56 protein-coding genes and 1 tRNA gene (2 of these 57 only partly in view) are annotated in these 55,721 nt (G+C 63.0%); 29 read left to right on the top strand and 28 right to left on the bottom strand.

The window, feature by feature from the left end:
* Both AC0NID_RS06090 and AC0NID_RS06095 read left to right on the top strand, forming a co-directional pair.
* On the top strand, window positions 1–109 hold the final stretch of the coding sequence (locus AC0NID_RS06090; RefSeq protein ID WP_473451826.1) for a polyhydroxyalkanoate depolymerase. 1,169 nt of this gene lie to the left of the window's left edge; the window shows 109 of its 1,278 coding nt (coding positions 1,170–1,278); the start codon falls outside the window, past its left edge; its stop codon occupies window positions 107–109.
* Between the two features lie 169 nt (window positions 110–278).
* On the top strand, window positions 279–896 hold the full coding sequence (locus tag AC0NID_RS06095; protein WP_473451828.1) for a transglutaminase-like cysteine peptidase: 618 nt from the start codon (window positions 279–281) through the stop codon (window positions 894–896).
* 3 nt (window positions 897–899) lie between these two features.
* Here the strand turns inward: AC0NID_RS06095 and AC0NID_RS06100 are convergent, their stop codons facing one another.
* Genes AC0NID_RS06100 through AC0NID_RS06115 form a run of 4 tightly spaced genes read right to left on the bottom strand, consistent with a single transcriptional unit; the run spans window position 900 to window position 3,688 of the window.
* Entirely contained in the window at window positions 900–1,268 is a 369-nt protein-coding gene (locus tag AC0NID_RS06100) for a helix-turn-helix domain-containing protein (RefSeq protein ID WP_473451830.1), read from the bottom strand.
* A gap of 40 nt (window positions 1,269–1,308) precedes the next feature.
* A complete protein-coding gene (locus tag AC0NID_RS06105; protein WP_473451832.1) occupies window positions 1,309–1,842 on the bottom strand; it encodes a Smr/MutS family protein in 534 nt (177 codons plus the stop codon).
* A complete protein-coding gene (gene mltA, locus AC0NID_RS06110; RefSeq protein ID WP_473451834.1) occupies window positions 1,839–2,960 on the bottom strand; it encodes a murein transglycosylase A in 1,122 nt (373 codons plus the stop codon). Before mltA ends, AC0NID_RS06105 begins: the two co-directional genes overlap by 4 nt.
* A 23-nt stretch (window positions 2,961–2,983) precedes the next feature.
* Window positions 2,984–3,688, bottom strand: a complete 705-nt coding sequence (locus tag AC0NID_RS06115; RefSeq protein WP_473451836.1) for a Tim44/TimA family putative adaptor protein — start codon at window positions 3,686–3,688, stop codon at window positions 2,984–2,986.
* Window positions 3,689–3,887: 199 nt separating this feature from the next.
* Between AC0NID_RS06115 and AC0NID_RS06120 the strand changes: the two genes are divergently transcribed.
* Window positions 3,888–4,388: an FxsA family protein gene (locus tag AC0NID_RS06120; RefSeq protein ID WP_473452633.1), complete on the top strand. Its 501-nt coding sequence runs from the start codon at window positions 3,888–3,890 to the stop codon at window positions 4,386–4,388.
* Window positions 4,389–4,509: 121 nt separating this feature from the next.
* Window positions 4,510–5,016 (top strand): protein-export chaperone SecB, encoded by a 507-nt coding sequence (secB, locus tag AC0NID_RS06125; RefSeq protein ID WP_473451837.1) that lies wholly within the window; start codon window positions 4,510–4,512, stop codon window positions 5,014–5,016.
* 96 nt (window positions 5,017–5,112) lie between these two features.
* Here secB and dnaQ read toward each other — a convergent pair whose 3' ends face one another.
* From dnaQ to AC0NID_RS06150, 5 genes are all read right to left on the bottom strand, one after another.
* Window positions 5,113–5,835 carry a DNA polymerase III subunit epsilon gene (gene dnaQ, locus AC0NID_RS06130; protein WP_473451839.1) on the bottom strand — a complete coding sequence of 241 codons (723 nt, stop codon included), beginning with the start codon at window positions 5,833–5,835 and terminating at the stop codon, window positions 5,113–5,115.
* Between the two features lie 85 nt (window positions 5,836–5,920).
* Entirely contained in the window at window positions 5,921–6,523 is a 603-nt protein-coding gene (gene coaE / locus AC0NID_RS06135; protein WP_473451841.1) for a dephospho-CoA kinase, read from the bottom strand.
* Window positions 6,524–6,527: 4 nt separating this feature from the next.
* Window positions 6,528–7,382 carry a shikimate dehydrogenase gene (locus AC0NID_RS06140; RefSeq protein ID WP_473451843.1) on the bottom strand — a complete coding sequence of 285 codons (855 nt, stop codon included), beginning with the start codon at window positions 7,380–7,382 and terminating at the stop codon, window positions 6,528–6,530.
* Window positions 7,375–7,974, bottom strand: coding sequence for a Maf-like protein (locus AC0NID_RS06145; RefSeq protein WP_473451845.1), 600 nt, complete (start codon window positions 7,972–7,974; stop codon window positions 7,375–7,377). The genes AC0NID_RS06140 and AC0NID_RS06145 overlap by 8 nt, the downstream gene beginning before the upstream one ends.
* A 174-nt stretch (window positions 7,975–8,148) precedes the next feature.
* Complete coding sequence (locus tag AC0NID_RS06150) at window positions 8,149–8,970, bottom strand: pyruvate, water dikinase regulatory protein (RefSeq protein WP_473451847.1); 822 nt, start codon at window positions 8,968–8,970, stop codon at window positions 8,149–8,151.
* A 522-nt stretch (window positions 8,971–9,492) separates the two neighbouring features.
* On the opposite strand from AC0NID_RS06150, the gene hemE reads away from it, so the two are divergent.
* The 3 genes from hemE (at window position 9,493) to rho (ending at window position 12,489) form a co-directional block, all read left to right on the top strand.
* Entirely contained in the window at window positions 9,493–10,521 is a 1,029-nt protein-coding gene (gene hemE / locus AC0NID_RS06155; protein WP_473451849.1) for a uroporphyrinogen decarboxylase, read from the top strand.
* Window positions 10,518–11,054, top strand: coding sequence for a protoporphyrinogen oxidase HemJ (hemJ, locus tag AC0NID_RS06160; protein ID WP_473451851.1), 537 nt, complete (start codon window positions 10,518–10,520; stop codon window positions 11,052–11,054). Before hemE ends, hemJ begins: the two co-directional genes overlap by 4 nt.
* A gap of 169 nt (window positions 11,055–11,223) precedes the next feature.
* Window positions 11,224–12,489, top strand: a complete 1,266-nt coding sequence (gene rho, locus AC0NID_RS06165) for a transcription termination factor Rho (RefSeq protein WP_292166614.1) — start codon at window positions 11,224–11,226, stop codon at window positions 12,487–12,489.
* Window positions 12,490–12,676: 187 nt separating this feature from the next.
* On the opposite strand, the gene AC0NID_RS06170 is transcribed toward rho, so the two are convergent.
* Complete coding sequence (locus tag AC0NID_RS06170) at window positions 12,677–14,695, bottom strand: thioredoxin domain-containing protein (RefSeq protein ID WP_473451853.1); 2,019 nt, start codon at window positions 14,693–14,695, stop codon at window positions 12,677–12,679.
* Between the two features lie 63 nt (window positions 14,696–14,758).
* Between AC0NID_RS06170 and mnmE the strand changes: the two genes are divergently transcribed.
* The 5 genes from mnmE to AC0NID_RS06195 all read left to right on the top strand — a co-directional run bounded on the left by mnmE (window position 14,759) and on the right by AC0NID_RS06195 (window position 20,627).
* Window positions 14,759–16,093 (top strand): tRNA uridine-5-carboxymethylaminomethyl(34) synthesis GTPase MnmE, encoded by a 1,335-nt coding sequence (mnmE, locus tag AC0NID_RS06175; RefSeq protein ID WP_473451855.1) that lies wholly within the window; start codon window positions 14,759–14,761, stop codon window positions 16,091–16,093.
* A 211-nt stretch (window positions 16,094–16,304) separates the two neighbouring features.
* A complete protein-coding gene (mnmG, locus tag AC0NID_RS06180) occupies window positions 16,305–18,179 on the top strand; it encodes a tRNA uridine-5-carboxymethylaminomethyl(34) synthesis enzyme MnmG (protein WP_473451856.1) in 1,875 nt (624 codons plus the stop codon).
* Complete coding sequence (rsmG, locus tag AC0NID_RS06185; RefSeq protein ID WP_473451858.1) at window positions 18,176–18,808, top strand: 16S rRNA (guanine(527)-N(7))-methyltransferase RsmG; 633 nt, start codon at window positions 18,176–18,178, stop codon at window positions 18,806–18,808. Before mnmG ends, rsmG begins: the two co-directional genes overlap by 4 nt.
* A 42-nt stretch (window positions 18,809–18,850) precedes the next feature.
* On the top strand, window positions 18,851–19,651 hold the full coding sequence (locus tag AC0NID_RS06190; protein WP_473451860.1) for a ParA family protein: 801 nt from the start codon (window positions 18,851–18,853) through the stop codon (window positions 19,649–19,651).
* Between the two features lie 91 nt (window positions 19,652–19,742).
* On the top strand, window positions 19,743–20,627 hold the full coding sequence (locus AC0NID_RS06195; protein WP_473451861.1) for a ParB/RepB/Spo0J family partition protein: 885 nt from the start codon (window positions 19,743–19,745) through the stop codon (window positions 20,625–20,627).
* Between the two features lie 282 nt (window positions 20,628–20,909).
* Here AC0NID_RS06195 and holA read toward each other — a convergent pair whose 3' ends face one another.
* On the bottom strand, window positions 20,910–21,956 hold the full coding sequence (gene holA, locus AC0NID_RS06200) for a DNA polymerase III subunit delta (RefSeq protein ID WP_473451863.1): 1,047 nt from the start codon (window positions 21,954–21,956) through the stop codon (window positions 20,910–20,912).
* A gap of 310 nt (window positions 21,957–22,266) precedes the next feature.
* On the opposite strand from holA, the gene AC0NID_RS06205 reads away from it, so the two are divergent.
* The 4 genes from AC0NID_RS06205 (at window position 22,267) to lpdA (ending at window position 27,753) form a co-directional block, all read left to right on the top strand.
* Window positions 22,267–23,499 (top strand): thiamine pyrophosphate-dependent enzyme, encoded by a 1,233-nt coding sequence (locus AC0NID_RS06205; RefSeq protein WP_473451864.1) that lies wholly within the window; start codon window positions 22,267–22,269, stop codon window positions 23,497–23,499.
* Window positions 23,500–23,501: 2 nt separating this feature from the next.
* Window positions 23,502–24,515 carry an alpha-ketoacid dehydrogenase subunit beta gene (locus tag AC0NID_RS06210; protein ID WP_473451866.1) on the top strand — a complete coding sequence of 338 codons (1,014 nt, stop codon included), beginning with the start codon at window positions 23,502–23,504 and terminating at the stop codon, window positions 24,513–24,515.
* 3 nt (window positions 24,516–24,518) lie between these two features.
* A complete protein-coding gene (locus AC0NID_RS06215) occupies window positions 24,519–25,892 on the top strand; it encodes a dihydrolipoamide acetyltransferase family protein (RefSeq protein ID WP_473451868.1) in 1,374 nt (457 codons plus the stop codon).
* Window positions 25,893–26,355: 463 nt separating this feature from the next.
* Window positions 26,356–27,753 carry a dihydrolipoyl dehydrogenase gene (lpdA, locus tag AC0NID_RS06220; protein WP_473451870.1) on the top strand — a complete coding sequence of 466 codons (1,398 nt, stop codon included), beginning with the start codon at window positions 26,356–26,358 and terminating at the stop codon, window positions 27,751–27,753.
* A gap of 203 nt (window positions 27,754–27,956) precedes the next feature.
* On the opposite strand, the gene AC0NID_RS06225 is transcribed toward lpdA, so the two are convergent.
* On the bottom strand, window positions 27,957–29,060 hold the full coding sequence (locus AC0NID_RS06225; RefSeq protein ID WP_473451872.1) for a saccharopine dehydrogenase family protein: 1,104 nt from the start codon (window positions 29,058–29,060) through the stop codon (window positions 27,957–27,959).
* Between the two features lie 125 nt (window positions 29,061–29,185).
* On the opposite strand from AC0NID_RS06225, the gene AC0NID_RS06230 reads away from it, so the two are divergent.
* Window positions 29,186–29,614 (top strand): Lrp/AsnC family transcriptional regulator, encoded by a 429-nt coding sequence (locus AC0NID_RS06230; protein ID WP_473452635.1) that lies wholly within the window; start codon window positions 29,186–29,188, stop codon window positions 29,612–29,614.
* A gap of 9 nt (window positions 29,615–29,623) precedes the next feature.
* Here the strand turns inward: AC0NID_RS06230 and AC0NID_RS06235 are convergent, their stop codons facing one another.
* Together AC0NID_RS06235 and AC0NID_RS06240 are read right to left on the bottom strand one after the other, a co-directional pair.
* On the bottom strand, window positions 29,624–30,109 hold the full coding sequence (locus tag AC0NID_RS06235) for a hypothetical protein (protein ID WP_473451874.1): 486 nt from the start codon (window positions 30,107–30,109) through the stop codon (window positions 29,624–29,626).
* A 57-nt stretch (window positions 30,110–30,166) separates the two neighbouring features.
* Window positions 30,167–30,925, bottom strand: coding sequence for an SDR family oxidoreductase (locus tag AC0NID_RS06240; RefSeq protein ID WP_473451876.1), 759 nt, complete (start codon window positions 30,923–30,925; stop codon window positions 30,167–30,169).
* 340 nt (window positions 30,926–31,265) lie between these two features.
* Here AC0NID_RS06240 and AC0NID_RS06245 point away from each other — a divergent pair, with 340 nt between their 5' ends.
* Together AC0NID_RS06245 and AC0NID_RS06250 are read left to right on the top strand one after the other, a co-directional pair.
* A complete protein-coding gene (locus tag AC0NID_RS06245; RefSeq protein ID WP_474033467.1) occupies window positions 31,266–31,568 on the top strand; it encodes a RidA family protein in 303 nt (100 codons plus the stop codon).
* Between the two features lie 23 nt (window positions 31,569–31,591).
* Window positions 31,592–32,827, top strand: coding sequence for an amidohydrolase/deacetylase family metallohydrolase (locus tag AC0NID_RS06250; RefSeq protein WP_473451880.1), 1,236 nt, complete (start codon window positions 31,592–31,594; stop codon window positions 32,825–32,827).
* Here the strand turns inward: AC0NID_RS06250 and AC0NID_RS06255 are convergent.
* The 7 genes from AC0NID_RS06255 to AC0NID_RS06285 form a co-directional block, all read right to left on the bottom strand.
* Window positions 32,824–33,060 (bottom strand): hypothetical protein, encoded by a 237-nt coding sequence (locus AC0NID_RS06255; protein WP_473451882.1) that lies wholly within the window; start codon window positions 33,058–33,060, stop codon window positions 32,824–32,826. The two genes, AC0NID_RS06250 and AC0NID_RS06255, sit on opposite strands and share 4 nt — an antisense overlap.
* Window positions 33,061–33,087: 27 nt before the next feature.
* Window positions 33,088–33,480: a VOC family protein gene (locus tag AC0NID_RS06260; protein WP_473451884.1), complete on the bottom strand. Its 393-nt coding sequence runs from the start codon at window positions 33,478–33,480 to the stop codon at window positions 33,088–33,090.
* 76 nt (window positions 33,481–33,556) lie between these two features.
* Complete coding sequence (locus AC0NID_RS06265) at window positions 33,557–33,967, bottom strand: SRPBCC family protein (protein WP_473451885.1); 411 nt, start codon at window positions 33,965–33,967, stop codon at window positions 33,557–33,559.
* Window positions 33,964–34,287, bottom strand: a complete 324-nt coding sequence (locus AC0NID_RS06270; RefSeq protein WP_473451887.1) for an ArsR/SmtB family transcription factor — start codon at window positions 34,285–34,287, stop codon at window positions 33,964–33,966. Before AC0NID_RS06270 ends, AC0NID_RS06265 begins: the two co-directional genes overlap by 4 nt.
* A gap of 188 nt (window positions 34,288–34,475) precedes the next feature.
* A complete protein-coding gene (locus AC0NID_RS06275) occupies window positions 34,476–34,862 on the bottom strand; it encodes an ester cyclase (protein ID WP_473451889.1) in 387 nt (128 codons plus the stop codon).
* 32 nt (window positions 34,863–34,894) lie between these two features.
* A complete protein-coding gene (locus AC0NID_RS06280) occupies window positions 34,895–36,673 on the bottom strand; it encodes an NAD(P)-binding domain-containing protein (protein WP_473451890.1) in 1,779 nt (592 codons plus the stop codon).
* 161 nt (window positions 36,674–36,834) lie between these two features.
* Complete coding sequence (locus tag AC0NID_RS06285) at window positions 36,835–37,794, bottom strand: MurR/RpiR family transcriptional regulator (protein ID WP_473451892.1); 960 nt, start codon at window positions 37,792–37,794, stop codon at window positions 36,835–36,837.
* 271 nt (window positions 37,795–38,065) lie between these two features.
* Here AC0NID_RS06285 and AC0NID_RS06290 point away from each other — a divergent pair, with 271 nt between their 5' ends.
* The 5 genes from AC0NID_RS06290 to AC0NID_RS06310 all read left to right on the top strand — a co-directional run bounded on the left by AC0NID_RS06290 (window position 38,066) and on the right by AC0NID_RS06310 (window position 43,789).
* On the top strand, window positions 38,066–38,893 hold the full coding sequence (locus AC0NID_RS06290) for an ABC transporter ATP-binding protein (RefSeq protein WP_473451894.1): 828 nt from the start codon (window positions 38,066–38,068) through the stop codon (window positions 38,891–38,893).
* Window positions 38,890–39,750: an ABC transporter permease gene (locus AC0NID_RS06295; RefSeq protein WP_473451896.1), complete on the top strand. Its 861-nt coding sequence runs from the start codon at window positions 38,890–38,892 to the stop codon at window positions 39,748–39,750. The genes AC0NID_RS06290 and AC0NID_RS06295 overlap by 4 nt, the downstream gene beginning before the upstream one ends.
* Window positions 39,751–39,821: 71 nt before the next feature.
* A complete protein-coding gene (locus tag AC0NID_RS06300; RefSeq protein WP_473451898.1) occupies window positions 39,822–40,994 on the top strand; it encodes an ABC transporter substrate-binding protein in 1,173 nt (390 codons plus the stop codon).
* A gap of 69 nt (window positions 40,995–41,063) precedes the next feature.
* A complete protein-coding gene (locus tag AC0NID_RS06305; protein ID WP_473451900.1) occupies window positions 41,064–42,155 on the top strand; it encodes a Gfo/Idh/MocA family protein in 1,092 nt (363 codons plus the stop codon).
* 191 nt (window positions 42,156–42,346) lie between these two features.
* Window positions 42,347–43,789 carry an amidase gene (locus AC0NID_RS06310; protein WP_473451902.1) on the top strand — a complete coding sequence of 481 codons (1,443 nt, stop codon included), beginning with the start codon at window positions 42,347–42,349 and terminating at the stop codon, window positions 43,787–43,789.
* 164 nt (window positions 43,790–43,953) lie between these two features.
* On the opposite strand, the gene AC0NID_RS06315 is transcribed toward AC0NID_RS06310, so the two are convergent.
* From AC0NID_RS06315 to AC0NID_RS06335, 5 genes are all read right to left on the bottom strand, one after another.
* Window positions 43,954–45,990, bottom strand: coding sequence for an aldo/keto reductase (locus tag AC0NID_RS06315; protein WP_473451904.1), 2,037 nt, complete (start codon window positions 45,988–45,990; stop codon window positions 43,954–43,956).
* A gap of 34 nt (window positions 45,991–46,024) precedes the next feature.
* Complete coding sequence (locus tag AC0NID_RS06320) at window positions 46,025–47,098, bottom strand: ABC transporter ATP-binding protein (protein ID WP_473451906.1); 1,074 nt, start codon at window positions 47,096–47,098, stop codon at window positions 46,025–46,027.
* Between the two features lie 14 nt (window positions 47,099–47,112).
* The gene (locus tag AC0NID_RS06325; RefSeq protein WP_473451908.1) at window positions 47,113–47,964 is read right to left on the bottom strand and encodes a carbohydrate ABC transporter permease; all 852 of its coding nucleotides are present in this window, start codon (window positions 47,962–47,964) and stop codon (window positions 47,113–47,115) included.
* Complete coding sequence (locus AC0NID_RS06330; RefSeq protein WP_473451910.1) at window positions 47,961–48,821, bottom strand: carbohydrate ABC transporter permease; 861 nt, start codon at window positions 48,819–48,821, stop codon at window positions 47,961–47,963. The genes AC0NID_RS06325 and AC0NID_RS06330 overlap by 4 nt, the downstream gene beginning before the upstream one ends.
* 214 nt (window positions 48,822–49,035) lie before the next feature.
* A complete protein-coding gene (locus AC0NID_RS06335; protein WP_473451912.1) occupies window positions 49,036–50,307 on the bottom strand; it encodes an ABC transporter substrate-binding protein in 1,272 nt (423 codons plus the stop codon).
* A gap of 106 nt (window positions 50,308–50,413) precedes the next feature.
* On the opposite strand from AC0NID_RS06335, the gene AC0NID_RS06340 reads away from it, so the two are divergent.
* Window positions 50,414–51,283, top strand: coding sequence for a helix-turn-helix domain-containing protein (locus tag AC0NID_RS06340; RefSeq protein WP_473451914.1), 870 nt, complete (start codon window positions 50,414–50,416; stop codon window positions 51,281–51,283).
* 410 nt (window positions 51,284–51,693) lie between these two features.
* Window positions 51,694–52,185 (top strand): class I SAM-dependent methyltransferase, encoded by a 492-nt coding sequence (locus tag AC0NID_RS06345; protein WP_473451916.1) that lies wholly within the window; start codon window positions 51,694–51,696, stop codon window positions 52,183–52,185.
* Between the two features lie 274 nt (window positions 52,186–52,459).
* Here AC0NID_RS06345 and AC0NID_RS06350 read toward each other — a convergent pair whose 3' ends face one another.
* Window positions 52,460–52,822, bottom strand: a complete 363-nt coding sequence (locus AC0NID_RS06350) for a hypothetical protein (RefSeq protein ID WP_473451917.1) — start codon at window positions 52,820–52,822, stop codon at window positions 52,460–52,462.
* Between the two features lie 313 nt (window positions 52,823–53,135).
* Window positions 53,136–53,210 (bottom strand) — tRNA-Gly (locus tag AC0NID_RS06355).
* 230 nt (window positions 53,211–53,440) lie between these two features.
* On the opposite strand from AC0NID_RS06355, the gene AC0NID_RS06360 reads away from it, so the two are divergent.
* The 3 genes from AC0NID_RS06360 to AC0NID_RS06370 all read left to right on the top strand — a co-directional run.
* The gene (locus AC0NID_RS06360) at window positions 53,441–53,938 is read left to right on the top strand and encodes a prolyl-tRNA synthetase associated domain-containing protein (protein ID WP_473451919.1); all 498 of its coding nucleotides are present in this window, start codon (window positions 53,441–53,443) and stop codon (window positions 53,936–53,938) included.
* Window positions 53,939–54,031: 93 nt separating this feature from the next.
* Entirely contained in the window at window positions 54,032–55,030 is a 999-nt protein-coding gene (gene trxA / locus AC0NID_RS06365) for a thioredoxin (RefSeq protein ID WP_473451920.1), read from the top strand.
* Between the two features lie 158 nt (window positions 55,031–55,188).
* Window positions 55,189–55,721, top strand: partial view of an LON peptidase substrate-binding domain-containing protein gene (locus AC0NID_RS06370; RefSeq protein WP_473451922.1) — the 5' portion only. The gene runs 139 nt beyond the window's last position; only the first 533 of its 672 coding nucleotides appear in the window; its start codon is at window positions 55,189–55,191; its stop codon lies beyond the right edge, outside the window.

Here is a 55,721-nt window from a genome sequence, read left to right on the forward strand (position 1 = left end):
ACGCTTTCGCTCCGAAATCGTGCCGCGCATCGTCGACTTCATCACCAGCTATGGCCGCCGGACCCGCGTTGCGGTGAAGCCGAAGCTGGTCCGCATCGCCAAGAAGTAGGGGGCCAAAAAGTAGGTGGCTTGTGCCCGCCCAGTCGATCTGTTGCACAATAGCCGCTTTCCCGGCCGACCGGGTAACCATGTCGCAAATCTGGCCCTTTGCATAATTGACACGGGCTGTAGATCGCCCTTAACCTTTCGTTAATAAAAAACAAGGGTGAGCGGGGACAATGATTTCCTCAATTTTGGCGCGAAAGCTGCGCGTGTGCGGGGTCGCCGGGCTCGTGATTTCGGGAGGCTGGGCCACGTCGGCCTCGGCGGCCGGGCCAATGGCAACCGGCGGCCCGACATCGCAGCCGATCGGCCATTACGATTTTTGCAAGGCCAACACGGCCGAATGCTCGATCCGCCCGGGCAATCTCGCTCCCGCCACCATGACCGGTGCGCTGTGGCGCAAGTTGCTCAGTGTCAACGCCAAGGTCAACGCCACGGTCAAGGCGATGAGCGACTACGACATTTACGGCAGGGACGAGGTCTGGGCCTATCCCGTCAAGGACATTGGCGACTGTGAGGACTATGTCCTGGAAAAGCGCCGCGAATTAAACCGCATGGGCGTGTCCTACGCCAACCTTCTGATGACCGTCGTGCGCAAGCCCGATGGCGAGGGCCATGCAGTGCTGACGGTGCGCACAAGCAAGGGCGACTACATTCTCGACAATCTGAACGAAAAGGTCCGCCTATGGGACCGGACCGGATACCGCTTCCTCAAGCGGCAGGCGATCGACAATACCGGCCGCTGGGTCTCGATCCGTGACGGCCAGCAGGTTCTGGTCGGCGCGGTGCAGTAACCGTTATTTTGGCCGTTTCAGCGCGGCGCGGATCGATGCGGTGATGCGGCGAAGCTCCGTTTCGTCGAGTTTTTCGATGTTTTCGGCCAGAAGATTGGCAAGCTCGGTGGCGGCCGGGCTAAGGCCCGACGTGTCGAGCTTTACCCGTGGGTGCGAGGCCTCGGCCAGTAGAGCGAGCTCTTCCGCATCGTCCCATATGACGTTGAAATAGCCGATGATCTTCTGGATCAGCGTCCAGGTCGGCGCGCCACGGCGGCCATGCTCCAGCGCCGACAGGTAGGCGGCGCTGACCCCAATCGCCTCGGCCATGGCTTTCTGACTGACGCCGCGTTCGCTTCGCAGCGCGCGAAGTTTTTCACCGAACGGGGTCACAAGCGCATACTCATGGGGCGCATCCTCGTGGTGCGTGTCCTCATGGGCGCGCCCGGCGCAGACGGACGTAGAGCGCGCCCGAGCCGCCGTGATTGCGCGCGGCATGGTCGTGGCTGGAGACGAGTGGCCTGAATGCGGGTGTCGACAGCCAGGCCGGCACGGCGCGCCGCAAGACGCCGTCGCCGCCCGACGAGGACCCTTTGCCGGTGATGACCAGCACGTAACGGATGCCGCCGGCATGCGCCCGGTGCAGGAAGGAAAACAGCAGCGAATAGGCTTCGTCCTGGGTCAGGCCATGCAGATCGACACGGCCTTCTATCGGCAGCCGGCCCTTCGACAGCTTTTCCAGGGTTGGTTCGTCAAGCGCATGCGAAACATGCTGCGCCTTTGCCTTTGCCGCCGCAGCAGGAGCCACGGCCTGAACACGCGGCGGTGGTTCGGTCTCGTCACCGACATCCGGCCCGATGTCAGGACTGTCGACGGCTGTCTTGCCCTTCAGCGGCTTGGCCGTGCGCGCCACAAGGTTCCAGAGGACCCGATCGTCCTCGCTCAGCCTGTCGATGCGCCGGCTCATCGCCGCGCTCCCGAAACAAGCGGACGCGGTTTCAGCGCATAGAAATCAGCGCGGTTGCGGACAACACCGGCGATCTCGCCGGCTGCATCGCCCGTTCCGGCGAACAGGTCGCCGCGGGCCGGCCCGGTGATGGCCGAGCCGGTGTCCTGCGCGATCATCAGCCGCCGGAAAGGTTTGTTGTCGAAAGCGGTCAGCGACGGCCCATCAATGTAGATCGGCGTCCCGAACGTATGGAGCAGACGGTCGACAGCGACGGAGCGGCCCGGCGTCAGCGGCACCTTGGCGGCGGCGATCGGGCCAAGTTCCGGGTCATCGACTCCCACCTCACGGAAGAAAATATACGAGCGGTTGCGCCACAGGATCTCATCGATGCGATCCGGATGCGCCTTGAACCAGGCGCGGATCGACTGCATGGTCACCTTTTCCAGTGGGATCTCGCCTAGCTCGCTCAGGATCTGGCCCGGCCCGGTGAAACGCTGGCCTGATTTGGCGGCGTAGGTGACGCGGCAAAGCCGGCCATCGGTCATGATGAGCCTGGCTGCACCCTGGACGTGGATGAAGAAAGCGTCGACCTTGTCGGCGAGCCAGGCGATTTCCCGACCCTTGCCGGCCACACCTTTGCCGGCGAGCGCCCCGCGCTCGATCTCGCCGCGGTCGAAATATTCGACCGGTCCGCCTGACGTATCCCGGCCAAAGGCGAGATAGGGATCCAGGCCGGGCGGCCGATTGGCGTCGTCGATGTCGACGAGATCGGCCGGGCGCGACAGCAGCGGCACCGTAAATCTTCCGGTTCGCATCGGTGAAGCGTCGACCACGGGTTCATAGAAGCCGGTGACGAGGCCGGCGCCGCCGCTTTCCGTCCTTACGTATGCCGGGATGAAATGGCGCTCAAAGAAGGCGCGGGCTTGCGCTCGGTCCGTTGGCGAAACGGTGCGGGCTGCAGCGTAAGCCTCGGTAAAGGCGTTGAAGTCGACACCGAGCCCGCCGGAACGATAGGGCTTGGTCCGGACGTGAAGGGCCGAGCGGCGAAAGGCGGCGAAGGCAGGGAGATGATCATCCTCACCCCAACCGGGTAGATCGCCAAAGGACTTTTCACTGAACGCCTGAGAAAGCGACACGACAGGCCTCGCTGCCGTCCAGTTCAGTCTTCTTCTTCGGTGGCGACGAGCTTCCAGTTCGGGTCGCGCGAGCGCGTATCGCGGGCGAAGGTCCAGACATCTTTGACCTCGGCGACGGTTTCAGGATCGCCGTCGATGACGGCGCCGGCCTTGTCGCGCGTCGCTGAAATCAGTTCGCTGACGATGCGCAGCGTGATATGCGCCTCGCCGCCCTTCATCTCGGCGGAAACGATGTCGGCCTTGTCGATGCCGACGAAGGAGGACTGGATCTTTTCCGATTTCGCCTCGCGGTCGCCAATGGCCGCGACAAAACCGTCATAGACCTCGCGCGACAACAGGTTCTTCAGCGTCTTTCGGTCGCCATCGGCATAGGCCATGACGATCATCTCGTAGGCCATCTTGGCGCCATCGATGAAGGTCTTCGGGTCGAATGAGGGATCATTGTCCTTGATCGTCCGCAGGCCCTTGTTGAGATCGGTGTCAGGCTTGGCGAAGGCGTCGATCGCCGCATAGGCATCGACTGCCGGCTCTCCCGGCGCTCGCTTGCGCGGCAGCGAGACCACGTTCTCGGATTTCTGGGCGGCGTCCTCGCGCGTCCGGCCCGCCGTATAGGGATCAAAGGGCGGACGTTCGCTGCCGGTGCGGCGGCCGAGCACATTGCGCAGCTGGAAAAAGATCACAACCGCCGCAACCAGAAAGAAAATCGTGCCGAAGTCGAAGAATCCCATATCTTCCGCCAATCAATCCCTACTCCGGCCGAACCGCCCGGCTGCCAAATAGCCGCGGTCGCATCGCGTTCAACATTCAAAGCATATAGAACGCAAGCTGCAATCATTCAAATCAAAGGCAGGCATACCTATCTAAAAGGTCCAGTGCCAGCGGCGATTGCTCGCCGACCGGCAAAACATGGAAACGATCGGTCAAGATTTGCGTATTTCGCTGCTTCCCCTGTTCATCATCGCGCTTCCGCTTCTGGAGATCGCCGGTTTCGTCATTGTCGGTCGCCAGGTCGGCGCACTGGCGACGGTCGGCCTGGTGCTGGCTTCGAGCATAGCCGGTGCGCTATTGTTGCGACACCAGGGTTTCGGCGTCATGACCCGGGTGCGTGCGGAAATGGACGCCGGTCACGATCCAAGCCGCCAGCTTGCGCATGGCGCCATGATCGTGCTGGCAGCGATCCTGCTCGTCATTCCCGGCTTCATATCAGATATTTTCGGCATTCTGCTGTTCCTGCCGCCGGTCCGCGACCTTGCCTGGCGCCTGTTGAAAGGCCGCATCGTGCTGGCCACCGATCTCAGCACTGGCGGGTTCCGGGCGAGGCCGCGCGACAAGGTCATCGATCTCGACGACGGCGACTATTCGCGCGACGACGATTATCGGCGCGGACCGGATCACAATTCTCCCTGGCGCCGCCTCAAGGACGAGTAGGTCGGCAACCGCCTCAGGGACGAGTAGGTCGGCAAACCTTGTCTTGTCATGCCGACCATGGTAGCGAACGCCCGATTTCAATTCGGTCAGCGACGCTGCCCAGGCAAAAGGACAACGGCTTATGGCCAGCAAAGACGACGCGCCGACCGGCGCAGCCAGCGGCAACGGCAACGGCAACGCGGCGCAGCCTTCGCTCAACGTGCTTGCCCAATATGTGAAGGATCTTTCCTTCGAAAGCCCCGGCGCGCCGAACTCGCTACGAGGCCGCGACAAGGCCCCTGGCATCGCCATCAACGTCAATGTCAACGCCAACCCGCTTTCGGACAAGCAGTTCGACGTCAATCTGACGCTGAACGCCAAAGCATCCTTCGATCAGGAAGTGCTGTTCAACGTCGAGCTGGTCTATGGCGGGGTATTCGCCATCACCGGCTTCCCGCAGGAGCACATGCTGCCGCTCCTGTTCATCGAATGCCCGCGGCTGCTGTTCCCGTTCGCCAGGCAGATCATCGCTGAGGCGACGCGCAACGGCGGCTTCCCGCCCCTGATGCTCGACCCGATCGATTTCGCGCAGATGTTCCAGCAGAAGCTGGCCGAGGACCAGGCCGCCGGCAAGGTCAAGGCGAGCTGAGGCGATCGTTGTCAGGCCTTTGAAAAACCCGGCCGCGCGCCGGGTTTTTTGTTTGCGATGTCGGCAGGGGCGCGCGAAGGATCGCTCCGGTCAAAATCACTGTGTCGCGGAACTTGCTTCCGGGGCGACGCGCAGCCAGAGCGCCTTTTCGCCGAGCGTGCCGACCATGCTCGCGTGCGCGATACGATCTGCATCGGTCAGACGAGACGGCAGCGCTATCGGCCGGACGTCGATGCTGATGTCGATGTCGGCGACATTTCTCCTTCCGGCCGCCGGCGCCGTGGCGCTGTCGAGGACAAGCGCCGCCTGTTTGCCGCCGATAAGCTCGATATAGACTTCGGCCAGCAATTCCGAATCGAGCAGCGCGCCGTGTTTGGTGCGTCGAGCATTGTCGATACCGTAGCGCCGGCATAGCGCATCCAACGAGTTGGGGCCCATGGGGTGCTTGCGGCGCGCCAGCGCCAGCGTGTCGACGACACGCCCGGGGTCGACGACAGGATGTCCAAGCCGGCCGAACTCGACATTGAGGAAGCCGACATCGAAAGTGGCATTATGGGCGACCAGCTTCGCGCCGTCGATGAAGGCGAGAAACTCCTCGGCGATGTCCCGGAAGGTCGGCTTGCCCATGAGATCCGCGGCGCTGATGCCATGAACCGCCTGCGCCTCAGCATGAATCGGCCGCCCTTGCGGATTAATGTAGTGGTGAAAGGTGCGGCCGGTCGGGAAACGATTGACCAGCTCGATGCAGCCAAGCTCGATAACCCGGTCCTCGCGGGAATCAAGACCGGTGGTTTCCGTATCGAAGATGATCTCGCGCATCAAATCAGTCCGTTTGGTTTGGCGTCATCCTAGCCGAATCACGCTGGGAACAAAATGGCAACAACCAACGTTGGCCGCAAGCCTCTTAACCGGGCCTGCCTACCTTATCCCCGACCAGTTCGGTGACGATTGCATGGACCACCCTGCGCGCCGCATCAAAGCCTTGTCCGGTATCGATAACGAAATCGGCGGCCTCGCGTTTTTCGGCGTCGGGAACCTGCCTGGCCAGGATCGACGCCAGCTTTTCTTCCGTCATGCCCGGCCGCGCCAGCACGCGGGCGCGCTGGATTTCGGCCGAGGCGGTGACGACCACGACCTTGTCAACGCGGCCGCGGCCGCCGGTTTCGAACAACAGCGGGACGTCAAGAACGACAAGCGGTGCGCCGGCGGCACGGTTCCTCGCCAGGAAGGCATCGGCGTCGGCGCGGACGAGCGGGTGGATGATGGCTTCCAGCCGTTTCAGCGCGGCGGCATCGCCGAGCACCCGCTCGGCCAACTTTGTGCGGTCGACCGACCCGGGCTGTGTGGTTCCGGGAAAAGCCGCTTCCACCAACGGAGCCGCCTTGCCGGCGTAGAGGCGGTGCACCGTCTCGTCCGAATCGTGGACGGGCACTCCGGCCTCGGCAAACATCTTTGCCGTGGTCGACTTGCCCATGCCGATCGATCCGGTGAGGCCGAGCACGATCATGTTTTCATTCCTTGGTCATTCCTTCGGCACCGAGATCGGCGACGATCGTCCGCCGCAATTCGGCGGTGACCTGCGGCCTGATGCCGAACCAGCGCTCGAAGCCGGGCACCGCCTGGTGCAGCAGCATGCCGAGCCCGTCGACGGTCTTCAGGCCCCGCGCTTTGGCTGCGGCCAGCAACGGCGTTTCCAGCGGCACATAGACAATATCGGTGACGATGGCATGGTCCGGCAGCCTGGCCGGATCGGCGGACAGGCCCTCATTGCCATGCATGCCGAGCGCCGTGGTGTTGACCAGCAGGCCGGCATCGGCAAGCAGTTCGCCGGTCGCGGCCGTGCCGTGGGCCGAGACCCGCGCGCCGAAGCAGCGGCGCAGCTCCTCTGCTCGGGCGAGCGTCCGGTTGACGATGCGGATGTCGGCAATTCCACGCTCAATCAGCGCATGGATGACCGCGCGGGAGGCGCCGCCGGCGCCGAGCACCACAGCCGGGCCGTTTGCGGCCCAGCCCGGCGCATGCTCGTCGAGATTGGCGGCAAAGCCATGGGCGTCGGTGTTGCCGCCCCACAAATCGCCGGCCTCGAACCACAGCGTGTTGACCGCGCCGATTTGCTCGGCCGCATCGTCACGGCGCCCCGCCAACGCGAAGGCGGCCTCCTTGTGTGGGATGGTGACGTTGCCGCCACGGTAGCCGTTCGCCTCGAGCGTCCTGACGAATTCGGCAAAATCGTCCGGCGCGACGTCGATAGCCCGGTAGCTGCCGTCGATGCCGTACGTCGCCAGCCAGTAGCCATGGATCTTCGGCGACCGCGAATGCGCGACCGGATGGCCGGCGACGAAGGCCTTTTTCGCGGTCTCAGCCATCGATGGCTCCGAGGTCGCGCAGTTTGGCCAGGACTAGCAGAAGCGGCAGTCCGACGATGGTGAAATAGTCGCCCTCGATCTTTTCGAACAGCTGGATGCCCTCGCCCTCGATCTGATAGGCTCCGACGCTGGACAGCGCCTTGGCACCGACGCGCGCCAGATGGCGACCGATGAAGGCCGGATCCAAATTTCGCATGGTCAGGCTGGCGACGCTGACATGCCGCCACAGAACAGCGCCGTCGCGTGCGAGCACCACGGCACTGTTGAGCTGATGGGTCTTGCCAGACAGCGCCAGCAGATGGCGGCGCGCGCCTTCCATGTCGGCCGGTTTGTGAAACACTTCGTCGCCGAGCGACAGCGTCTGGTCGCAGCCGAGCACCAGGGCGCCGGGCTTTCGCTCGCTGACCTCGGTGGCTTTGGCCTCGGCAAGCACCAGGGCGACATCCTCCGGCGACACACCGCTGTCTTTTAGTGGCGCCTCAAGCGCGCGCTCATCGACTTCCGCCCGGACCGCCTCGATGGCGACGCCAGCATTGACGAGCATCGCCTTGCGGAACCGACTTCCCGAAGCAAGGATGATTTTTTCGGTCATAATTTTTCGCGCCCGATTTTGGCACGCGCCCAGGGTGTGTTGATATTCCGGTCAGGCCGCGCCGTGAATGATGGGTTCCGAGAACCGGGGCGGAGCGTACTTTTGGGTACGTGAGCACCGGAAGCGCAGGAAACCGCCGTTCGCAGGCCGGCATCACCTGAATATCGACATGCCCTAGCGTGTCTTTCCGCGCAGGGCAACGATCGCCGCCGCCGTCTCTTCGATCGAGCGGCGGCTGACGTCGATCATCGGCCAGCCATGCCGGGTGCAGATCTGGCGTGCATAGGCGAGTTCTTCGGTGATGGCGGCGCGGTCGACATAGTCGGTGGGCTCGTAGGCGCTGGTGTTGCCGAGGATGCGGTTCTGGCGGACCTGCGAGATGCGCTCGGCGGTGGCGATAAGCCCGACGATCAGCGGCGTCTTGGCATTGACCAGGCTTTCCGGCACCGGCACGCCGAGCACGATCGGAATGTTGGCGGTCTTGATGCCGCGGTTGGCGAGATAGATGCTGGTCGGCGTTTTCGAGGTGCGCGAGATGCCGATGAGCACGATGTCGGCGTCGTCCATATTGGCCGGCAGCTGGCCGTCATCATGGTCCATGGTGAAGTTGAGCGCGTCGATACGACGAAAATATTCGGCATCGAGGACATGCTGGGCGCCGACGCGGCGTCCAGCCGGCGTGCCGAGATAGGACTGGAACACGGCCAACACCGGTTCCAGCACGGAGACGCAAGGCAGGCCCATGGCCGCGCAGCGCTCGTCGATACCGCGGGCAAGGTTCTGATCGACGACCGTGTAGAGGATAATGCCCGGCTCCTCCTCGATGTCCTCGAACACTTTCGTTACCTGCTTTTCGGTGCGGATGAGCGGATAGATATGCTCGATGGCGCGCGCATCCTTATATTGCGCGGAAGCCGCTCGGCCGGCTGCCAGCAACGTTTCACCGGTGGCATCGGAAATCAGGTGAAGGTGAAAGAAGCTCTGGGGTTTGTTCACAGGGTTCGTTCCAAGCTGTGGGCCGATGTGGATAAGGTCGGCCGGAAAGATCGGCTGGTTGGAACGACTGTATCAGATGGCGGCTTGTCCACAATTCGGTGCGCTGTCGGCTTCTTCGGGCGACTGGGGACAAGTCCGGGGACAGGCTGTTTGACTCAGCCTCATCCACAGCGCCGATCATGCACCTGGAAAGCCAAACCACTGACTCGACGGTGAAATTTCCGATTGTCCCCAAAGCCCTCCTATCAAGAAAAAGAAGCACGCGACAATATGCTGGCTGGTCTTTTCCGGGGCAAAGCGGGACAGGTGACAACCACCACAACCAACAGACTCTTAGAATCAGAAGATTCCTAGAAATAGAATATTTAATTATAGGGAAGCCTGGAGAGGCAGAGGATTGGGCCCTTTGACCTAGCCTAGAAAGAGATGATGAACGATCGCTGCGGGCCGGCCTTCAACTGCCGATCTCTGAGGTTGGCGATTGGCTCCCGAAGGTCACTACACTGGAGAGGCGAGCGCTTAATGCCTGAAAACCGCATTATGCTGGACGTGTTGAAGGGGGAAACTGTGTTTCCGCCGCCGCTTTGGATGATGCGGCAAGCCGGCCGTTATTTGCCGGAATATAGGGAGACGCGCAGGCGGGCCGGATCGTTCCTCGATCTTTGCTACGATCCCGATCTTGCCGTGGAAGTGACGCTTCAGCCGATCGAACGCTTCGGCTTCGATGCATCGATCCTGTTTTCCGATATCCTCGTCGTGCCGCATGCGCTGGGCCGCGACGTACGTTTCGAGGAAGGCCGCGGGCCGCTGCTGACGCCGATCTCGGCCGCCGAGATTTCGGCTCTGAGCGGCGAAACGTTTCACGTGAATCTCGATCCGGTCTACGAGACGGTCAGGCGATTGCGAGCGAAACTACCTGATGAAACGACGCTGATCGGCTTCTGCGGCGCGCCTTGGACGGTAGCGACCTATATGATTGCCGGCCACGGCACGCCAGACCAGGCGCCGGCGCGGCTGTTTGCCTATCGCGAGCCGGCGGCGTTTTTACAGCTGCTGCAGGTGCTGGCCGATCAATCGGCCGCCTATCTCATCCGCCAGATCGAAGCCGGCGCCGATGTGGTGCAGATATTTGATTCCTGGTCCGGCGTGCTCGATGAAGTTTCCTTCGAGGCCTTTTGCGTCAGGCCGGTGGCGGAGATCGTCAGGCAGGTTCGGGCCGTCCATCCCGATGTTCCGATCATTGGCTTTCCCAAGGGCGCTGGCGATCACTACCGGAGCTATCGCCAGAAGACCGGTGTGACCGGGTTGGGGCTCGACTGGACCGTGCCGCTGACGACGGCGCGGGAACTGCAGCGCGACGGCGCCGTGCAGGGCAATCTCGACCCGGTGCGGCTGGTGGCCGGCGGCAAGGCGCTTGCCGCCGGCGTCGAGGCGATCCTCGGGGCGTTAGGCGATGGGCCGCTAATCTTCAATCTTGGCCACGGCATCACGCCGGAGACGCCAATCTCGCATGTCGAGGCGATGGTGAAAATGGTGCGGAGCGCGTCATGACGATGATGGGCGGTAGCAATAGCGGCGGGGCGGCGATGCGCCGCGCGGCAATCGCGATTGCCGTCTTCCTTGTTTTGGCCGGGGTTTTGTTTCTCTTAGGGCCGGATGATTTCTATCCCTGGGCAAAGGCGATCCATGTCATCGCCGTCATCTCTTGGATGGCGGGCATGCTCTATCTGCCGCGGCTGCTGGTCTATCATGCCGACGCGGAGAAGGGCTCCGTGCAATCGGAAACCTTCAAGGTGATGGAGCGCCGCCTGCTGCGCGGCATCATCAATCCGGCCATGACCGTCACTTGGGTGTTCGGCCTTTGGCTTGCCTGGAAGGGCTTTGGGTTTCAGGGCGGATGGCTGCATGCCAAGATCGCCGCGGTACTTGGGCTTTCCGCCGTTCACGGCTACCTGGCAGGTGCGGTGCGCAAATTCGCCGGGGACCGCAATGGAAAAGCGGCGAGGCACTGGCGGATGGTCAATGAAATCCCCACATTGCTGATGATCGTCATCGTCGTGCTGGTCATCGTGAAGCCGTTTTGACGCTTCGATGATCGGCAAAAGGCGGCTTGCTCTTTCAGTCTACCGACGATAAAAGACGGGTCTTCCTTCCCGTCATGCGCCGCCCCATTCATCGCTTCGGCCGCGCCCGGCATTTGTCGCATCCCGCCGATATTTTCCCAATGCTTACTCACTCAGAGTCCGTCTAATGATGCAAGAAATGAAACTCGCAGAGTTCAAGAACAAGAAACCGCCAGAGCTGATCGCCTATGCCGAATCGCTTGAGGTCGAGAACGCCAGTGTCATGCGCAAGCAGGAGCTGATGTTCGCTATCTTGAAGAGGCTGGCGACCCAGGATATCGAGATTATCGGTGACGGTGTGGTCGAGGTGCTGCAGGACGGTTTCGGCTTCCTGCGCTCGGCCAATGCCAATTACCTGCCGGGTCCGGACGATATTTATATTTCGCCGTCTCAGATCCGCCGGTTCTCGCTGAAGACCGGCGATACCGTCGAAGGCCCGATCCGCAGCCCGAAAGAGGGCGAGCGCTATTTCGCGCTGCTCAAGGTCAACACGATCAATTTCGACGACCCAGAAAAGATCCGCCATAAGATCCATTTCGACAATCTGACGCCGCTTTACCCGACCTCGCGGCTGAAGATGGAGATGGACGTTCCGACCTCGAAGGACATTTCGGCGCGTGTCATCGACCTGGTGGCGCCGCTCGGCAAAGGTCAGCGCGCCCTGATCGTGGCGCAGCCTCGCACCGGCAAGACGGTGCTCTTACAGAACATCGCCCATTCGATCACCACCAATCATCCCGAGTGCTACCTGATCGTGCTGCTGATCGACGAGCGGCCGGAGGAAGTCACCGACATGCAGCGTTCGGTGAAGGGCGAGGTCGTCTCCTCGACCTTCGACGAGCCGGCGGTGCGCCACGTCCAAGTAGCCGAAATGGTGATCGAGAAGGCCAAGCGCCTGGTCGAGCACGGACGCGACGTCGTCATCCTGCTGGATTCGATCACCCGTCTGGGCCGCGCCTACAACACCGTGGTGCCGTCATCCGGCAAGGTTCTGACGGGCGGTGTCGACGCCAATGCGCTGCAGCGGCCGAAGCGCTTCTTCGGTGCCGCCCGCAACATCGAGGAAGGCGGCTCGCTGACCATCATCGCAACCGCGCTGATCGATACCGGCAGCCGCATGGACGAAGTCATCTTCGAAGAGTTCAAGGGAACAGGCAATTCGGAAATCGTGCTCGACCGCAAGGTGGCGGACAAGCGCATCTATCCGGCCATGGACATTCTCAAGTCCGGCACCCGCAAGGAAGACCTCCTGGTACCCCGCCAGGACCTGCAGAAGATCTTCGTGCTGCGCCGCATCTTGGCGCCGATGGGAACGACCGACGCCATCGAGTTCCTGATCGACAAGCTCAAGCAGACCAAGACGAATGCGGATTTCTTCGATTCGATGAATACGTAGGTTCTTGGCGAGGAGTACGCTCGTCTTCGTAATCTTCGGGCTTGCCCGAGGATCCATGCCGGGACACCCGCCGGCGGACGCGACGAAGCAGAACTTGGATCGTTGTGACGCTCGGAAGGAGCGGGCATGGTCTTCGCCGCGTCGCTTCGCTCATTGCTTCGCCCTGGGATGACAAATTCGAAGTTAGCTACCGCCGGTGCAAGAGACGCTCCAGATCCTCGGGATTAGTGATGACCGGCAGGCAGACCTGCCCGGTGCAGAGCCAGGCACCCGGCTTGTCGGTTGGCGGCAGGATACCGCCAGGTAGCGTCGGTCGATTCGCTTCTGACCCGAGCGGCACGACGATGTCGACTCGGCGCGGGTCCGGATTTCGATTCGCGACCGGAACGAGCTGTGGATTCTCCGAACTGTCCACGATGACCAGTTTCAACGGCTCGATCGCGAGGGCACAGGCGTTGACGATGCCCGCCTGGCCGTAGGCCTGATGCGCCGCACGGCCGGCCGCATGTTCAGCGGCCCTCCAGGCCTTTTCCTGCAGATCGAGATCGCCGGTAAGGTAAGACAGCCGGATCAGAGCCTCGAGGATCTGGCCGGTGGCTGACGGGATGGCCTCGTCGACATCGCCCCTGATGCGGATCGGCACATCCGTGCTGTCGGACGCGGTCAGATAGTAACCCGTGTTGTCATCGTCGCGATGCCACTGGTCGAGTTGCGCGATGAATTGGCCGGCCAGATCGGCGTAGTTCGATGTGCCGGTCGCTTCGAACAACGAGATCGCAGCGTTGGTCATGGCGGCGTAGTCGCTGGACAGCGCGGGAAACAGTTTTTTGACGCCGAGCATCGAATGCGGCAAGCGATTGTCGCGACCAGCATCGGCAATGGCGGCAAAGGCCTCTTCCGACGCCTCGATCCAGTCGGTCCGGCCGAGCGCACGCCCCGCCTCGGCAAGAGCCGCGATCATCAGACCGTTCCAGTCGGTCAGGGCTTTGCCGTCACGCCCAGGCCTGATGCGCTGCTCTCTGGCTGCCAGCAGTTTTTCTTTCATCGGGATGAGCCGCTCATGATCGACCACGCATTGCGTTTGCTGGGCTTCGGTCTGATGAACGAGTGGCTTGCCTTCCCAGCCATGCGGTTTGGAAAGCGTGAAGTACTTGAAAAACAAAGCTGATTCGTCGTCAAGAACGGTCTCGATCTCATGTCTGTTCCAGGAGTAGAACAACCCCTCCTCGCCCTCGCTGTCGGCGTCGAGGCTGGCGGCGAACGTACCGCCATCGACGCGCATCTCGCGCAGAAGCCAACGAACAGTCTCTTCGATTCGTACCCGGAACAATTCGTTGCCGGTCGCCGCATAGGCCCAGTTGCACAGCCGGATGAGCTGAGCGTTGTCGTAGAGCATTTTTTCGAAGTGCGGCACCAGCCACTCGGCATCGGTCGAATAGCGGCTAAGCCCGCCGCCGATATGGTCGTAGATCCCACCCGCCAGCATTTTTTCGAGGCTGAGCAGGACGGCATCGCGATGGGCTGTGGCTCTGTCGCGCAGCCCGGACAGCCAGAGCGTGTGCATGAATGGCGCGTTGGGGAATTTGGGCGCGCCGCGCAGCCCCCCCAGATCCCTGTCGATCATCCCGTCGATGCCGTTGGCGAGCGTGGCCAACGTATCACGGTCGAGCACCGCCTTGGGATGAGCGCTCGCCAGCCGCGCCTCGATATGGGTGGTCAAGCCGTCAGCGCTTTGGTTAACGCTTTCTTTCTTGTCCCGCCACGCCTTGTCGACCGCCTCGAGCACCTGGACGAAGCCTGGGCGGCCGTAACGGGCCTCGCGCGGAAAATAGGTGCCGCCCCAGAAGGGCTTGCCGTCTGGCGTCAGGAACATGGTCAGCGGCCATCCGCCCTGCTCGCCCATTGAGGACAGTGCCGCCATATAGATCTGGTCGATGTCCGGTCGCTCTTCGCGATCGACCTTGATATTGACGAAGAGACGGTTCATGACGGCGGCGACGTCGTCGTTCTCGAAGCTCTCATGCGCCATGACGTGGCACCAGTGGCAGGCGGCGTAGCCGACCGAGAGCAGGATTGGCCGCTCCAGCGTCTTTGCCTCGGCGAGCGACGCTGGTGACCACGCCCGCCAATGCACAGGATTGCCGCTATGCTGCTGCAGATAAGGGCTGGCCTCTTCGGCAAGTAGGTTCTGCGCGGGCAACGTCACGGTCGGGCACTCGGCAATTGTCGGTGAATAAGCGAAGCTAGGGCGGTTGTGCTGGGTCGGCAAATGATTTCAGGTGATTCCATCGTTGCCTTGTCGAGCGGTCGCCTGCCCGCCGGCGTTGCCGTGATCCGCATTTCCGGTTCCAAAAGTCGATTCGTGATCGAAACGATTACCGGCTCGACGGCCAGGAACCGGGTTGCGGCCTATCGCAAATTCAGGGCGCCCGACGGTTCGGTGCTCGACAGCGGCCTGGTCGTTTTCTTTGCCGGGCCTAGCAGCTTTACCGGAGAGGATATCGCCGAATTCCATGTCCATGGCGGACGCGCCGTCGTGGCGAGGATGCTGGAGACGATTGCCGGATTCGACGGCGTCAGGCATGCAGAGCCGGGGGAGTTCACGCGCCGCGCCTTTCTCAATGGCAAGGTCGATCTGGTCGAGACAGAGGCGCTGGCCGATCTCATCAATGCCGAGACCGAGGCGCAGCGGCGCTTTGCCGTGCAGAATGCCGAAGGTGTTCAGAGCGAGCTCTACCTGGGCTGGCGCCGTCGGCTCATCCATGCGCGGGCGATGATCGAGGCCGATATCGATTTTGCCGACGAAGACGACGTACCCGGTTCCGTTGCGGCGACTGTCTGGGCGGACGTCCGGGCGATGATCGATGAGATAGAACGTCATGTCGATGGCTTCCGGGCCGCCGAAATCATCCGTGACGGGTTCGAGGTCGTCATCCTAGGCGCGCCGAATGCCGGCAAATCAAGCCTGTTCAACGCACTGGCCCGGCGCGACGCGGCGATCGTCACCGAAGAGCCCGGCACGACCCGCGATCTCCTGGAAGTGGTGCTGGATCTGGAGGGGATGCGGGTAAGGGTGACGGATACGGCCGGCCTGCGCGAGGCTCCAGGTAGGATCGAAGCCATCGGCATCGAAAAGGCAAGGAGTAAGGCTGGGACTGCCGATTTGTTGCTTGTACTGGAGGATATGGTGGACCCGACCGCAGCGGGTGCATTGCCGACCGCCGTCCCGGCATTGAGAGTCGGGACAAAAGTCGATCTGCTGAAGGATCGTTCGCTTGCATCAGGGGCTTTGGCGCATTATGAGGCGGTTATCTCCACCAGGGACGGGACCGGGCTGGCGGAGTTGCTGGCCGAGATCGGCCGACATGCCGCAGCCCAGATCGGCCGAGCCGGCGAGATCCTACCTTCGCGTCTGCGGCATGTCGAACTTCTCGGCGAGACGAAACGGTTCCTGTGCGCGGCGATCATGGAGGATGAGCGGGGTCAGGAATTGCGGGCCGAGGAATTGCGCCTGGCGGCGGACCGACTTGGCCGGATTGTCGGCGCCGTCGATGTCGAGGACATGCTGGACGTCATCTTTGCGCAGTTCTGCATCGGCAAATGACTCACGTGAAACACTGGGGACGAGTCGGAAGTGATTCACGTGAAACACAGGGACGGGAGGGCGGCGGTGTTGTTTCACGTGAAACGCTTCGCCGGGAACGGAAGGTTGATCGCCTCCGCAATGGTTGGCATGCGTATGAAGCGAGCCCTGTGTTCTTGACACCACGTTCTGACGGGGACATGTGTCGGCGACTTGAATTCGGGATTCTGAAATGACCGATCACTTTGATGTGGTTGTGGTGGGCGGCGGCCATGCTGGTTGCGAGGCGGCAAGCGCTGCCGCGCGCGCCGGCGCGAAGACGGCTTTGGTGACGCTGCGCTTCGATACGATCGGCGTCATGTCCTGCAATCCAGCGATAGGCGGCCTCGGCAAGGGGCACCTGGTGCGCGAGATCGATGCGATGGACGGGCTGATGGGGCGCGTCGCCGATGCGGCCGGCATCCAGTTCCGCCTGCTCAACCGCCGCAAGGGACCCGCAGTCCGCGGGCCGCGCACGCAGGCGGATCGCAAGCTGTATCGCCTTGCCATGCAAGCAGCGATTCGGGAGCAGAACGATCTCGACGTGGTCGAGGGCGAGGTTCTGGATTTCGAAATCGACAACGGGCGTATGGCGGCGGTTCTGCTGGCCGGAGGCCGCCGGCTTGCCTGCGGCGCCGTGGTGCTGACCACCGGCACCTTCCTGCGCGGGCTGATCCACATCGGTGAGAAGAAGATCGTTGCCGGCCGCATGAACGAGCAGGCCAGTCTTGGCCTGTCGGCGACAATGAGCCGCGCTGGCTTCAAGCTGGGACGGCTCAAGACCGGCACGCCGCCGCGGCTGGACGGAGGGACGATCGCCTGGGCATCGCTGGAGAGCCAGGCGGCGGATGACGATCCGGTGCCGTTCTCGCTGATGACCGACCGCATTGACAACCAGCAGATCCATTGCGGCATCACGCGCACGACGGCGGCGACGCACGAGCTGATACGCGCTAACCTCAGCCGTTCCGCCATGTATTCCGGCTCGATCGAGGGGGTGGGTCCGCGCTACTGTCCGTCCATCGAAGACAAGATCGTCAAGTTCGGCGACCGCGAAGGCCACCAGATCTTTCTCGAGCCGGAAGGACTGGACGACGATACCGTCTACCCCAACGGCATATCGACCTCGCTGCCCGAGGACGTGCAGCTTGAGATTCTGAAGACCATTCCGGGATTGGAGCATGCTGTCATGCTGCAGCCCGGCTATGCCATCGAATATGACCATGTCGATCCGCGCGAGCTCAAGCCCACGCTGGAAACCAAACGGCTCGGCGGTCTGTTCCTTGCCGGGCAGATCAATGGCACCACCGGCTACGAGGAGGCCGGGGCGCAGGGACTGCTCGCCGGCCTCAACGCCGCGCGGCAGGCATCGGCAAGCGATCAGATCGTGCTCAGCCGCACCGAAGCCTATATCGGGGTGATGGTCGACGACCTGACCAGCCGCGGCATCGCCGAACCCTACCGTATGTTCACTTCGCGGGCCGAGTTCCGGCTGTCGCTGCGGGCCGACAACGCCGATGAGCGACTGACGCCGCTGGCGATGAAGCTCGGCGTCGCTTCGCCAGAGCGAATGCAGCGCTTCAACGATGTCGCGCAAGACCTTGAGAATGCCCGGAAGCTTGCGCTCGGTTTTGCCATGACCCCCAACGAAGCCGCGCGCCATGGGCTCGAGATCAATAGAGACGGTGTGCGCCGCTCGGCCTATGAGTTGCTGGCCTATCCGGGTGTCGATGTTGCCTGGTTGGCACAAATCGCCCCCGAGTTTGGTTCCATCGGCACCAAAACGGCCGAACGCCTCGAAACGGAGGCGAAATATTCAGTTTATCTCGACCGCCAGCAGACCGACGTCACGCAGATCAGGCATGAGGAGAGCCGGCTGATTCCGGATTCGCTCGATTTTGCGTCGGTTCCGGGTCTGTCCAACGAGCTGAAGCAGAAGATGCTGGCGCGCCAACCGCGGTCCATCGCCGATGCTCAGCGTATGGAGGGTATGACGCCGGCGGCTCTGGCGATCATTGTCGCCCACGTCCGCAATGTCGAGGCTGCTGCGCGAAAGGATGTGGCGTGAACGCTGCCTCATGGGCCAGCCTGCAAGAGGTGGCCGGTCCGGTTTCACGTGAAACATTCGATCGCCTTGTCGAGTTCGAGACACTCTTCCAGAAATGGAATCGCCGGATAAACCTGGCCGCGCAATCGACGCAGGACGATGTCTGGCGCCGCCACATCCTTGACAGTGTGCAGCTGGCGCGAATCAAACCGGACGCGAAGCGCTGGGTCGATCTCGGCTCGGGTGGTGGTTTTCCCGGCCTTGTCCTTGCGTTCCTGCTTGCCGAGCGAGACGGCGCCAGCATCGATCTGATTGAAAGCAATCGGAAAAAAGCATCGTTCCTGCAAGCGATCGTTGGCCAGTTCAACCTGCCAGCCCGGGTCATCGCGCGGCGCATCGGCGATGCCTATCCACTTGTTTCGACGCCTCAAATCGTCACCGCCAGGGCGGTGGCGTCGCTGTCGACCCTGCTCGACCTGTCGGCGCCGTGGCTGACAACGGGCGCTCGCGGCCTGTTCCACAAAGGCCGGGATTACCGCGCCGAAGTGGCAGAAAGCACTCAACGATGGTCGTTCGATCTGGTAGAACATGCCAGCATGACCGACGCTCAGGGCGTCATCCTCGAACTGTCTGATCTGCGACTTGTGTGATCTGCTTATGGCGACCTCGGAATGAATTTCTGGCATAGACCCATGATGAAGACTGGCCCCCGAATCATCACCGTAGCCAACCAGAAGGGCGGTGTCGGCAAGACGACGACGGCCATAAATCTGGCCACGGCGCTGGCGGCGATCGGCGAACAGGTGCTGATCGTCGATCTCGACCCGCAAGGCAATGCCAGCACTGGCCTCGGGATCGACCGGCGCGACCGCACCGTTTCGTCCTACGACGTGCTGACCGGCGAACTGGATCTGGAGGCGGCGGCGATCCCGACGGCGGTGCCGGGTCTCTCAATCGTGCCGTCGACGCTCGACCTGCTCGGAATCGAAATGGAGATCGCGTCGGCACCGGACCGGGTGCTGCGGCTGCGCAATGCCTTGCGCGCCTCGGCCGAGCGCTCGGCGAACTTCGGCTATGTGCTCATCGATTGTCCGCCGTCGCTCAATCTTCTGACGCTGAACTCGATGGCCGCAGCCGATTCGGTGCTGGTGCCGCTGCAGTGCGAGTTCTTTGCGCTTGAAGGCTTGAGCCAGCTGCTGGAGACGGTTGAGCAAGTCCGCCGCTCAATCAATCCCGATCTGACGATCCAGGGCATCGTGCTGACCATGTTCGATGGGCGCAACAACCTCGCCAACCAGGTGGTGCAGGACGTGCGGGCGCATATGGGCGACAAGGTCTATGAAACTGTCATCCCGCGCAATGTGCGTGTCTCGGAGGCGCCGTCCTATGGCAAGCCGGCGATCCTCTACGACCTCAAATGCTCCGGCAGCCAGGCCTATCTGCAGCTTGCCTCGGAGGTGATCCGCCGTGAGCGCAAATTGCGCGCCGCCTGATGCATTTCGTCCGACAGTAGGAACCGGTTTTGGACAACGACATGGACGAAAACAAGAAGCCAATTCGACTCCGAAACGATCTGGACAGACAATGAGTGAAGACCTTTCAAGAAAAAGATTGGGGCGGGGACTGGCGGCGCTGATCGGTGAAATCGATCGCCCGACCGCGCCGGAAAAACAGAACATGGCGGCGGATGGCAAGGTGCCGATCGAGTTCCTGAGCCCGAACCCGAAAAACCCGCGCCGGCATTTTGGCGACGCCGATCTTACCGATCTTGCCCAGTCGATCCGCGAGCACGGCGTGGTGCAGCCGGTGGTGGCGCGGCCGTCGCCGACACAGCCGGGCCGCTACGAGATCATCGCCGGGGAACGGCGCTGGCGGGCGGCGCAGCGCGCCGGGCTGAGCGAGATTCCGGTCATCGTGCGCGATGTCAACGATCGCACCGCCCTTGAACTGGCGATCATCGAAAACGTCCAGCGTACCGACCTCAATCCGGTCGAGGAGGCGCTCGGGTACCAGCAGCTCATTGACGACCACGGCTATACCCAGGCCGATCTCGGCCAGGTGATCGGCAAGAGCCGCAGCCATGTCGCTAACACGCTGCGGCTGCTGAAGCTGCCCGGCGTGATTCGCGACATGCTGGTCGACGGCGCCTTGTCGGCGGGTCACGCCCGCACATTGGTGACGGCTGAGGATCCTGCGGGCCTGGCCAAACGGATCGTCGAGGAAGGGCTCTCGGTGCGTCAGGCCGAAGCGCTGGCGCAGATGCCCGCCGGCGCTCCAGCCGTAAAGCGGCAGGCCGCAGCACCGGCAGAGAAAGACGCGGACACGCTGGCCCTGGAAAAGCTGATGACCGACACGATCGGCATGGTTGTCACGATCGAGCACAAGGAGCGTGGCGGCGCGCTGCGCGTCGCATATCGGACACTGGACCAGCTCGACGAATTATGCAGACGGCTGAAGCAAGAGCGGTAGGTGCCTGAGGCGTTTATATTTTTAGCCGGCAAATAACCTTGTGGTTTAGGATTAAGCACGGCCTAGGCGGCATCTTCGTCCTTGGTAACACAACCTTCCTTTTTTCAGCGCTGGTGATCGGCGAATCGTCGAGGCTGCTGAACTCCCCCCTCGAGGGGAAACAGCCTGCAGGCCAGAGGGGCGTCTCACATCAAGCGCCGGCACCTTGCAGGAAGTTGGCGTTCCACGCGCTGCGACCACCCTCTGTCGCCTTCGGCGACATCTTCCCCCGCAAGTGGGAGATCAGTTGCGCTGCGCCAGCCTTGCGCTCTCCACAGCAATGCCGAGCAGCGCCTGCCGGGCGAGCGCGACCGTCAGATCCGGCCGTCGCCGGGTTTGCAGCACGGCGGTCTGCAAGCGGTTGAGAGCGCGGCCGAGCGCCTCGCTGGTCCAGCGCTCGAGCGCCTTCTCTACCAGCTTTCGCCGCGAGAAAAATACCGGCGGGCGCGCCGCGGCAACGACCGCTGCGGCGTTGCGGCCGCCCGCGTCCATCAGGCCGAGCATCGCCTGGATCGCCTGCAGCTGCCGCATCGCCGACGAAAGCACCAGGAAAGCTTGGCCGCCGGACTGGCAGTGGCGGGTGAAGGCCATGTCGAAATCGCCGATCTTGCCTTCGAGCAAGGCATCGACGGCATCGTCGAAGGAGAGGCCGGAAACGTCGCCCGATGTCGCCTTGACGTCGTCGAGACCGATTTCGGTCTGGCCATGGGCGTATAGCACCAGTTTTTCGATTTCGCCGCGCGAGGCCAGCCGGTCACCACCGAGGTTCCGGCGCAGCGCCTGGCGCGCCTCCAGCGTCATCGACATGCCGGCCTTACGCAATTCATCATCGATGACTGTGTCTATGTCGCGGGCTTCGTCGGCATAACACGGCAGGGCCATCGCGTTGTCGGCTGTCTCGACAATGGCGCGCAGGCCGACGTTCTTCTTCAGGTCACCGGCCTCGATCAGGATGATGGCGTCACGCGGCGGCTCCGCGGTCAGCGCCTTGATGTCGTCGGCAAGCGCCTTCTGGCCGGAGGCATTGCGCACCCAGAGCAGGCGCCGGTCCGAAAACATCGGCACCGTGCGCGCCTCGTCGAGCAGGCGGCCCTCGTCGCGGTCCACTTCCGAACCGTCCAGCCTGACCACCGAGAACGGATCGTCTAACGGCAGGCCGGTTTTGCCGGCAAAGGCTTTAGCCCGCTCGGCGACGAGCCCCCGATCGGGACCATAGAGCAGAACGATCGAGATGCGCGGATCGGGCCGCGCCAACCACGAATCGACCTCATAACCTTTCTTCTGTGCCATGGGTTCTGGTTAGCATGATGCGGGCGCGGGGTGAACGGCGCCGCTCCTCCTTCCTTCTCCCGCAAGGGAAGAAGGAAGGGGGCGCCGCGCGAGGCCTCAATCCGACGCGTTGTCTTATCTGGCGAGAAACCCGGCGCAATCAAGCGCCAAATTGCGCGTGGCGGCGGAAGATCGACAAGAAATTTCGCCGACATATCTGCATCTTGACGAGTGCTGGCTGCGGTTGTTGGCCCGAAGCCTTGCCCGACGAATTGGCACTGGTCTGGCGGTGTGCAAATATCGGGCCGGGCAACATTGGAGGACGAAGGTCATGGCCGATGCTGGAATGTTGCGCTTCCATGTGCCGGAACCGGAGGTGCGGCCGGGCGGTACGCCGGATTTTTCCAACGTGACCATCCCCAAGGCCGGCTCGGTGCCGCGCCCCGAGATAGATGTCGATCCGCGTACCATCCGCGACATGGCTTTCTCGATCATCCGCGTGCTGAACCGCGCCGGCGAGGCCGTCGGACCCTGGGCCGGCCTGCTTTCCGACGACGAATTGCTGGAAGGCCTGCGCCACATGATGACGCTGCGCAGCTTCGACGCGCGCATGCAGATGGCGCAGCGCCAGGGCAAGACCTCCTTCTACATGCAGCATCTGGGCGAAGAGGCGGTGAGCTGCGCCTTCCGCAAGGCGCTGGCGCCGGGCGACATGAACTTTCCGACCTACCGGCAAGCAGGGCTGCTCATCGCCGACGGCTATCCGATGGTCACAATGATGAACCAGATCTATTCGAACGAAGCCGATCCGCTGAAGGGCAGGCAGCTGCCGATCATGTATTCGTCGAAGGAGCACGGTTTCTTCTCGATCTCCGGCAATCTGGCGACGCAGTACATCCAGGCGGTCGGCTGGGCGATGGCTTCGGCGATCAGCAATGATTCGAAGATCGCCGCCGCCTGGATCGGCGACGGCTCGACCGCCGAGTCCGACTTTCATTCGGCGTTGGTCTTCGCCTCGACCTACAAGGCGCCGGTCGTGCTCAACGTTGTCAATAACCAGTGGGCGATCTCGACCTTCCAGGGCATCGCCCGCGGCGGCTCCGGCACTTTCGCCGCGCGCGGCCTCGGCTTCGGCATTCCGTCGCTGCGGGTCGACGGCAATGACTATCTCGCCGTCCATGCGGTGGCCAAATGGGCGGCGGAGCGGGCGCGCAGCAATCTCGGGCCGACACTGGTCGAATATGTCACCTACCGCGTCGGCGCGCATTCGAGCTCCGACGATCCGTCGGCCTACCGGCCTAAGGCCGAGTCCGACGCGTGGCCGCTTGGCGACCCGATCGTCAGGCTGAAGAACCACCTCATCCAGCGCGGCGTCTGGTCGGACGAGCGCCACACCCAGGCCGAGGCGCAGATACTCGAAACAGTGATCGCAGCGCAAAGGGAGGCCGAGCGCAACGGCACGCTGCATGCCGGCGGCAAGCCGTCGACGCGCGACATGTTCGAAGGCGTCTATGCCGAGATGCCGCCGCATCTCAGGCGCCAGCGCCAGCAGGCAGGGGTCTGACCATGCCAAGACGGACCATGATCGAGGCAATCCGCGACGCCATGGACGTGTCGATGGCGCGCGACGAGCGTGTCATCGTCTATGGCGAGGATGTCGGTTTCTTCGGCGGTGTCTTCCGCTGTACGCAAGGGCTGCAGGCCAAATACGGCAAAAGCCGCTGCTTCGATGCGCCGATCAGTGAATCCGGCATTGTCGGCTCGGCAATCGGCATGGCCGCCTACGGGCTGAAGCCTTGTGTCGAGGTGCAGTTTGCCGACTACGTTTACCCGGCTTACGACCAGATCGTCTCGGAAGCGGCGCGGTTGCGTTACCGGTCGAACGGCGATTTCACCTGCCCGATCGTGGTCAGGATGCCGACCGGCGGCGGCATCTTCGGCGGCCAGACCCACAGCCAGAGCCCGGAGGCGCTGTTCACCCACGTCTCCGGCCTGAAGGTCGTCGTGCCGTCCAATCCGCATGATGCCAAGGGTCTGCTGATCTCGGCGATCGAGGATCCAGATCCGGTGATCTTCCTCGAGCCGAAGCGGCTTTACAACGGTCCCTTCGACGGCCATCACGACCGCCCGGTGACACCGTGGTCGAAACATGAGCTCGGCGAGGTCGCCGATGGCCATTACACGGTCCCCCTCGGCAAGGCGGTGATCCGCCGGCTGGGCGCTGCTGTGACCGTGCTCGCCTATGGCACGATGGTCTATGTCGCCGAGGCGGCGGCGGCGGAAACCGGCATCGATGCCGAGATTATCGATCTAAGAACGCTGCTGCCGCTCGATCTCGAGACGATCGTCACTTCGGTGAACAAGACCGGGCGCTGCGTGGTCGTGCACGAGGCGACGCTGACGTCAGGCTTCGGCGCCGAGCTGTCGGCGCTGGTGCAGGAGAATTGTTTCTATCACCTCGAGGCGCCGGTAGCGCGTGTCGCCGGCTGGGACACACCCTACCCGCATGCGCAGGAGTGGGACTATTTCCCCGGGCCTGCCCGGGTCGGCCGCGCGCTCGTCGAAACGATGGAGGCCTGACTGATGGGTGAATATGTGATCAAGCTGCCCGATGTCGGCGAAGGTGTCGCCGAGGCCGAGCTGGTCGAATGGCAGGTCAAGGTTGGTGACCTCGTGCGCGAGGACGCGGTGCTGGCCGCCGTGATGACCGACAAGGCGACCGTAGAAATTCCCTCGCCCGTCGATGGCGAGATCCTCTGGCTCGGCGCGGAGATCGGCGACACGGTGGCGATCGGCTCGCCCATCGTCCGGCTGAAAGTGGCGGGAGAGGGTAATGTCAAGAATGCCGCGCCGCAGGACGTTGAGGCGGACTCCAAGATTGCCCCCACCCTTAACTTCTCCCCACAATGGGCAGGGGGACGAGCTTCGGCTCCCAAGGCCGATGCCAAACCATCCCCACCTTCGTCAGGAAGCGCTTCTGTGCGCGGAAGTGAGCCGACGACGGAATCCCCCTCCCCGGTTAGGGGTGGGGGCACTGCAGTCGGCAGGGGTACTGCGGCGGCCGGCGCACCCCGCCCCGAAGGTGAAAAGCCGCTGGCCTCGCCCGCCATCCGCCTGAGAGCGAAAGAGGGCGGCATCGACCTTCGGCAAGTCGCGGGAAGCGGCCCGGCCGGCCGTATCCAGCATGAGGACATCGAGGCCCTTCTGGCGCGCGGACCGCAGCTGGCGAAAGTCTCCGGCCTCGCCCGCAACGAGACGATCGAGGACATCAAGGTGATCGGGCTCAGGCGAAAGATCGCCGAGAAGATGAGACTGGCCAAATCGCGCATCCCGCATATCACCTATGTCGAGGAGATCGATGTCACCGCGCTCGAGGACTTGCGCGCGGCGCTCAACAAGGAGAAGCGCAGCGGCGCGGAAAGACCGAAGCTGACGCTGCTGCCGTTCCTGATGCGGGCGATGGTCAAGGCGATTGCCGACCAGCCCAACCTCAACGCGCTGTTCGACGACGAGGCCGGCATCATCCACCAGCATGGCGGCGTCCATATCGGCATCGCCGCGCAGACGCCTTCAGGGCTGGTGGTGCCGGTGGTCAAGCATGCCGAGGCGCGCGACATCTGGGACTGCGCCGCCGAGCTCAACAGGCTTGCTGAGGCGGCCAGGTCAGGCACGGCGACGCGGGACGAGCTTTCGGGCTCGACCATCACCATCACTTCGCTCGGCGCCATGGGCGGCGTGGCGACGACACCGGTGATCAATCATCCGGAAGTGGCGATCCTCGGCGTCAACAAGATGATGGTGCGGCCGGTGTGGGACGGCACCCAGTTCATCCCGCGCAAGATGATGAACCTGTCCTCCAGCTTCGACCACCGCGTCGTGGACGGCTGGGACGCCGCGGTGTTTATCCAACGGATCAAGACGCTGCTGGAGACCCCGGCGCTGATCTTCGTGGATTAGAGGCGATGGACGGAGGATTTGACTCTTTGACTGAACCTAAACGGGACTATGAACGGTCGCTGCCGGCCAGCCCCCAGCCGCCAATCTCCAACACTGGCGATTGGCTGCGGGCCACCCTGCCTTCGTCGTGCCAGGGCGGAGCGAACGCGAAGCGGAGTGCAGACCCTGGGATCCATGCCGTGACATCGGCCGAAGAATGCAGCGGCCCAGAACGACGCTCCTATCCGCAACAGCTTTTGGTGGCACCTTATGCCAAGCAGACAATGATCATCCCCTTCATCCCCCCGGGTGCGGAAAAGCACCGATTCTGGGCCGCCTTCACGTGTCGCAGATGTAACGGCATGGGTCCTGGGGTCTATACGCAACGTCGCTTCGCTCCTGCGCCGCCCCAGGATGACAATGGGGATGTTTCGGCTAGTCTCCAAGGTTGGCGATTTGCCAGAGCGACGAACCAGGTGATGACATGAAAGAAATCTCCTGCAAGCTGCTCGTCATCGGCGCCGGTCCCGGCGGCTATGTCTCAGCCATCCGCGCCGGCCAGCTCGGCATCGACACGGTTATCGTCGAGTTCGGCAAACCGGGCGGCACTTGTCTCAATGTCGGCTGCATCCCATCCAAGGCACTGATCCATGCGGCCGAGGAGTTCGAAAAGGTGTCGCACATGGCCGGCGGCAAAAGCCCGCTCGGCATCATGGTCGGGGCGCCGTCCCTTGACCTCGCCACGACCATAGCCTGGAAGGACGGCATTGTTAGCCGGCTGAACAGCGGCGTCGCCGGCCTGCTCAAGAAGGCCGGGGTCAAGACCGTGCATGGCTGGGCGAAATTCCGCGACGGCAAGACCGTCGAGGTCCAGACCGAGACCGGGATGCAGGTGGTCCGCGCCGAGACGGTGGTGATCGCGACCGGCTCGGCGCCGGTCGAGCTGCCGTTCTTGCCGTTCGGTGGGCCGGTGATCTCGTCCACCGAAGCGCTGGTGCTGAGCGAAGTGCCGGAAAGGCTTGCCGTCGTCGGCGGCGGCTATATCGGGCTCGAGCTCGGCATTGCCTTCGCCAAGATGGGCGCCAGGGTGACTGTGGTCGAGGCTTTGCCACGCGTGCTGGCACAGTATGATGCAGAGCTGACCCGGCCAGTCGTGAAGCGGCTCACCGAGCTCGGTATCGAGGTGCTTGTGGGCGCCAAGGCCAAGGGGTTGTCGACCAAGGGCGATGCGCTGCTGGTCGAGACGAAGGACGGCAAGAATGCCAAGATCGCTGCCGACAGGATTCTGGTCACCGTCGGGCGCAAGCCGGTGATCGAAGACTGGGGCCTGGAGCAGATCGATCTCGACATGGCAGGGAAATTCATCCGCATCGACGAGCAGTGCCGCACCTCGATGCGCGGTATCTTCGCCATCGGCGACGTCACCGGCGAGCCGATGCTGGCGCACCGGGCGATGGCGCAGGGCGAGATGGTCGCCGAGATCGTCGCCGGCCACAAGCGCAGCTGGGACAAGCGCTGCATTCCCGCCATCTGCTTCACCGATCCTGAACTGGTCACAGCAGGCCTGTCGCCGGAGGAGGCCAAGGCGCTTGGCGGTGAGATCAAGGTCGGGCTGTTCCCCTTCGCCGCCAATGGCCGGGCCATGACGAAAATGGGCGAGGATGGATTCGCGCGGGTCGTTGCCCGCGCGGACAACCATCTGGTGCTCGGCATCCAGGCGGTCGGCCAGGGTGTGTCGGAACTGTCGGCGGCTTTCGGCCTCGCGCTCGAAATGGGCGCCCGGCTGGAGGACATTGCCGGCACCATTCATGCTCATCCGACGCAAGGCGAGGGTTTTCAGGAAGCCGCGCTGAAGGCGCTTGGGCACGCGCTGCACATCTAGAGCCCCGCGCCTTCGTCATCCCAGGGCGCAGCGAACGCGAAGCGGAGCGAAGACCCTGGGATCCATGCCGTGACATCAGCCGAGGAATGCGGCGGAAACAGAATTCTGCACCTGCGGCAACGGCATGGATCCCAGGGTCTGCGCCGCGTCGCTTCACTCCTTGCTCCGCCCCAGGATGACGAAGGCGTGAGATCGCCGGGAACCTAGCTCGCCAGCCGGCTAACCATTTCATGCTGTGCGTAAGCGTGGCCGAAGCGATTGGCCAGGAAGGCGTCAAGGGCGATGGCCTCCTGCCTGACGAAGCCTTGCCCCGGCAAGGTGCCGTCGGCCAGCATGTCGAGCACCGCGCAGATGGCGGAGGCCGTGGTGATCTGGATGGCGCTACGCACCATTTCGCCGACGCGCCTGGCGTAGATCTTGTTGGCGTAGGTCTCCTGCAGCAGGCGGCCGTTCTTGCGGCCGCTGACGGTGACGAAGACGATGACCACGTCCTGCAGCGTTGCCGGCAGGGCGCTTTCGAAAATGTCCTTCAGCACGTCGCGGCGGTGGCGCAGGCCAAGGTCGTTGAGCAGCGCTTTCATGAACGCGGCGTGGCCGGGGTAACGGATGGTGCGATAGTTCAGCGTGCGCACCTTGCCCTTCAGCGTCTCGGCCAAAGTGCCGAGGCCACCTGAGGTGTTGAACGCCTCGTAGGTGACGCCGTCGAGCGAGAATTCCTCGCGCTCCTCGAGCGGCGGCACCTCGATCAGTTCGCCTTCGACGATCGCCTCGCAGGACTCGCAATATTCGTTGATGACGCCATCGGTGCTCCAGGTCAGATTGTAGTTCAGCGCATTCGACGGGTATTGCGGCAGCGCGCCGACCCGCATGCGCACGCTCTCCAGCGTGTCGAAGCGGCTTGCGAGATCGTTGGCGACGATCGAGATGAAGCCCGGCGCCAGCCCGCATTGCGGAATGAAGGCGCTCTTGGCCGAGCGCGCCAGCTCCTTGACGCGCCGGGTGCTGACGACATCCTCGGTCAGGTCGAGATAGTGGACGCCGGAGGTCGCCGCCGCTTCGGCGATGCGCGTGGTCAAATGGAAAGGCACGGCGCTGAGCACGGCGAATGTGCCGGCCAAGGCCGCCTCGAGGGTGCCTGATGCTTCGATGTCGAGTTCCAGGGTCGCAACGGTCGCGGGCAGTTCGGCCGCGCCGAGCTGTGCGACCGAGCGGTCGACGAGGGTGACGTGGTAGTCGTCTGTGGAAGCCAGCATCTCGGCGATGGTCGAGCCGATCTTGCCGGCGCCGACAACAATGATTTTCTTCATGACCGGTTCCCTCGCCCAAATGTTTGACCGCGAGGACATGATCGCAGCTTGCCTGTCGAAAGGAAGCGTGAAATTGTGCGAAACGAAATCAGTTTTTGAACAATATGCTGAAGGGTTTCAGCGAAATGCTCAGTGACGCCGAACAGGCCCTGCTCTCGCTGCTGCGGGCGAACGCGCGCGCTTCGACCGCCGAACTGGCGCGGCGGCTTGGCGTGTCGCGGACGACCGTGCAAAGCCGGATCGAGCGGCTGGAACAGCGCGGCATCATCACCGGCTATGGGGTGAGGCTTTCGCCGGATTACGAACAGGGACTGGTGCGGGCGCATGTCCTGCTCACCGTCACGCCCAAGCTCGCCGACAAGGTGGTGCGCAGCCTGCAGGCGCTGGCGCCGGTCCGGACGCTGCATTCCGTGAGCGGCAATTTCGACATGATCGTCATCGTCGACGCGCCGTCGATCAAGGACCTCGACACGCTCCTCGACCAGATCGGCGCGATGGACGGGGTCGAACGAACGTCGTCCTCGATCATCCTGTCGACACGGATCGATCGCTGAGCGGCAGAACTAGCTGCCGAGCGGATGCGGCATGTAGCCGACGAAACCTGATATCTTCCAGCTTCCCTCCACCTTGGTACAGAAATAGAGGGTTTGCCATTTCAGCGTCTCGGCGCTGCCGTCGGGCTTGGTGACCGAGCCATTGAACTTCTTGTGCAGCACGGCGCGGTCGCCGTCGACATCGATGTCGCGCATGTTGGTGATGCGAAACAGCGCCTCACGCAACGGTTCGGCGAATGTCGTCGCCGCGGTTTCCCTGGCCTGGCGCAGCCACTCGTCGCGATAGCTGCCAAGCGTTGGGAACTGCAGCCGCCAGGCGTCCGCATCGTTGAGGAAATGGGCGTGCATGCCGAAGAAGCTCGAGGCCACAAAATCGTCCTCGACCATCGACCAGTCCTGGCCGAGGAAAGCGTCGATGTCGCGGCGCACCAGCATCTCCCAGAGTGCATGGCGGTCGGCGTCGCCGGGCGGAAACGGGTTCTTGTCGAAGGTCACTTCTTGCTCCCCTGTCTCGCGATATTTTCGATCGGCTGAAGGCTCGACTTCAACCGGTCAACCGCCGATCTGATCCAGAAACGGCAGATTGCCGGCCATCAGGCCGGCGTCGACATTCAAAGTCGTGCCCGTGATGCCGCTGGCAAAGGGCGACGCCAGGAATACCGCGGCGCGGGCAACCTCGACCGGTTCGACCAGCCTGCCGAGCGGATAGAGCTTGACGACGGCGGCGAGGATCTCCGGCTTATGGGCAAGGCGATGTTCCCAGGCTCCGGTCCGGATCGAGCCGGGAATGACGGCATTCGCCCTGATGCCGTTGCGGCCTTCCTCGGTGGCGATGGCGCGCATCCAGGCGTTGAGCGCCGCCTTGGCAGCGGCGTAGGCGGGGTTACCGAAATGGGCCTGCGCGTTGACCGAGGAGATGAACACCAAGGCCGCGCCCTGCGGCTGGTCGCGCATGACGGGAAGCAGTGCCCGCGACAGCAGCGCGGCGCTGCGAAAGTTCAGACACATCTCGTGATCGAGAGCAGCCATCGAGACGTCGGCGAGCGTTTCCGCCCGCGTCCAGCCGGCATTCGAGATAACCGCCGCGGGGGCCGCCTTTTCACTGATGCGCCTGGCAAATGCCGCCACGGCGTCGTCATCGAGCAGGTCGAAATAGTGCGCCTCTTCTATCCCGGCGCCGGTCAGGTCGGTGCCTTCGCGATCGCAGGCGACCACCGTTGCACCGCAGGCAGATAAAACGGCGACCAGCGCGCTGCCGACACCGCCTGCCGCGCCTGTGACGACCACGCTTCGACCACCGAAATCGATCATGCGGCTCCTCGCCTGTTCCAGGTCCAATCCTCGCCTGCCGGATGAACCGACGCAATCATTCCTCGCGCAGGATGCTAATGCTCTTGTAATAAAGCAACATAAATTCCGAAAAATGTTGCTTTCCAACACGGCCTATATGAGAATCGCGCGGACCGGCGTAGACCTTCCGGCAGGAAACGGGCAAACCGGTGCAGCGAGAAAGCCCGAACCGCGATGACTTACGGCGATTGCCGGACAGCGCGGCAAGGCGCCAGTGTTTTTGAACAGGAGATTTTCCTTGCCCAAGCAGTGTTTTGGAACATCCCATGTGCCGCTGTCGCCAGCGGTCCGGGCCGGCAATATGGTTTATGTCTCCGGCCAAGTCCCGGTCGGCAGCGACGGCGTGGTGGTCAAGGGCGGCATCACTGAGCAGACCGAGCAGGTGCTTTCGAACGTCAAGGCAGCCTTGGCGCTTGCCGGCTGCACCATGGACGACGTGGTCAAGACGACCGTCTGGCTCGAGGACGCGCGCGATTTCGGCGCCTTCAATGCCGTCTATGCCAGGCATTTCCCAAAAGATCCGCCGGCGCGCACCACCGTCGAGTCACGCCTGATGATCGACATCAAGATCGAGGTCGAGGCCGTCGCCTACAAACCGGTCTGAAGACGGAACGGAGGCGGACGCCGATGCAATTTGATCTCCTGCTGAAGGGCGGCCGCCTCATCGATCCGGCGTCCGGCCTCGACGCGCAAGGCGACGTCGCCATCGCCGACGGCCGCATCGCCGCGATCGATGCAGATATCCCCTTCGACCGTGCCGCACGCGTCATTGATGCGACGGGCTCTATCGTCGCGCCCGGCCTCATCGACCTGCACAGTCACGTCTATTGGGGCGGCACGTCGCTCGGCGTCGACGCCGACCGCCTCGCCGCAAAGAGCGGAACCACGACGTTCATCGACGCCGGAAGCGCCGGCGCCGGCAATTTCCTTGGCTTTCGCCGCCACGTCATTGAGCGTTCGAAAGTCCGCATCCTGGCGTATGTCAACATTTCCTTTGCCGGCATTTTCGGCTTCTCGCAGACGGTCTCGGTCGGCGAGTGCAGCGACCTCGGACTGTGTAATCCGCGCGAGGTCGTCGCAGCGGCGCGCGAGCATCGCGAGGTGGTCGTCGGCGTCAAGGTCCGCTCAGGTCGCCATGCCGGCGGCACCAGCGGCATCGCCCCGGTCGATCTGGCACTCGAGGCCGCCGATCGGGCCGGCCTGCCGCTGATGGCACATATCGACGAGCCGCCGCCGGGCCGCTCGGAAGTGCTGCCACGGCTGCGCAGGGGGGACGTTCTCACCCATTGCTTCCGGCCGTTTCCCAACGCGCCGATCTTCGCCTCGGGCGCGGTGCGGCCGGACATGCGGCTGGCGCGCGAACGCGGCGTCATCTTTGACATCGGCCACGGCATGGGCTCGTTCGACTTCGCGGTCGCCAAGGCGATGCTCAGCGAGGGGCTGGCGCCGGACGTGATCAGCAGCGACGTGCATCTTTACTGCGTCGACGGTCCAGCCTTCGACATTCTGGTCTGCATGTCAAAGCTGCTGGCGCTCGGCATGCCGCTCGTCGAGGTCCTGCGCGCCGCAACACAACGGCCGGCGGAAGCGATCGCAAGGCCCGATCTTGGCAAGCTCACGGTTGGTGCCGTCGGCGACATCGCGGTGCTGCGGCTGCGTCCGGGACGCTTCACCTTTGTCGATGCGGTCGGCGCCTCGCTGGTCGCCGAGCAGAGGCTGGTCTCGGACGGTATCGTGATTGGCGGCACCTGGTGGCCGAACGAGGCGGTGGACGATCTTAGCGATACCGAGCGTTTCGAAGCGCATGGCCACGAGACGCATGTCGATGTCGCGAGCCGGCATTTCGGGCACAGCCACGACTAACCGTTCAGTCCCGTCGCGCCGGTGCGTTGTCCGCTGCGCCACTTGGCGGCAAATGGCAGCACGAACATGTACAGACCGGTGAACAACTGCAGGAAGAGCGGCGGCAGCGGCGAGTAGACCACCCAGGCCGGAGGCTCCCCCATACCCAAGGCGACGAAGTTGGCGATGACGGTCACTGTAAAGACGATCGACGTCCACCGGTGAATCTGCCGAACCCACATGTTCCAATTCATCAGGACCTCCTATTGAGCGAGCCCGCCCTACCAGCGCGCCAGCTGGGTGATCTGAATGAGGTTGCCGCAGGTGTCGCTCAGCTGGGCGATGGTCGATCCGGTTACCTCGGTCGGCGGCATGGTGAACTCGGCGCCGCGCGCTTTGATGCGCTCGTAGTCGCCCTTGACGTCGTCGGTGAAGAACATGACCGCGGGCTGGCCCTGCTGGAATATGGCTTGCTGGTAGGCCTTGGCCGCCGGGCTGTCGTCGGCCGCGAGTTGCAGCTCGGTTCCGTCCGGCTCATCGGGTGAGGCCACGGTCAGCCAGCGGAACGGACCATTGCTGAAATCGGCCTTCTTGGTAAAGCCTAGCACCTCGGTGTAGAAGCGCAGCGCCTTTTCCTGGTCGGTCACGTACACACTGGTCAACTTGATCTTCATTGGTGTTCCTCCATCGTCACGTTCGCGGCGTGACGCTTCGTAAACAGGGTCTGTCTTTGAATTGTGCCGGCAGACTTCAGTCTATCCGCGCCAAGAGCTGCTCCAGGTTTTCAAAGAACCTCGGCCAGCCAACCTTGGCGCCCCGGAAGTAAGGCTGCTGATCCAGTCGGAAGCCCGACTGTTCCATACGCAAATGGGCCCCCGTGCTCGTAGGGGTGAGAGTCCAGGTGACCACGCTCTTGAGATCCTTAGTATCCCACGTGTAAGTCAGCGTTCTGTTCGGCACGACCGTCTGGACCTGGCAATCTACAGCGCCCCAGTCCGCGCGAAGACTGAAACGGTGGTTCGCCACCGGCTTGAAGTCGTTCTTCATGAGCCACTCCTCGATCAGGTGTGGTTGCGTGAGCGCGCGCCAGATCTTCTCCGGCGGATAAGCGATCTCCCGTTCGACAACGACGGAGAGCGTTTCGGTCGATGTTTCGTTCACTGGTCCATCCTTTTGAGCAGGTCTTCGAGGTCGTCGAAGCGGCTCTGCCAGAACCCGGCCATCCGGCTTGTCCAGTCGATCAGCGGAGCCAGCGCGCCGAGTTGCGCACTATAGTGAGTCTGGCGACCTTCATGGCGATCGCGTACCAGTCCGGCCTGCCGCAGAACGCCGAGATGCTTCGACACGGCCGGTTGTGAGACCCCGGACTGAACCGTGAGGGCGCCGACCGTCTGTTCTCCTTCGCGGCACAGTCGTTCAAAGAGAGCCCGCCTGGTCGGATCGGCGAGCGTTCTGAAGAGCACATCGTGAGCGTTCGGCATTTGAGATCGATAACTTGTGGGCTATTGATTGGCGTATAACCGCTGAGATATGTGTTGGTCAAGTGGGTGCGTGATTTCCGGCAGGCCTGCCGCTTTGGCACCGTTCCGGAGTGGGCATCCCTGAATTTATCATGCCCCGCTGGTTATGCTTGGTCGTGGCGGGTGCGGTGACGAGATACGCGATAGTTCTAAAGTTGGGCTTCGATAGCCGCCTTGTCTATGACAGACCAGACCTGAACGATCTTTTCGGCGCGAAACTCATAGATCACATTCTCGGCAAAGGAGACTCTCTTCCCGTTTACGTCGAGGCCAAGGAACGCTCCCTTTGGCGTGCAGTCGAAGCCTAGCCGGCTAGCGATGTAAGGCGGATCGGAAATCAGCATCTGGACGTCGAAATAAAGGTCCGGAATTTCATCGAAGTCTCTCCGCAGCATTTCGAGATAACCTGATAACCCGACCCGGCGACCATTGTGGATCGCTTCATCATGGACGAACTGTCCCAGCTTCGGCCAGTCCTGCTTGTTCAGGCAGGCTATGTAGTCTCGGTAGATGGCGGAGAGATTGGTTTTGATCACCGCGATTGCCCTATCTGCCCTGGAAAGATAGCTTACTGCCCTGGCGCTCCGTAAACCGGCGTCGCAATGCCTTCCATGCGCGCCTTGATCTGCAGCGCCACGAATTTCGAATAGAAACGCGACAGTGCGAGATTGCCGCCGTGGAACCATAGCGCTTCCTGCGCCGTCGGCTTCCACATGTTGCGCAATTCGCCCTGCCACGGACCCGGATCGCCCCTGGTGCCGGAGCCCAGCCCCCAGCACGGGCCGACCCTGTCGGCGACCTCGCGCGAGACGATCGCTGCTACCGTCTCGTTCATCGATTGATAGCCGGTGCAGGAGATGATGGCATCAGCCGCCAGTTCGGTGCTGTCGTCGAACAGGATCCCGGCCGACGTCAGCGATTTGATCTCGACGCCGCTGCGGACGCCGATCTCACCATCGATGATCAGATCCGAGGCGCCGACGTCGATGTAATAGCCCGAGCCGGTGCGGTAGGCCTTCATCAGCAGCCCGGTCTCGTCGTCGCCGAAATCGATGGCGAAGCCTGAGCCGCGCAAGCGATCGTAGAATGCCGCGTCGCGCGCCTTGATGATGTCATAGAGCGCCCGCTGGCTTTGCGGCAGCAGCGCGAAGGGCGTCGACGCGACAATCATGTCGGCCTTCTCTGTGGATGTGCCGCGGGCCAGCGCATCTTCCGAAAAGATCTCGAACCCGACCTCCATCAGGGTGTCGGACTTGACGACTGTCGTCGGCGAGCGCTGGATCATGGTCACCTCAGCGCCGCTCTCCCAGAGGTCGACGCTGATGTCATGTCCCGAACTCGCCGCGCCGATGACGGCAACCTTCTTGCCGCGGAATTTCTCGCCGCTGGAATATTGGCTGGAGTGCAGGATCTCGCCGTGGAAAACATCGGCGCCCGGCAGGTCGATCCGCCTGGGCGGGCCATAGGCGCCGGTCGCAAAGACAATGTGCTTCGGCTTCAGCTTGATGCACTGGCCGGCTCGATCGACCTCGACCGTCCAGGCCTTCTCGGCCTCGTCGTAGGACGCGCTGACGCATCTCGTCGAGGCCCAGTAGTTGAGCTCCATGACGCGCGTGTACATTTCGAGCCAGTCGCCCATCTTGTCCTTGGGCGTGAACACCGGCCAGTTTTCGGGAAACGGGATGTAGGGCAGATGATCGTACCAGACCGGGTCGTGCAGCACGAGCGAGCGATAGCGGTTGCGCCAGGAATCGCCGGCTTGAGCGTTCTTCTCGATGACGATGGCCGGCACGCCAAGCTGCCGCAGCCGCGCCCCCAGCATGATGCCGCCCTGGCCGCCGCCGATGACCAGGCAGTAGGGCTGTTCAATGGCGCCGAGGTCGCGCGCCTCGCGCACCCTCGCCTCTGCCCAGGTTTCTCGATCCGGGTCGGCCTTGTGGCGGACGCCCAGAGGCCGCGCGGGTCCCTTGCGCTCTTCAAAGCCCTTGAGATCGCTCATCGCCGTGAACAGCGTTCGACACCGGCCCTCTGCCAGGCGCAGAACGCCCTGACCCCAGGCAGACGACGTTTCGAAGGTGAACCAGGCCTCGACGATGCCGTCGTCCGAGCTCGCCTCGCCGCTGAGCCAGGCGGTCGGCTTTGTCGTCGCCAGCGTGGCCTCCAGCATGTCGCGGATCGCCCCGCGGCCTTCCATGGTCTTGATGTTCCAGGTGAAGGTCAGCAGGTCGCGCCAGTAGCAGTCCTCGACAAACAGGTTGGTCGCGGCCTCGGCATCGCCCGCCTCGAGCGCACGGGCGAGGGAGGAAAGCCAGGTGGCCGCCTGTTTCGATGGTGCCATGTCGAGCATCTGTGTTCCTTCTTCCCTTCAAGTCGGCGCCTCCCCCTCACCCAGCCTCCGCTTCGCTCGGCTGACCTCTCCCCGAGGGGAGAGGAGACTGTCGATGCAGGTGCCATCCTCTTCTCCCCGCCGGGGAGAAGGTGGCCGCGAAGCGGCCGGATGAGGGGCCTTCAATCCCCGAGCGGTTCCATCTCCTTGCCCGTCCTGTGGATCTGGGCGTTGTACTTGATGCGGCGAACCGTGTCGCGGGCCGAGCCGTCGAGCTTGTAGGCGGCTGCCACTGCCATCAGGTCGATGACGGCCAGGAAGGCGAAGCGGGAAGCTGTCGGCTTCAGCGTGTCGGGATATTCGGGCACGGCAACCGTCAGCCTGACGTCGCAGGCGCGGGCCAGGTCGGTGTCGGGCGCGGTCACGCCGATCGCGTTGGCGCGGTAGTGCTTGGCGAGTTCGACGGCTTCGATCACCTCGCGCGTGCGTCCCGTAGCCGAGATGGCGATCACCAGATCGCTAGGCTTCAAGGTCGAGGCGGTCATCCGCATCAGATACGGGTCGCATTGGGCGCTGACGGTGATGCCGTAGCGGAACAGCCGGTACTGGGTTTCCTGGGCCAACGCCGAGGAGCTGCCGCCGAGGCCGAACACAGTGACCTGACGCGCCTTGGCGATGAGCTCGGCCGCTCTCACCAGCTGCGCCGGATCGAGCTGACGTTCGGCTTCCTGCAGCGCCCGGCGTGCCTCGCCGAACACGGCATTCCAGAACGGCATCCCATTGTCCGCGCTGGTGGGCGGCGGCTTGCTCAGATAGAGCGCGCCGACGACAAGGCTCTGCGCCAGTTTCAGCTTGAAGTCGCGCACGCCCTCGCAGCCGATGGCGCGGCAGAACCGGGTCACGGTGGGTTCGCTGACCTGAGCTTTCTGGGCAAGCGCTGCGTTGGAGGCGTCGACCGCGAACCTGACGTCGTCGAGCACGACGTCGGCGACGCGCCGCTCCGCCGGGCGGAGGTCGCCATAGGAATCTTTCACCAGCGAGATGATGTCGGGTATGCGCCTGACATGATCGCGTCCATCCGGATCGCGCCCATCGGGGTCGCCGTCGGAGGTCGGCGGCCCCTGGCGATCAGCTTCGGTCATGAGTCACCCCCTGCCGTTCGTCGAACTCGACCTCTACCATGTTTGCGCATCGCTTGCCTGCTCTGCCTCGCGCGGCTTGTTTGCGAAGTATGTAGGAAAGCAACAAGCATTTCAAGAATAGAAAAGCTATTTTAAACAATTAGATAGTCGTGACATAAACGATCGCGCGGACTAGAGGCACGGTCGCCGCTTGACAGTAAAGTAGGATAGTTACAGACTGATTTTTGCGGACGGATCACCATCGGATCATCGCGCAATCCCCGAGGGGCGCATGAACGCGGGCAGTGCAAACACCCCGAAGCTTGGCGTGCAGGACGCGACCAAGATCTATCATACGGTTTCCGGCGACCTTTTGGCGCTAGACCGCTGCAGCCTCGACGTCCATGCCAATGAGATCGTCTCGATCGTGGGGCCCTCCGGCTGTGGCAAGACGACACTCTTATGGTCGATGTCCGGGCTGCATCGCCTGACCAGCGGCGCAATCCGGCTCGACGGCAAGGAGATTAACGGTCCGCACCCGGACATCGGCATCGTCTTCCAGGAGGCAAACCTCCTGCCGTGGCGCAATCTCGACGCAAACATCCATTTTCCCTTCGAGATCAAGGGCGAGAAGCCGGATCGCGGCTGGATCGCGCATCTCGTCCACCGCGTTGGGCTCGACGGCTTCGGCGGCAAGTTTCCGCGCGAGCTTTCGGGCGGCATGCAGCAGCGCGCGGCAATCGTGCGGGCGCTGGCGCTGAAGCCGTCCGTGCTTTTGATGGACGAGCCGTTCGGCGCGCTCGACAGTTTTACCCGTGAAGAGATGAACCGTCTCGTCGAGGAGATCTGGCTCGATACCAAAACCACCATCGTCTTCATCACCCACAGCATCGAGGAGGCGATCTTCCTGTCCGACACGGTGGTGGTGCTGAGCGCACGGCCGGGGCGCGTCACCAAGGAATATCGCGTGCCGTTCCCGCGCCCGCGCTCGCTGGAGATTATGGCGACGAAGGAGGTCTTCGACCTCACCAACACGATCAAGATGGACATCGTCGGCGAACGCGTACGGCCGAAGGCGCGGGAGCGCGCCACCGCCGAAATTGTAAGGATCAGGCCGTGAGCGGGGACGACGCCATCCCGGAATTCTCCAAGGCCAAGGCGGGCGCCAAGGCCGGCGATGGGCATGACGTCAGCCTGACCAATCTTTCGGCCTTCGCCAGCGGCCCCGGCATCAGGTCGGGTGCAGAAGTCGCCGCCATCGTCACCGTTGCGGTGGTCATCATCGGCGGCATCGAGCTGGCGCTGCGGCTGTTCAACGTGCCGCACTACATCATGCCAGGGCCAAGCGCGATCGCCTACGCGCTGTTCGACGAGTTCCCGCTGATTGCGCCGCATCTCGGCTACACGCTGGTGGAACTTGTTTCCGGCTTCGCGATCGGCGCCATCATCGGCCTGGTGATGGCCGCGGTGATCACGCAATTCCCGTTCGCCGAAAAGATCGTCGCGCCCTACATCCTGCTGCTGGTCACCACGCCGATGCTGGCGCTGGTGCCGCTTCTGATCCTGCGCTTCGGCTTCGGCTACACGCCGCGCATCATCGCGGTGGCGCTGGCCGCCGGCCCGATGGTTATGATCAATGCGGCGACCGGCTTTCGCCGAGTCGACAGCGCCAAGATCGCGCTGGCGCGATCCTATGGCGCCAGCACCTTGCAGATATTCTGGAAGATCCGGGCGCCGATGGCGCTGCCGATGATCCTTGTCGGCCTGATGATCGGCGCGATCTTCGGGCTGCTGACCGCAGTCGGCGCCGAGATGGTCGGCGGCGGCTTCGGCCTCGGCAACCGGCTGACCACCTATTCGTCGATGATCCAGATGCCGCAGTTCTTCGCGGTGGTTCTGATCCTCTCGACCCTCGGCATCCTCATATACGTGCTCTTCTTCCTAATCGGCAAGAAGTGGGCGAGCTGGGAGGCGTGAGCACAGGGCAGTGATGGCGCCCGGGAGGCGGGCGGCAGGGCAAACGAGCAATCAACAAAAAGGGGAATGCCATGATCAAAGAAAGTTCCATCAACATAGCGATAAGAGCGGGTATCAGCCGCCGCACCTTCCTGCAGGTGACCGGCGCCGGCCTGGTGACGGCCACCGCGCTCGGCGCCTCCGGGTTCAGGGCGCAGGCCGAGCCCTACGGCAAATTTACCTGGATTTCCCCGCGCGGCACGCTCGAAGTGCTCGACGATTATCCCTATTGGGCCGCCAAGAAAGCTGGCTATTTCGGCGACCTCGACACCGACATGCAGCCGGGCCCGTCGGACGGCACCGCGACGGTGAAGTTCGTCGATGTCGGCCAGGCCGACATGGGCTTCCCTTCGCCCGGCGTCTTCTCCTTCGCCATCCAGAACGGCATGAAGCTCAAATCCGTGTTCCACATGGGCGCGCGCGACACGTTCAGCTTCGCCTTCCGCAAGGGCGAGGGAACGAACGACCTGAAGCAGCTCGAAGGCAAGACCATCCTGCTCGGCTCCGCCGCATGGCAGGCGATCACCGATCCGCTGCTGGCGGCGCAAGGCGTCGACATCAAGAAGGTCAGATATGTCGAAGCCGGCTGGCCGACCTGGGGCACCGCATTGGCCGGCGGCCAGGGCGATGCTGCACTATCGTGGGAAGGCTTACGCGCCGAATGGATCGCCAAGAGCCTCGACTTCGAATATTGGCTCGGCGTGCAGAATTCGAAGCTGCCGGCGAACACTTTCGTCGTGCGGGCGGCCGATCTCGAAGATCCCGACCGCAAGGCATTCCTGGAAAAGTATCTGCGCGGTTGGGCGATGGGCCTCGAATTCGGCTTCCAGAATCCACGCGCCGCCGTCGAAGCGGTGTTCGAGCAGTTCCCGACGCTGGCCAAGAATCTCGGGCCGGAGCTCGGCACCACCTCGATCCTGCAGCAGATCAACGTCTTCCGTGGCGACATGGACAAGCGCGAAGGCTGGGGCTCGCACGATATGGCGAGCTGGCAGGGCTTCTTCGACGAGATCCACAAGATCGGCCAGATCACCAGCCCGGTGAAGGCCGAGGACGTCTGCACCAACGAGCTGATCGGCCCTGCCAATGATTTCGACAAGGCCAAGGTCAAGGCCGATGCCGACGGGTACAAGCTGTCGGAAGGCTTTGCTGCGCTCGACGTGGAGAAGATCAAGGCGCATCTTTTCGACGCGGCGGTCAAGTAAGGCGCTCGGCAAACCATATGGGCGGCGACTGGGTCGCCGCTCCCGGCAAATCAAAAAAGGGAGGTGGCTTTGACCGACGAGGTGAAAGTGCTGGTGGTGGGGCTGGGCAATATGGGCGCGTCGCATGCCGGCGCCTACCATCGATCGGACGGCTTCGAGGTCGTCGGCATCATGAGCCGCTCGATCAAGAGCAACACAAAAATCCCAGCGGAATTAGCCGGCTACCCGCTCTACGAGGATTTCGACCAGGCGCTGAAGGAGACCAGGCCGGACGCCGTTTCCATCAACAGCTGGCCCAACACGCATGCCGAATACGCGTTGAAGGCGATCGACGCCGGCTGCCATGTGTTCATGGAAAAGCCAGTCGCCACCAACATCGAGGACGCCGAAAAGGTGGTCGCCGCTGCGCGGGCGAAGGACCGCAAGCTGGTGCTCGGCTATATCCTGCGCGTTCACCCGTCATGGATCAAGTTCATCGAGGTCGGCAGGACGCTCGGCAAGCCGCTGGTCATGCGGCTCAACCTCAATCAGCAGAGCAGCGGCAGCGCCTGGCACTGGCACAAGAACCTGATCGATTCGCTGATCCCGATCGTCGATTGCGGCGTCCACTATGTCGACGTGATGTGCCAACTGACCGGAGCCAAGCCGGTCCGCGTCCACGGCATCGGCGCCAAATTGTGGGCGGATGCAGCCAAGCAGAACTATGGCCATCTGCATGTCACCTTCGATGACGGTTCGGTCGGCTGGTATGAGGCGGGCTGGGGGCCGATGATGAGCGAGACGGCCTATTTCGTGAAGGACGTGGTCGGTCCCAAGGGCGCGGTCTCGATCATCGCCGGACAGCAGGCGAGCAGCGCAGCCGAATTGGCCGAGGTGTCGAACTCCGCCGACATCGACCGGCACACCAAGACAGATGCGCTCAAGATCCACTACGCCCAAGTCGACGGCGACAAGAACTTCAGCAAGCCGGACGAGATCGTCAGCATGGAGGACGAGCCCGGCCACCAGGAGCTTTGCGATCGCGAGCAGGCGTTCTTCCTGCGCGCCATCCGCGAGGATCTCGACCTGTCCGAGCAGATGAATGCGGCGGTCAACAGCCTACGCATCGTGCTTGCCGCCGAGCAGAGCATAGAGGAAGGGCGGACCGTCGAGCTGGCCTGAGGTGATCATGGTCTTTCTCCTATGAGGGTTGCCCCCTCATCCGGCTGCTTCGCGGCCGCCTTCTCCCCGCTGGGGAGAAGAGGCTGGCGTCAAACGCTGGCGACCTCCTCTCCCCTCGGGGAGAGGTCAGCCGAGCGAAGCGGAGGCTGGGTGAGGGGACGGCGACGGTCGCAGCACGAAGGGAGAGAGACATGGCCGAAATCAGCGACAGTTTCCTGGAGACCTACGCCGCGGCGGACGCGCTGGATCTCGCCAGGCTGGTTAAGTGTGGGGAAGTCTCACCGGCCGAGCTTGTCGAGGCGGCCATCACGACGATCGAGCGGCTCAACCCGGCGCTGAACGCGGTGGTGCACCGCCTCTACGACATGGCGCGCGCCTCGGCTGAAACGGTCAACAGAAGCGCGCCCTTTGCCGGCGTACCGTTCCTGCTCAAGGAACTGGCCTCGTCCTGGACCGGGGCGCCGAACACCAACGCCTGCTTCTTTCTCAAAGACGTTGTCGCCGACTTCGACACCGAAGTCGTGCGCCGCATGAAGGCGGCGGGCCTGGTGCTTGTCGGCAAATCCAACGCGCCCGAAAACGGGTGGTCGATCACCACCGAACCAAAGCTTTACGGCGCGACGAAAAATCCGTGGAAGGACGGCATCACGCCCGGTGGCTCAAGTGGCGGCGCTGCGGCGGCCATCGCCGCGCGCATGGTGCCGATCGCCGAGGCCAGCGATGGCGCCGGCTCGATCCGCGTCCCGGCGTCCTGCTGCGGCATCGTCGGCCTGAAACCGTCGCGCGGGCGCGTCAGCCTGGCGCCCTTCGGCGACTATTGGTACGGCGGCGCCTATTTCCTGTGCTGTTCGCGGACGGTGCGCGACACATCGGCCTATCTCGATGCGGTGGCCGGCGCGCTGCCTGGCGATCCCTATACGCCGCCGGTCCCGGACGGCAGCTGGCTCAGCCTCTCGTCGCGTACGCCGAAAGGGCTGAGCATCGGCTTCACCGTCACGCCGCCCAACGGCACGGCCGTCGACCCCGAGGTCAAGGCCACGGTGCTGGCGACGGTGGCTGCGCTCGAGCGCCTGGGACACGATGTCGAGGAGCACGACATGCCGCTCGAGGCCAACGCGGTGTGGAAGACCTACACTAACATGACCTGCGTGCAGACGGCGGCAACCTTCGGTTACCATGAAACGGTCATCGGCAGGCCGGTGACGCAGGCCGAGGTCGAGCCGGTGACCTGGGCGATCATCGAGCGTGGCCGGGCGACGAGCGGCATCCGTCATATCTCCGACGTCGAGACGATCCGGCAGGTCGGCCGCGACATCGTCGGCGATCTCTCGCCCTACGATCTGTTCATCACCCCGACACTCACTCAGCTGCCGAGACCCGTGGGCTACTACGATATGTCGGAACCGGACATCGACCGCTACAATGCGAAATGGACGGACGCCGTCTTCGCTTTCCCCTTCAACATCTCCGGGCAGCCGGCGATCTCGCTGCCGCTCGGCTGGTCCGCCGGCGGCGTGCCGATCGGCGTACAGCTGATCGGCCGCTACGGCGACGAGGCGACCGTGCTCGCCGTCTCGACGCAGTTGGAACGGGAGATGCCGTGGAAGCATCGGCGGCCGAAGGTGAGTGTGTAGGGTGGGGGCTGGCTGGGTGTCGGCCGCTGGGGCACCGGAGTAGGCGCCGTCGGCGAGGCTGCCGATCTCCCCCGCAAGGGGAGTTTGGATGGCGCTTCCGCTTTCGCCAACCACTAACGCTGGACGCAGGCGGGGCAGCGCAGGCCAATGCGATTGCCCTGTTGTCACCCCGCACTGCGTGCGAACTTCCGATCCGAACCGCCATCCAGCCACGCCAGATCGTCCGGCGAAAGCGCAATGTCGAGCGCCCGCAGACTGTCCTCCATTTCGTCAAGCGTGCGCGGTCCAATCAGCGGAACGGACGGGAACGGCTGCGCCAGGACATAGGCGAGCGCGACATGGATCGGGCTCTTGCCCAGCCTGTTCGCGAGCTCGATCGCCCGGTCGCGGCGGCCGAAATTCTTTTCCGAATACCAGACCCGCACCAGCTCTTCATTGTCGCGCTGGTCACGCGCGGCGCGGCCGGTGAAGAAACCCCGCCCCTGGCTCGACCAGGCGAAATTCGGCATCTGCCGGGCGACCAGCCAGGCCTTCCATTCATCGCTCGACGATGTGACGCAGCCTGCCCAGATCGGCTCCAGCATTTCGGCCAGCGAAAAATTGTTCGAAAGCGCGCCGGGCTTTTGCTTGCCGGTCCGCTCGGCATAGGCAATAGCCTCGTCCATGCGTTCCCTTGTCCAGTTCGAGCCACCGAACGGCCCGCGAATGCGGCCGGCCCTAAGCTCCTGGTCCATTGCGTCGACGAATTCGCCGACCGGCACATCCGGATTGTCGCGGTGCATGAAATAGACATCGACATGATCGGTCTGCAGCCGGTCGAGCGACTGGGTGAGCTGCTTGCCGATCACATCGGGATAGCAGAGCGGAGTGTGCGCGCCCTTGCCGATGACCACCGATTGGTCACGCACCCCACGATTCTTCAACCATTGGCCGAGCAGCGTCTCGGTGTAGCCCGAGCCGTAGATGTAGGCCGTGTCGAAGACGTTGCCGCCGGCCTCGAAATAGGCATCGAGCAGGATCATGCCCGAGGAGAAAGTACGGAAGTCCTCGAAGCCGAGCGCAAGGCACGAGGCCGGCCGCGGTAGACCCGGAATTTCGCGCTTCGGGATCGCGGTGCCGCCGGAACGCAGCCGCCGGCCGGATATCGTATTGAGACGCTTTGCCGGCTTCTCGATATCATATTCGAGCCCGACCGCAGCGCGCCATTTGTCGAGCACGCGCAGATTGCCGAGGCTGTCTGCCCAGCCCATGCCCGGCCAGGCAAATTCCTGCTTTCCGGCAAGAATGGCCTCGCCGGCGGCGTCGACCTCGAAAGCGTAAAGCCAGCGGTCCTCCTTGATCCTGATAGTCTCCTCGCCGTCCGGCCGGATGATGCGAATTTCGCCGGTGCCGCCTTCCTTGCCGCTCGCATGCCAGAAATCCGCGACCTCGATGCGGCCCTTGGTGCCGAGGATGCGCAGGACATTGTCCTGCGCAAGCGAGATGCCGCAGGAGACTTCGGCGACGATGCCACCCGGAAAATGCAGCAGCGCCGAAGCCCATTCGTCGACGCCGGATTGGCCGAGATGCGCAGCACCAGCCACCTTATCCGGCTCGACGAAAGGTTCTCCCGCTGCTGCCCCGGCAATCAGCCGCGCCATCGAGGCGGGATAGCCGCCGACATCGAGAATGCCGCCGCCGGCGAGATCGTTCGCATAGAGCCGGTGCTCCGGCATGAAGCTCGGCATGGCGAAGCCGAAGCTCGACTTGATCATGCGCACCTCGCCGATCGCGCCGGACCTGACCAGCTCGACCAGCTTTGCCGTCTGCGGATGCGGCCGGTACATGAAGGCTTCGCCGAGAAAGGTGCCGGCCTTGCGCGCCGCATGGATCATCGCGTCGGCCTCGAAAGCAGTCAGCCCCATCGGCTTTTCGCAAAGCACATGCTTTCCGGCCTCAGCCGCCTTGATCGCCCATTCGGCGTGGCTGGGATGCGGCGTCGAAATGTAAACCGCGTCGACGTCCGGGTCCGCAAGCAAAGCATCGTAGCCGTCGAGGATGCGAGCACCGGGGAAACTTTCGGCGAGGCCTGATTTGCCGGGATTGCGCGCGCCGATAGCGGCCAATGTGCCGGTGCGCGAATGAGCCACGCCGCCGGCAAAGGCCTTGGCGATGGTGCCGGGCCCGAGAATGCCCCAGCGGATGGGCGCGATTGAAGTCATTGTCATTCTCCTGGGATTTGAGACGAACTGGGCGTCAGCGCAGCCGCCGTCCTTTGTCGTCGAATAAATAAGATTTGCGGATGGAAACGGTGATCTCTGGGGCGTCGGAAACTTCGGCCGCGTCGCGCTGGATGACGATATCGTCGCCAGCCGCAGTACTGGCGTAGAGGAAGCTCGTGCCGCCCAGGTGCTCGACGACGTCAATGGTCACAGAAAGGTCGGCATCGCCCTTTCCGGCATGGCCGAAATGTTCCGGGCGAACGCCCACCACAACCTTGCTTCCCGGTTCGGGCGCCGGCCCGTTCAGGGGCTGTGTAAGACGCGTCCCGCCTGCCAATTCGACCGTCACACCGGAGGCGCCGCGCTCAAGGACCTGGGCGGTGATGAAGTTCATCTTCGGCGATCCGACAAAACCCGCGACGAACTGATTGTCAGGGTCACTGTAAAGATCGAGCGGCCTGCCGATCTGCTCGACATGGCCGCCACGCAGCACCACGATCCTGTCGGCCAGCGTCATCGCCTCGATCTGGTCATGCGTGACGTAGATCATCGTCGTGCCGAGCTCTTTGTGAAGACGCGAGATCTCGACCCGCATCTGCACCCTGAGCTCGGCATCGAGATTGCTGAGCGGCTCGTCGAACAGGAACACCTGCGGTTCGCGCACGATGGCGCGACCAATGGCGACGCGCTGGCGCTGGCCGCCGGAAAGCTGTCGCGGGCGGCGCGCCATCAGATCGGTGATGTGCAGTATCTCGGCCGCTTTCTTGACGCGCCGGTCGGTATCGGCCTTCGGGTTGCCGTTCATCCTCAGTCCGAAGCTCAGATTCTGCTCGACGCTCATATGCGGGTAGAGCGAGTAGGACTGGAACACCATGGCGATGCCGCGGTCGGCCGGCTCGACATCGTTCACCGTCTTGCCGCCGATGGCGATCTCGCCGCCGCTGATGTCCTCCAGCCCGGCGATCATTCTCAGCAGCGTCGACTTTCCGCAGCCCGAGGGACCGACGAACACGACGAACTCGCCGTCGGCGATATCGAGGCTGGCGCCGTGAATGATCTCGAAATCACCAAAGCGCTTGACGACGTTGTTGAGCGAGACACCCGCCATGCAATCTTCCTGATTTATTTGATGGCGCCGGCGGCGATGCCGGCGATGAAATGACGCTGCAAGAGCACGAACACGACGAGCATTGGCGCGGTCAGCATCACGGCGCCCGCCATGATGCCGCCCCACGACACTTTGGTGAGGCCGATCAGCGTGCCGAGCGCCACAGGCGCCGTCATCGCGCCGGGTTTGGAATTGATCAGCAGCGGCCAGAGATAGTTGTTCCAGGAGGCAAGGAACAGGATGATGGCGAGCGCTGCCAGCATTGGCCGCGCCAGCGGCAGCGCGACAAACAGGAATATCCGCCATTCCTTGACCCCCTCGACCCGAGCGGCGTCGAACAGTTCATGCGGCATCATCGAGAAGGCTTGCCGCATGAACAGGACGCCAAGCGAGTTGAAGAGCGGCGGCACGATCAGCGCTACCCAGGTGTTGGCGAGCTTGAAGTCGCGCGCCACCATAATGAATTGCGGGATCAGCACGACCGCATAGGGAAGCGTGATGGTGCCGAGGATGATGGCGACGACCAGGCCCTTGCCGAAGAATTGGTAGCGAGCCAGCGCCCAGCCCGCCATCGAGGTGAGCAGCACCGACAGAAACGTATAGGTCACCGCCACCGACACCGAGATGCCGATGGCGCCGATAAAATTCGTGTCGCGCTGCAAATTGTTGACATTGTCGAGGAAGCTGCCGTGCGGCAAAAGCTCGATGCTGGGGCTGAATATGCCTCTGTCGGGCATGGTCGAAAAGATCACCATCATCCACAGCGGAAACAGCCAGATCAGCGCCAGCGGCGTCAGGAAGAGATGCAGCGCGATGCTGCGTCCCAATCTGGCGGAGGAACGGCTGGAGGAGGAACGCGAGCTCATTTCGGGTCCCTCGTCAGCCACAGTTGCACCAGCGAGATGGTGATCGCCAGCCCGGCCATGGTGTAGGCGATGGCCGAGGCGTAGCCGAAATTGAGCGACCTGAAGCCCTGGCGGTAAAGCAGCAGCCCGAGCGTTTCGGTGCCGCCGCCCGGGCCGCCGCGCTCGGTGATCAGGAAGGGCTCGGTAAACAGCTGCATGGTGCCGATGATCGACAGCACGGCGCAGAACACGATGATCGGCTTGAGCAGCGGCAGGGTGATGTAGAAGAACTGCTTGAGCTTGCTGACGCGATCCAGCGTCGCCGCCTCGTAGACATCCTGGGGGATGGACTGCAGGCCGGCGAGAAGGATGATGGCGTTGTAGCCGGCCCAGCGCCAGGTCACAGCAATCATGATGACCGCCATCGCCGGCGTGACGTTGGAAAACCAGTCGACGCTGGGCAAGCCGACGCTGTTCAACAGCTTGTTGATGATGCCGTAATCGAGGTTGAACATCAGCCGGAAGACCGCCGAATAGGCGACTTCGCCGACCACGACCGGGGCGAAGAAGGCGAAGCGGAACAGGCCTCTCGCTTTCAGCAGGGGCGAGTTCAAAAGCACGGCCATCACGATCGCCAAAGTGATCATCACCGGCACCTGGATGACGAGGATGAGCAGCGTGTTCTTCAAGGCATTGAAGAAGGCCGGGTCGCCGATCAGCCGGCCCCAGTTGAAGGTGGGCGCGAACCGCCACGGCACGGTGCGCGTCGCCTGGAAGGAGATCAGGAACGAGCTGATGATCGGCCACAGCCAGAAGACCGCGAAGATCAGCAGATAGGGCGCGAGGAAGCGATACGCCGTGGCGTTCTGATAGCGCATCGTTGCCTCCTTCCCGTTTTCTAGGTTTGCCGGCTCATTGTCGAGGTCGGCGCGGTCTTTCCTTCTCCCCATTGTGGGAGAAGGCGAAGCGGTCGGATGAGGCGTGTTCCAGCTTGGCAAAGGCCGCGCTCCGGCCAGCACCCCTCAACCGTCTTGGCGCTGCGCGCCAATCTACCTTCTCCCACAAGGGGGAGAAGGAAGAGCTGCATCCAGATCACTCTGCGATCGGCAGACCGGTCGCCGAGGCGATCTGATTTGCGGCATCGTCGAGCGCCGCCTTTGCGTCCGGATAGCCGCCCCCCAGATACTTGGTCTGCACCGAACGGACGATGATTTCCGCGTCGCTCTGGAACGGCGTGCCGCGGCTGGGGACGACCTTGGGCAAGGTGCCGAGGATGTCTTTCCACACGGCTTGGCCGCCCCAATAGGGCTGGCCTTCGGAGACATAGGGGTCATCGAGCGCCGAGATCAGCGACGGCACGAGGCCGAAGCCCTTCAGCATCGCTATCTGGCCCTCGTTGGTCGCGAGCGAGTATTTCAGGTAGGCGTAGGCGGCTTCCTTGTTGTTGGATACCGAGGTGATGGCGAGTGACGAGCCGCCGAGATTGGCGGCGTGCGGGCCGTCGGCAGTGAGGCTCGGCATCAGGTAGACGCCCCATTTGCCGCTGCCGTCGGGCGATTCGGTGCGGATGGTGCCTTCGTACCAGCCGCCATACATCTGGCTGGCGACCTTGCCGGCGGTGTTGTTGGTGATCTTGGTGCTCCAGTCGGCCGAGGAAATGATGCCGGCGTCCTTCATCTCCTTGATCTTGGTCATCGACGCCACGCAGGCCGGCTGGTTGACGATGATCGACTGCCCGTCGGCGGCGAAATAGGCGCAGCCCTGCTCGTTGGCGATCATCCGGAAGAATTCGGAATCGCCGTTGAAATCGGCGTTGGTCATCGTCACGCCGGGATTGGCGTCCTGGATCTTCTTGCCGGCGGCAATGAAATCGTCCCAGGTCTTGATCGAGGCGGGGTCGACGCCGGCCTTCTCGTAGAAGTCGCGGCGGTAGAACATCGCTACCGGGCCCGAATCCCACGGCATCGAATAGGCCTTGTCTTCCACTTCGAGCTCGGTACGCTTGAAATCGGGGAATTTCGCCTGGTCTTCGGCCGTATAGCCTAGCGTGTGAAGGTCGACGAAGCAGTCCGGGAACTGGCTCCAGTAGTTCTCGGCCTCGCCGTTCTCGATCGTTACGATATCAGGCAGCCCCTCGCCGCCGGCGGCGCAGCCGGCGATCGACTTGTCGTAGGTCGGCTGGTTGCCGAGATCCTGGACGGTGACCTTGATGTCGGGGAACTGCTTGTTGAAGCCTTCTATGGTGGCCTTCAGCGATGAAGCGGCGACGTTCCAGCTCCAGATCGTGATTTCGCCGGATTGCGCAAAGGCCGGGGCTGAGCCCAGGGCAAGCGCAAGCGCGGCGCAAGTCAATATGGTGCGCATCGAAATCCTCCCATTTCATTTGCTCTCTCTTCGCGAGCGTGCCTAGACTAGGCAGTGGGGAAGGCTTGTCCGCGACAAAGGGAATAAGGAATTGGCGGAAAGTAAGATGCCGGAAAGGCCGTTTTACCAGCCCGGCGCCAGCAGCGTGGAAGGCCTGCCGCTGCTCCTTCAGACGTTTCACAATCATCCGCTGGTGATGCTCAAACCGCATTGGCATGCCCAGGTCGAGGTGAACTTCATCATATGCGGCACTGTCCACTACCGCATGAACGATCACGAGATCTCGCTGTCGACGGGCGAGATGTGCCTGTTCTGGGGCGGCCTGCCGCACCAGATGGTGGATGCGTCGAACGATGCCGTCTTTGCCGGCGCGCATCTGCCGCTTGTGCACTTCTTCCGGTTGCATTTGCCGGCGGACGTTCGCAATCGGCTGATGACGGGCGCGACATTGGTGACCAATGCCACCGACCGGTCCGACAACGACAATTTCGAGCGCTGGAACCGCTATGTCCGGTCGGGCGATCCAGCCAAGGCCGAGCACGCCGTCAACGAACTCCTGCTGCGGCTGGAACGAGTGCGGTTCGAGCCCTACCGGCTCGCCCCCGATAACCCGATCGAGCAGGAAGCAGGCAGTCCCTTCGATCAGCAGTCCCTGCGCAATGTCGGGCGCATGTGCGACTTCATCGCGGAGAATTTCCTCTATGACATCGACTGCGTGGACATCGCGGCGGCGGCCGACATCCATCCCAAATACGCCATGAGCATTTTCAAGAAATCGACCGGCATGACGCTCAACGAATATGTCAACCTGTTGCGGCTCAGCTACGCGCAGGCGCTGCTGATGCACCAGGACGCCAACGTGCTGCGCGTCGCCATGGACTCCGGCTTCGGTTCGCTCAGCGCCTTCAACAAGTCGTTCCGCAAGCTGGCCGGCATGTCGCCGTCGGACTTCCGTAGAGGCGCAGGCGCCAGATAGCCCCAGACAAATAAAGCCATTCCGGTCAATGCCGGCATTACAGCGCTGGGCGCCGCTTGAAATATCGTCATGGTGTGCGCTATCAGCAGGAGATGAGGCTCAAAGAATTTTTCTATCTGCCTGGATTGAAGCCAAGGACACGTGTTTACGGCCACTCGATACAGGTCATTGATGTTCCGAAAGACGGGAAAATTGAGTTCGCTCGCTGGAAAACCCGCGGGGGGCCGATCTCGATCTCACCCAGGACGAAGTCGACGACCTCCGGACATTCCTGAGCGACGGCGACTTCGCGATCGACGTTGGCGCCCAGGTTGGCGACAGCACGGTGCCGATCGCCCTCGCCTGCGGATCGCAGTGCCTGGTCCTCGCTTTCGAACCGAACGCCTATGCCTTTACGATCCTCGGAGCCAATGCCGCGCTCAACCCCCCGATTGAACATTTTCCCGATCCCCTACGCAGCGACACCCGAAGATGGGTCGTTCGTCTTCGACTACGGCAATCCGGGGTTTGAGAACGGCGGCGACCACACAGGGGTTTCGCGGTGGAAGCACGGGAGCGCTTTCAGTATCACGGTCGAGGGACGGCGGATTGAACCGTTGATCCGTGCCCGGCTCGGCCGGCGCATCGAGCGTCTGCGCTACATCAAGACCGATGTGGAATCGCATGACCTGTCGGTTCTGATCTCGATCAGCGCGCTGATCGACGAATGCCGACCCTATATCAAGTCCCAGGTCAATCACCATCTTTCGATGGACGAGCGGCTGAGGATGCACCGCTTCTTCGCCGACAAGGGCTACGACGTCCACCTGGCTGGGCCGACAACGCTGTTCGGTCCGAAGCTCACCGAAAACGATCTCGGCAGGAAGAAGAATTTCGACATGTTCGCCGTTCCCAGGAACTGACGGCGCCGCCGTTCCTTTCACCACGTCGCGTCTTCGGGCAGGTAGAGGGGCAGTGCACGGCGGCGCCAGTTGAGTGCCCGCGCAAAAACGCACCACCGGCCGAGGCCTGTGGTGCTCTGGACAGTCTGTAGGGGGCAGGACCGTCCAGCGACCCGAAGGATCGGGCTCGATGTCGGCCCCCGCCTGACCCGGCCGAACAGATGCGGAAGCCCGCCAGTCGGGCAAGAATTCGACAGTGCGTGCGGTGCTCCGCCCGCAACGCACGATTTACAGTCTATTCGGCTGCGTCAGGAATTTCGCCGGAGGTGTCGTCGGAAGGCTCTGCCGGGTCATCCTCGGCGTCTCTTGCCAGGAACTTGTCCAAGGCTGCCTGCAAGGACAGGGTGGCCTGCGGCGAGGCCGGCGTCGTCGCAACGACAGCCATTGCATGAGCAATCCCGGTTGTGGACTTATCCTTGGCCGCCGCGGACGTGGCGGCGCCGTGTCCCTGCGATCCAGCCCCAGCCGAGTTTCCGCCGTTGCCGTTGCTTCCGCCGTTGCCGTGCCCACCGCCATTGCCGCCAGGTCCGGCGAGGACCGGAGACGCGACAAGGGCGAGGACGGCAACCGTTACAAACAGACTGGTTCGATTCTTCATGATTCCTCCTTCGAGTCGCCCACCCGCCAGGATGGTCTTAGACTACAAACGTGAGGACTTTCTGATATAAAAGGTCCGTTATTTAGCCAGTTGCGTCTAAATACACCTGTCCGCAAGACGGACCTTGGTCCGAGATTGGAAGGCAAAGGTCCTAAACTCTATCGGAGCGTGTCCGCGCGGCGAACAAAGCGCCTGCTGGCTAAAGGAGCGGTGGCAAGCTCACTCCTCCTGCCGGTGACGCCGTGCAAAAAAGAAAAAGGCCGGAAAGGGATCCGGCCTACTTCGCAATTTGCTTGATTCCCTGGAAGGAAACTGGAGCGGGTGAAGCGATTCGAACGCTCGACCCCAACCTTGGCAAGGTTGTGCTCTACCCCTGAGCTACACCCGCTCGCGCGGCTTTGGGCCGCAAGCCGCGCCTATATGGCTGAAGAGCGCGGCGATTGCAACAGGGAAATCGCAGGCTTTTTTGGCCGCACCTGACGGCGCCTGGAAGCTCCCTTGCGGATATGGCGGACGGGAATCACTGCTTCGTTGCACGTCGGTCTTGTCTCGACCTGCTCATTGGCCGTAAACGGCATGATCCAGGCCGCGACAACACGAAGTCCCACAAGAAACAGCATGCCGAAAACCGAAGCCGAGCTTTTCGCCTTTCTCACCGACCTCGGGATCGAAGTCTCGACCCTGCGTCATCCGCCGCTGTTCACGGTCGCCGATTCGCAGGCGTTGCGTGGAGAAATTGCCGGCGGGCACACCAAGAACCTGTTCCTCAAGGACAAGAAAGACAATTTCTTCCTGGTCAGCGTCGGCGAGGAGGCGGTAGTCGATCTCAAGCAGATCCACCATGTGATCGGCGCCGCCAGCCGCGTGTCTTTCGGCAAGCCGGAGATGTTGATGGAGCTTCTCGGGGTCGTTCCGGGCGCGGTCACGGTGTTCGGCGTGATCAACGATACGGAGCGGCGGGTCAAGGTGGTTCTCGACCAGGAGTTGATGGACCATGCTGTCATCAACGCCCATCCGCTGACCAATGAGGCAACGACATCGATCGCCGCCGCCGACCTTGTCAGATTCGTCGAGGCAACCGGGCATGATGCTGTTATCTTGAAAGTCACGGCATGATCGCCACATTGGATGGCGATAATCGACTTCTGAGCGAGGATAAGGGCGTTGCGCCGGGCCGGTGGCCGGCGGCGCGACCGAAAGGGTGACGAGATGAGCGACAACAATCCATTTGGCGGCCCATTTGGTGGCAATGGCGGACAGTATGCCACGTCGGTGCAGTATGGCGGCATCGATCCGACCCCCGCAAAAGTTGCGCTTGGCGAGCCGCCTGTCGCCGTCGACGTCATCAAGGATACGACGACCGCCACATTTGCCGCCGACGTTATCCAGGAATCGCGCCGACAGCCGGTGCTGGTCGATTTCTGGGCACCATGGTGCGGGCCGTGCAAGCAACTGACGCCGCTGCTGGAAAAGGCGGTCACGGCCGCCGGCGGCAAGGTCAAACTGGTCAAGATGAACATCGACGATCATCCTTCGATCGCCGGCCAGCTCGGCATCCAGTCGATACCGGCGGTCATCGCCTTCAAGGACGGCCAGCCGGTCGATGGCTTCATGGGCGCCATTCCCGAAAGCCAGATCGCCGCGTTCATCCAGAAGGTCGGCGGTAAGACCAATGGTGCGCCTCAGGTTGCCGAGGCGCTTGCCGCGGCCGCGGAGGCGCGCGACGCCGGCGATGCGCAGACGGCGGCGGATATCTACGACGCGATCCTGGAACAGGCGCCGGAGACAATCGAAGCGATTGCCGGGTTGGGCGATCTGCTGTTCGAGGCCGGCGATGCCGAGGGTGCCGAAGCCGTGCTGGCGCGGGCGCCCGAAGCAAAGAAAGATGCGCCGCCGCTCGCCGCGGTGCGCGCCAAGATGGCGCTTGCCGCGCAGGCATCCGCGCTTGGCAATCCGGCTGAGTTCGAGCGGCGCCTGGCCGAGAACCCCGGGGACCACCAGGCACGTTTCGATCTTGCCATGATCCAGAACGCCAACGGTGAGCGCACGGCCGCGGCGGACAATCTGCTGGCGATCGTCAAGGCCGATCGCTCGTGGAACGACGACGGCGCCAAGACGCAGTTGCTGCAGTTCTTCGAGGCCTGGGGCATGACCGACGAAGCAACGCTGGCGGCGCGGCGCAAATTGTCGTCGCTGCTGTTTTCCTGAGCGAGGCATAAGCTGTTTTTGCTTGATGGCCTTGCGGTCGGCGGCTGCTGCGCCAGATTAGTGGGCCAGTCCGTTTTTCGCTTGTGACGCTTGCGCGTCAGGTTGTGAAGAGTGGGCGGATTTGACGTGCTTCTCGAGGAAGCGAGCGGAGGATTGAAGTGCAGGCGGGAAACGCGCATTACCGGCTCGATACGGATTTGCCGTCGACGGTGCCGGTCTTCCCGCTTGAAGGCGCATTGCTGCTGCCGGGAGGCCGCATGCCGCTCAATATCTTCGAGCCGCGCTATCTGGAGATGGTGGATGAGGCGATCGCCGGCTCGCGGCTGATCGGCATCATACAGCCCAGCCTCGACGGCGCCCGGCGTGCCGATGGCGAGCCGGAGCTTTGCAATGTCGGCTGCGCCGGGCGGATCATCGCGCTTTCCGAGAGCGGCGACGGCCGTTACCTGATTTCGCTGCAGGGCGTGTGCCGGTTTCGCATCGTGCAGGAACTTACGGTCAAGACGCCCTTCCGCCAGTGCCGGTTTGCGCCCTTCCTCACCGATCTCGATGAAGATCAGGCGGAGGCCGGGATCGATCGGCCGGCGCTGCTCAAGGCGTTTCGCGCCTATCTGCAGGCCAACGATCTTGAAGCCGACTGGGAAAGCGTCAGCCGCGCCGAAAATGCCATGCTGGTCAATGCGCTGTCGAT

Source organism: Mesorhizobium sp. WSM4821 (genome assembly GCF_055901555.1).

Bases quoted from the DNA above. Each gene is read 5' to 3' on its own strand.
- AC0NID_RS06240 (WP_473451876.1), bottom strand. From the start codon at position 30,925: ATGATCGATTTCGGTGGTCGAAGCGTGGTCGTCACAGGCGCGGCAGGC.
- AC0NID_RS06270 (WP_473451887.1), bottom strand. From the start codon at position 34,287: ATGCCGAACGCTCACGATGTGCTCTTCAGAACGCTCGCCGATCCGACC.
- coaE (WP_473451841.1), bottom strand. From the start codon at position 6,523: ATGATCGTGCTCGGCCTCACCGGATCGATCGGCATGGGCAAGTCGACC.
- AC0NID_RS06245 (WP_474033467.1), top strand. From the start codon at position 31,266: ATGGTTTATGTCTCCGGCCAAGTCCCGGTCGGCAGCGACGGCGTGGTG.
- hemE (WP_473451849.1), top strand. From the start codon at position 9,493: ATGCCTGAAAACCGCATTATGCTGGACGTGTTGAAGGGGGAAACTGTG.
- AC0NID_RS06360 (WP_473451919.1), top strand. From the start codon at position 53,441: ATGCCGAAAACCGAAGCCGAGCTTTTCGCCTTTCTCACCGACCTCGGG.
- AC0NID_RS06290 (WP_473451894.1), top strand. From the start codon at position 38,066: ATGAACGCGGGCAGTGCAAACACCCCGAAGCTTGGCGTGCAGGACGCG.
- rho (WP_292166614.1), top strand. From the start codon at position 11,224: ATGCAAGAAATGAAACTCGCAGAGTTCAAGAACAAGAAACCGCCAGAG.
- holA (WP_473451863.1), bottom strand. From the start codon at position 21,956: ATGGCACAGAAGAAAGGTTATGAGGTCGATTCGTGGTTGGCGCGGCCC.
- AC0NID_RS06325 (WP_473451908.1), bottom strand. From the start codon at position 47,964: ATGAGCTCGCGTTCCTCCTCCAGCCGTTCCTCCGCCAGATTGGGACGC.
- AC0NID_RS06345 (WP_473451916.1), top strand. From the start codon at position 51,694: ATGCCGCGCTCAACCCCCCGATTGAACATTTTCCCGATCCCCTACGCA.
- AC0NID_RS06260 (WP_473451884.1), bottom strand. From the start codon at position 33,480: ATGAAGATCAAGTTGACCAGTGTGTACGTGACCGACCAGGAAAAGGCG.
- AC0NID_RS06285 (WP_473451892.1), bottom strand. From the start codon at position 37,794: ATGACCGAAGCTGATCGCCAGGGGCCGCCGACCTCCGACGGCGACCCC.
- AC0NID_RS06250 (WP_473451880.1), top strand. From the start codon at position 31,592: ATGCAATTTGATCTCCTGCTGAAGGGCGGCCGCCTCATCGATCCGGCG.
- dnaQ (WP_473451839.1), bottom strand. From the start codon at position 5,835: ATGCGCGAGATCATCTTCGATACGGAAACCACCGGTCTTGATTCCCGC.
- AC0NID_RS06350 (WP_473451917.1), bottom strand. From the start codon at position 52,822: ATGAAGAATCGAACCAGTCTGTTTGTAACGGTTGCCGTCCTCGCCCTT.
- AC0NID_RS06320 (WP_473451906.1), bottom strand. From the start codon at position 47,098: ATGGCGGGTGTCTCGCTCAACAACGTCGTCAAGCGCTTTGGTGATTTC.
- AC0NID_RS06095 (WP_473451828.1), top strand. From the start codon at position 279: ATGATTTCCTCAATTTTGGCGCGAAAGCTGCGCGTGTGCGGGGTCGCC.
- AC0NID_RS06230 (WP_473452635.1), top strand. From the start codon at position 29,186: ATGCTCAGTGACGCCGAACAGGCCCTGCTCTCGCTGCTGCGGGCGAAC.
- AC0NID_RS06280 (WP_473451890.1), bottom strand. From the start codon at position 36,673: ATGCTCGACATGGCACCATCGAAACAGGCGGCCACCTGGCTTTCCTCC.
- AC0NID_RS06225 (WP_473451872.1), bottom strand. From the start codon at position 29,060: ATGAAGAAAATCATTGTTGTCGGCGCCGGCAAGATCGGCTCGACCATC.
- AC0NID_RS06335 (WP_473451912.1), bottom strand. From the start codon at position 50,307: ATGCGCACCATATTGACTTGCGCCGCGCTTGCGCTTGCCCTGGGCTCA.
- AC0NID_RS06115 (WP_473451836.1), bottom strand. From the start codon at position 3,688: ATGGGATTCTTCGACTTCGGCACGATTTTCTTTCTGGTTGCGGCGGTT.
- mnmG (WP_473451856.1), top strand. From the start codon at position 16,305: ATGACCGATCACTTTGATGTGGTTGTGGTGGGCGGCGGCCATGCTGGT.
- mnmE (WP_473451855.1), top strand. From the start codon at position 14,759: ATGATTTCAGGTGATTCCATCGTTGCCTTGTCGAGCGGTCGCCTGCCC.
- AC0NID_RS06310 (WP_473451902.1), top strand. From the start codon at position 42,347: ATGGCCGAAATCAGCGACAGTTTCCTGGAGACCTACGCCGCGGCGGAC.
- AC0NID_RS06195 (WP_473451861.1), top strand. From the start codon at position 19,743: ATGAGTGAAGACCTTTCAAGAAAAAGATTGGGGCGGGGACTGGCGGCG.
- AC0NID_RS06145 (WP_473451845.1), bottom strand. From the start codon at position 7,974: ATGACCGAAAAAATCATCCTTGCTTCGGGAAGTCGGTTCCGCAAGGCG.
- AC0NID_RS06140 (WP_473451843.1), bottom strand. From the start codon at position 7,382: ATGGCTGAGACCGCGAAAAAGGCCTTCGTCGCCGGCCATCCGGTCGCG.
- AC0NID_RS06210 (WP_473451866.1), top strand. From the start codon at position 23,502: ATGCCAAGACGGACCATGATCGAGGCAATCCGCGACGCCATGGACGTG.
- AC0NID_RS06105 (WP_473451832.1), bottom strand. From the start codon at position 1,842: ATGAGCCGGCGCATCGACAGGCTGAGCGAGGACGATCGGGTCCTCTGG.
- AC0NID_RS06215 (WP_473451868.1), top strand. From the start codon at position 24,519: ATGGGTGAATATGTGATCAAGCTGCCCGATGTCGGCGAAGGTGTCGCC.
- AC0NID_RS06300 (WP_473451898.1), top strand. From the start codon at position 39,822: ATGATCAAAGAAAGTTCCATCAACATAGCGATAAGAGCGGGTATCAGC.
- lpdA (WP_473451870.1), top strand. From the start codon at position 26,356: ATGAAAGAAATCTCCTGCAAGCTGCTCGTCATCGGCGCCGGTCCCGGC.
- AC0NID_RS06255 (WP_473451882.1), bottom strand. From the start codon at position 33,060: ATGAATTGGAACATGTGGGTTCGGCAGATTCACCGGTGGACGTCGATC.
- AC0NID_RS06330 (WP_473451910.1), bottom strand. From the start codon at position 48,821: ATGCGCTATCAGAACGCCACGGCGTATCGCTTCCTCGCGCCCTATCTG.
- AC0NID_RS06205 (WP_473451864.1), top strand. From the start codon at position 22,267: ATGGCCGATGCTGGAATGTTGCGCTTCCATGTGCCGGAACCGGAGGTG.
- AC0NID_RS06315 (WP_473451904.1), bottom strand. From the start codon at position 45,990: ATGACTTCAATCGCGCCCATCCGCTGGGGCATTCTCGGGCCCGGCACC.
- secB (WP_473451837.1), top strand. From the start codon at position 4,510: ATGGCCAGCAAAGACGACGCGCCGACCGGCGCAGCCAGCGGCAACGGC.
- trxA (WP_473451920.1), top strand. From the start codon at position 54,032: ATGAGCGACAACAATCCATTTGGCGGCCCATTTGGTGGCAATGGCGGA.
- hemJ (WP_473451851.1), top strand. From the start codon at position 10,518: ATGACGATGATGGGCGGTAGCAATAGCGGCGGGGCGGCGATGCGCCGC.
- AC0NID_RS06190 (WP_473451860.1), top strand. From the start codon at position 18,851: ATGATGAAGACTGGCCCCCGAATCATCACCGTAGCCAACCAGAAGGGC.
- AC0NID_RS06340 (WP_473451914.1), top strand. From the start codon at position 50,414: ATGCCGGAAAGGCCGTTTTACCAGCCCGGCGCCAGCAGCGTGGAAGGC.